We start from the raw sequence: 53,690 nt of genomic DNA, 5'->3' as shown, positions 1-53,690 counted from the left end.
CAGCGTCCGGCTCTATGCCCTGCAACAGATCGAGCTGGCGGTGATCGAAGGACGCGGCCCGACCCGCGTGGGCGGCACGCCGGGGCCGCGGCACGTCACCGGGGCCGAATGCCGGCTCGCCCGCCGCATCCTCCTCGCCTCGGGCGGCAGACAGCGGGCGATTCCCGGCGAACAGGCGCGCGAGGCGCTGCTCCGGATCGCGCAGGCGAGCGAGGACGGGGCGAACTCGCCCGAATGGGCGCTCCTCCTCGGCGATGTCGCCGGCGCGTGCCTCGGCCGGGCCTTGTCTGCCGGCGAAAATGCGGCGGAGGTGCTGGCGCCGGGGCGCTAGACCATGAAGCTCTCGCCGCAGCCGCAGGCGCCCTTGGCATTGGGATTCTCGAACACGAAGCCGGCGGTGAAATCGTCCTCGCGCCAGTCCATCGTGCTGCCGACGAGGTAGAGCACGCTCGCCCCGTCGATGTAGAACGTGCCGCCGGGCGTTTCGATCTTCTCGTCGAACGCCTGTTCCTCGCTCACATAGTCGACCGAGTAGGCAAGGCCCGAACACCCGCGCCGCGGAGTGGACAGCTTGACCCCCACCGCATCTTCCGGGGCCTGGGCCATGAGATCGGCAATGCGCTTCTCGGCCGCCGCCGTCAGGACGACCGCGGCCTTGGGCGCGGGGCGGGTTTTCGTATCGACCATCACAGCATCCCCAGTTCGAGGCGGGCCTCGTCGGTCATCTTGTCCGGCCCCCAGGGCGGATCCCAGACGAGGTTGACTTCGGCATCGCGCACGCCGGGCACGCTGGCGGCGCGCAGTTCGACTTCGCCCGGCATCGTCTCGGCCACCGGGCAATGCGGGGTGGTCAGCGTCATCGTGACGACGACCCCGCCTTCGTCATCGACATCGACCCCGTAGATCAGCCCGAGATCGTAGATGTTGACCGGGATTTCCGGGTCGTAGATTTCCTTCAGCGCGGCGACGACGGCCTCGTAGAGCTCGCCCCCCGGCGCCCCGGCGGGGAGGTTCTCCGGCTTCTTCTGCAGGAACCCTTCGAGATAGTCGCGCTTGCGCGTCATCGTGTCGCGCGCGCTTTCGGCCCCCGCGTCTTCCCGAGGGGCCTCGTCCACGGCGTCCTCCACCCGGGCGCGCGGCGGCTTCTCGACCGCCTCGTAGGGGGTCGGCGCGGCGACGAAATCCTTCTTCTTCTCGTTCGCTTCGGTCATCCGAAGATCCTCCTGGTGCGATCGATCCCGCGCAAGAGCGCCTCGAGGTCGTCCTCGTTCGAATAGAGGCCGAAACTCGCGCGCGCGGTGGCGGGAACGCCGAGATGGGCCATCAGCGGCTGCGCGCAATGATGCCCGGCGCGGATCGCGACGTTTTCTTCATCCAATATGGTGCCCAGATCGTGCGGGTGAACCCCGTTCATCGCGAAACTGACGATTCCCGCGCTCTCGGCGGGGCCGAACAGGGTCACGTCGTTCATCCCCCGCAGGCCTTCGCGCAGGCGCGCGACCAGCGCGGCCTCGTGCGCGTGGATCCGCCCGGGTCCGATCCCGGCGACATAATCGCAGGCCGCGGCAAACCCGATCGCCTCGACAATCGCCGGCGTTCCCGCCTCGAACCGCTGGGGCGGCGGGGCGTAAGTGGTCCCGTCGAAGGCGACTTTCTCGATCATCGAGCCGCCGCCCTGCCACGGGGGCATGGCATCGAGCAGCTCGGCCCGGCCCCACAGCGCGCCCACGCCGGTCGGGCCGTAGAGCTTGTGCGCGCTGAAGGCATAGAAATCGCAGCCGAGCGCCGCGACATCGACCGGCAGGCGCGGAACCGCCTGGCACCCGTCGATCAGCAGCTTCGCGCCCACCGAATGCGCCAGCGCTGCCGCGCGTTCGACGTCGAGCGTCGCGCCGAGGACGTTGGAGACGTGCGCGAAGGCGACCATCGTGTGCTCGCGCGTCAACAAGGCCTCTGCCGCGTCGAGATCGATCGCCCCGTCTTCGGTCAACGGGCAGACATCGACCTGCCAGCCGGCGAGCTGCCAGGGCACGATGTTCGAATGATGCTCCAGCACCGAGAGCAAGACGCGCCCCTTGTCGGGCCAGGAATGGGCGACGAGGTTGATCGCCTCGGTCGCGCCGCGGGTGAAGACCAGTTCCGCCTCCTGCCCCCCGACGAAGGCGGCCACGCGCCGCCGGGCGGCCTCGTAACCCAGCGTCATTTCGGCGGAGCGCGAATAGACGCCGCGATGGACGGTGGCGTAATCCGCGCCGATCGCGCGCGACACGGCATCGATCACGGACTGCGGCTTCTGCGCAGTGGCCGCGGTGTCGAGGTAGTGCCACGGTTCGCCCCCGGGCGCGCGGAGGCCGGGAAAATCCTCGCGCACGCTGGCGATATCGAGAGTCGTCGCCACGCTCACAGGTGCTTGTCCAGCTTGGCGAGGGCGATCGCCATCATCCGCTCGCGCTCGCCCTCGTCATCGAGCGCAACGAAAGCATCGCCGATGAAGGCCTGGACCAGCAGCCGGCGCGAAAGCTCGGGCGAGAGACCGCGCGCCGCCATGTAGTACCGCGCCATCTCGTCCATCTGGCCCACGCTCGCGCCGTGCGCGCATTTGACGTCGTCGGCAAAGATCTCCAGCTGCGGCACGGCGTTCACGCTCGCGCCCTTTTCGAGCAGCAGGCCCTTGAAGCTCTGCGCCGCGTCGGTCTGCTGCGCGTCGCGCACGACGTCGATATTGCCCAGGAAATTGCCCGTCCCCCGGCCCCAGTGAACCGCGCGGACCACCTGGTTGCTGGTCGCACCAGGCTCTGCATGGACCACGCGGGTGACGAATTCGCGCACGGTCTCGCGGCCGCCCAGCGTGACTCCGCCGAGTTCGAAATGCGCGCCTTCGGCCAGGCGCACCTCGACCTCGATCCGGCCCAGCTCGGCAGCGGCGATGACGGCGAACAGCTCGCACCGCGCGCCCGCGCCCAGCGTCACGCGCAGGCGGCGCAGTTCACTCGCGCCGGTCCCGGGCCCGTCCTCGATCGTCAGGCATTCGCGGAACGTCTCTCCGGCCGCGACGTCGATCGCGCGCCAGGCGTCGAGATCGACGCCATCGAGCGCCTCGACCGCCGAATAGCGCCAGGCTTCGTCCTTGCGGGTGGGCAGGGTGGTGGTGGCGTTCATGATCGCCCTCCTTCTTCGGTCAGCAGGCGCGCGATCGCCTCGTCCTGGTATCGGTCCATGCACGGGCGCGCGGTCGCCATCAGGCGGTCGAAAGCGAGCCGCCGCTCGCCCGCAGGCATGGCGGTGGCTGCCAGCCGGTCGATCTCGCCCTGCAACGGGCGGGCGCAGGTCAGCATGGCGCCGCAGCGGATCGCGTCGAGCCGGCGATCGCCCGTGCTGGTGCGCGTGCGGCAGACCAGGCGCCCGTCTGCGCGCGCGACGCTGCCCTTCCATCCCTTCAGCTTGGCCGCGGCGCTCTGGGCATCGAGCGGAGCGGGCTGCGGGGCGGAAGGCCGGGCTGCCGGCTGGGCCTGCAGTCCACTGGCCGCGAGCAGGAGAGGCAATGCAAGCAGCTTCATGCCGCGACGGCCTCGTACCCCTCGGCCTCGAGCCGCTTTGCCAGGTCGGCATCGCCGGTCTTCACGATCCGGCCCTTGCTCAGGACATGGACATAGTCCGGCTTCACGTAATCGAGCAGCCGCTGGTAGTGGGTGATCAGCAGCACGCCCTTGTCCGGCGCGCGCATGATCGCGTTGATCCCTTCGCCCACGACCCGCAGCGCATCGATGTCGAGCCCGCTGTCGGTTTCGTCGAGCACGGCGAGAACCGGGTCGAGAATACCCATCTGGACCATCTCGGCGCGCTTCTTCTCGCCGCCCGAGAAGCCGACGTTCACGTGCCGCTTGAGCATGTCCATGTCGAGCTTGAGCAGGCCGGCCTTGTCTTTCGCCAGCTTGAGGAACTCGCCCCCGGTCAGCGGTTCTTCCCCGCGCGCCTTGCGCTGGGAATTGAGCGCTTCGCGCAGGAACTGGACGTTGGAGACGCCGGGGATCTCGACCGGGTACTGGAAGCCGAGGAACATGCCGGCAGCGGCGCGTTCGTGCGGCTCCAGCTCCAGCAGGTCCTGCCCCTTGAACGTCACCGATCCCGCGGTGACCTCGTAGCCGGGCCGGCCGCCGAGCACATAGGCAAGCGTCGACTTGCCCGCGCCGTTGGGGCCCATGATCGCGTGGACTTCGCCCGCGCCCACTTCGAGCGTCAGGCCGTTGAGGATCTGCGTGCCGTCGATTTCGGCATGGAGGTTTTCGATTTTCAGCATCAGTCTTTCCGGGGCTTGCGCGGCGGACCATTGCCCGCGCGGTCGTAGCGCGGCCGGGTCTGCCGGGGATTGTTGGCGTTGTGCTGGCGGCGGGCCTCGCTCTTGTCGGCAATGCGCATGCGCATCCCGGCGGTGATCCGGGCGAGGACCGCGTCGATATCCTCGAGCACGTCCTTCGCCGCGATGTGCATGACGCGCACGCCCACGGCCTCGAGGCTCTTGTCGCGGCGGCGGGCGAGCGCCGGGTCCGCGCCATCCTCGTCGATGATGATCGCCATGCCGAGATTGTGGCAGTTGAAATCGACGATCGCGCTGCCGACCACGGCGAAGCGCTTGAAGGTATAGCGCCCGAGATCGGCCTTGCTGAAACGCTCCGCCAGCGCCTTGTGCGCGTCCGACGCGTGCCGCCGCATCTCGCGCGCCCGCTCGTGCAGCGCGTCGAGCCGCTTCTCCGAGATCTCCCACCCGCGCCCGCGCTTCTTGATCGCGGGCGCGTCGGTGGTCTCGGACGGATCGCGCAGCTGGAGGGTTTTGCGGTCAGTCATGGAAGGAGACCCGCTCCGTGTGCTAGGGCCACAGAACTTACGACCGCGAATGCAAAGCCAGCCAGCGCAAAGAATGCCATTAGGCTTACCCAAAACCAGTAGCCCTTCGTCTCCGCCGACTTGCGCCAAATGGTTCCCCACACGTTGACCTCACGCGCGACGAGCATTTCGCGGAGGCGAAACAGTGATGCGCCTGCCATCAGCAGGCAGAGTGCAAAGAGCATCGCGATCCAGATCACCCCACACTCCCCTCGAGTGAGATGGCCAGCAGCTTCTGCGCCTCGACCGCGAATTCCATAGGCAGTTCCTTCAGCACCTCGCGCGCGAAGCCGTTGACGATCAGGGCCACGGCCTCTTCCTCGTCCAGCCCGCGCTGCATGGCGTAGAACAGCTGGTCGTCGCTGATCTTGCTGGTCGTCGCCTCGTGCTCGATCTGGGCGCTGGGGTTCTTCACTTCGATATAGGGCACGGTATGCGCGCCGCACTTGTCGCCCAGCAGCAGGCTGTCGCACTGGGTGAAGTTGCGCACCCCTTCGGCATTGGGGCCGACGCGCACGAGGCCGCGATAAGTGTTGTTGCTCTTGCCCGCCGAAATGCCCTTGGAGATGATCGTGGAACGGCTGCCCTTGCCGTTGTGGATCATCTTGGTGCCGGTATCGGCCTGCTGGTAATTGTTGGTGACGGCAACCGAGTAGAATTCGCCGACCGAATCCTCACCGTTGAGCACGCAGCTCGGATACTTCCAGGTCACCGCGCTGCCGGTTTCGACCTGGGTCCAGCTGATCTTGCTGCGCGCGCCCTGGCACAGGCCGCGCTTGGTGACGAAATTGTAGATCCCGCCCTTGCCCTCGGCATTGCCGGGGTACCAGTTCTGCACGGTCGAATACTTGATCTCGGCATCGTCGAGCGCGACCAGTTCCACCACTGCGGCGTGGAGCTGGTTCTCGTCGCGCATCGGCGCGGTGCAGCCTTCGAGGTAGCTGACATAGCTGCCCTTCTCGGCGACAATCAGCGTGCGCTCGAACTGGCCGGTATTCTCGGCATTGATGCGGAAATAGGTGGAAAGCTCCATCGGGCAGCGGACCCCCTCGGGCACGTAGACGAAGGTGCCGTCGGAAAAGACCGCGCTGTTGAGCGTGGCGAAGTAATTGTCGCGCTGGGGCACGACCTTGCCGAGCCATTTCTTCACAAGCTCGGGATGTTCGCGGATCGCCTCGCTGATCGACAGGAAGATCACGCCCGCCTTCTGCAGCTCCTCGCGGAAAGTGGTCGCGACCGAAACGCTGTCGAACACGGCATCGACCGCGACCTTGCGCGCGCCCTTCACCCCGGCGAGCACTTCCTGCTCCGCCAGCGGGATGCCGAGCTTGTCGTAGACCGACTTGATCTCGGGATCGAGCTCGTCGAGCGAATCGAGCTGCGGCTTCTTCTTCGGCTCGGCGTAGTAATAGGCGTCCTGGTAATCGATCGGCGGATAGCCGACCTTGGCCCAGTCGGGCTCCGCCATGTCCTGCCACAGGCGAAAGGCCTTGAGCCGCCATTCGAGCATCCATTCCGGCTCGCGCTTCTTGGCGCTGATGAACCGGACCGTGTCCTCGTTCAGCCCCTTGGGCGCGAACTCGGTGTCGATGTCCGAATGCCAGCCGAATTCGTACTCGGCCGCTTTCGCCGCGGCCTCTCGGGCCTCGCGGTCCTGGATGTCGATCTCTTCGTTCATGCAGATGTTCCGGATAGAGTGTTTTCGCGCGCGGGAGATGCCCGCCCGACGGCGCCCGCCGGCACGGGACCGGCGGCAAGCTGCGTCAGCGGAATGCCGGCAAGCGCCCCGCGAAGGGCGGCATTGACGATCGGCCAGTGCGGCTTGACGCTGCAGGTGTGATCGACCGCGCAATCGTCGCCCTCGACGCACTGGGTCAGCGCAATCGGGCCTTCGACCGCCTCGATGATGTCCGCCAGCGTGATCGCCGCCGCCGGCCGGGCGAGCTGCAGCCCGCCGCCGGCCCCGCGCACCGAGCGCAGGAGCCCGGCAGCGGAAAGGCGGCTGACCAGCTTGGCGACCGTCGGCGCCGGAAGGCCGGTTTCGGCCGCCAGCTCGGCCGCGCTCGTGCGTTCGCCGCCGCAATGGCGTGCGGCGGCGCTCATCGTCACGACGGCATAGTCGGCCAGGTTGGACAGTCGCATCGGCAAATCGGACCTTTTCGTTCCGATTTGCAGGTATGGGCCGCGGCGGCGGTTTTCAACGGAAAACCGCCAGTTGCGAGTCGTTAGCGAGTGGCCGGGCCCGGCCCCGCCGGCTCAGGCCCCCTTCTGCGAGGCGACCCAGGCCTCGACGTTCTCCTCCATGATCGACAGCGGGACCGGGCCGCTCTTCAGGATCGCGTCGTGGAACCCGCGAATGTCGAACCGCTCGCCCAGCTGCGCACGCGCACTTTCGCGCAGCTCCATGATCTTGAGCTTGCCGATCATGTAGGCGGTCGCCTGCCCGGGATAGACGGCATAGCGTTCGATCGCCTTGCGGATGTCGCCCTCGGGGTTGGGGGTGTTCTCGGTCAGGTAGGCGATCGCCTCCTCCCGGCTCCAGCGCTTGTGGTGCAGGCCGGTATCGACAACCAGCCGACAGGCTCTCCACAGTTCCATCCCCAGCCGGCCGAAATCGGAATAGGGATCGGTGTAGAAGCCCATGTCCTTGCCCAGTTCCTCGGCATAGAGGCCCCACCCCTCGGAATAGGCGGTGATCCCGCCGAACCGGCGGAAGGCCGGCACGTCGCCCAGCTGCGTCTGGATCGAGAGCTGGAGATGATGGCCCGGCAGCCCCTCGTGGTAGAACAGCGCCTCCAGCTCGTTCCGGCTCATGTCGTTGAGGTTGTAGAGATTGACGTAATAAGTGCCGGGGCGCGACCCGTCGGGCGCGGGGCGCGAATAGAAAGCCTTGCCCGCGCTCTTCTCGCGGAAGGCCTCGACCGGTTTCACCACCATCGGGTCGGTCGGCAGGGTGGCGAAGAAATCGGGCAGCACCCGCTCGATCGCGACGCGGTGCTTCTCCACGTCGGCCAGGTACTCCTCGCGCGTTTCGTAGTAGAACCGCGGATCGGTGCGCGCGTGGTGGAAGAAATCCTGCAGCGTTCCCTCGAAACCGACCTGGTCCATGATCGCCCGCATCTCGCGGTGGATCCGGGCGACGTTGTCGAGCCCGATCTGGTGAATCTCGTCCGCGGTGAGATCGGTCGTCGTGTAGTTGGCGAGCAGGGCGGCATAGTATTCGTCGCCGCGTTCGAACCGCCACACGCCGTCCTGCGTCGGCGCCATCGGCTGCTGGCGGCGCATTTCGGCGAGCAGGCGCCGATAGGCCGGGCGGGCCGACACGTCCCAGGCCTGGTGCGCCCGGGCGACCAGGTCCGCCCGCTCGGCCGGCGGCAGGTCGAGCGCGGCCACCTTGCCTTCGAAGTCTTCGAGCACGGCGTTGTCCGCGCCGGCACCCAGCAGGTTCTCGATGTCCGAGATGACGTAGGGATAGACCCAGTCGGGCGGCATGATCCCTTCCGCCGCGCGTTCGCGCGATTCGGCCACGAGGGTATCGAGCACCGGGCCGAGCCGCTTGATCCGGCTGATGTAGTCGCGCGCCTGCTGCACGTCGGCCACCGAGTGGATATTGATGAGGAAGGCCGGCAGCTCGCTCTGCGCGCCGTTCATCTGGTCGAAGATATAGCCATAGTCGCGAAAGGCGAAGAGCGAGGCGCGCCGCTTCGCCATTGCATCGAACAGGCGATAGCTCAGCGCATCCTGCGGGGGCAGGGCATCGGGGTCGAAGTTCGCCCGCATCGTTTCGGCCGCCGCCTGGAGCAGCTCGTGCTGGCGCCGTTCCGCCGCATCGCTGACGTCGCCCCATTCGCCATAGTCCTCGTCGCGGATGCCGCGGTAGGCCTTGGACAGCGGGGAGAGCGAGAGCTGGGCCTCGTCGTAGGCTTCGAACAGGGCATCGATCCCCGCCTCGGGCCCCGGCAGGACGATGACCTGCCGCGCCTGCGCGTCGGCGGCGCCCGCTTCCTGTGCCTGTGTCTGGGCCTGGGCGCCACCCGCCATCGCCAGGGCGGCAACCGATACGCCGAGCGCGACCAGCCGTTTCGTCTTCGTCATCTGCGACCTCCTTGTTCCATCCACCGGGCTTGTGGCGCGAAAATCGCCCGCTGGCCAGCCGGACAAAAAGGGGGCGGCGCCGGCAAAGCGGCACCGCCCCGCAAAAGGCAAGAACCCCGCGCCGGGTGGCGCCGGGCCCTTCGGGTCGCAAAGCTCCTCTAGACGAGTCGCCTGCGAACGATTGTATGTTTGCGACAGCCGGGCGGAGAAATTATGTTGCAAAATTGTGTCGGCAGCCGGCCCCGGTCGACAGCGATGCGGCCACTTGCCATAGGCATCGGCCCATGCTGTTCCGCCTCGTCCGCCCCGCGCTGTTCGCCCTCGACCCCGAAACCGCGCATCGCACGACGATCGCGGCGCTGAAGGTCGCCCCCGCGCGCAGGCCGCAGGCGGGCGGGCCGCTCGGGATCGAGGTTGCCGGCCTTTCGTTCCCCAACCCGGTGGGAATGGCCGCGGGCTTCGACAAGGATGCCGAAGTGCCCGACGCGGTCCTGGGCCTCGGCTTCGGCTCGGTCGAAGTCGGCTCGATCACCCCGCGACCGCAGGCCGGCAACCCGCGCCCGCGCCTGTTCCGGCTGGAGGAAGACCGCGCGGTGATCAATCGCATGGGCTTCAACAACGGCGGGGCCGCGGCGGCCGAGGCACGGCTTCGCCGCCGGGGCGCGCGCGCCGGAATCCTCGGCATCAACATCGGGGCGAACAAGGATTCGCCCGATCGCATCGCCGATTACGTCGCGCTGACGCGCCGTTTCGCGCCCTGGGCCAGCTATCTCACGGTCAACATATCCAGCCCCAACACCCCGGGCCTGCGCGCGCTGCAGGACGAGAGCGCGCTCGTCGCGCTGCTGGACGCGGTCCTGGCGGCGCGGCCCGAGGCGGGCCCGCCGGTCTTCCTCAAGGTCGCGCCCGACCTCGAGCCGGCGGATATCGACGCGATCGCGCGGATCGCGCTGGAACGGCAACTGGGCGCGCTGATCGTGTCGAACACGACGATCTCGCGCCCCGCGCTCGCCTCCCCCCACGCGGGCGAAGCCGGCGGCCTGTCGGGCGCCCCGCTGCGCGACCTGGCGCAGCAGCGCCTGCGCGATTTCCGTTCGGCGACCGGCGGCGCGATCCCGCTCGTCGGCGTGGGCGGGATCGCCAGCGCGCAGGACGCCTGGGCCCGCATCCGCGCCGGGGCCAGCCTGGTCCAGCTTTACAGCGCCATGGTCTACCGCGGGCCCGGGATTGCCCGCGGCATCGTTCGCGGGCTGGAAACGCTGATGCGGCGCGAGGGCTTTGCAACGCTTGCCGAGGCGGTCGGGAGCGAATAGCCCGGCAGGCATGATCCGCCACGCCATCCTGTCGCTCGCCGCCCTCCTCCCGCTCGCCGCCTGCACCGCGCCGCCCCCGCCGGCATCCGCGTCCGCGCCCACCCCGGCCGACCTGCCGCCCGCTTCCGCCGCCGGCGTGGCCGGGACGGTCAGCGCCGCCGACCCGCGCGCCGAGGCCGCCGGCCTCGCCATGCTGCGCGCCGGTGGCAGCGCGACCGACGCGGCGATCGCGACGATGCTGGCGCTGACCGTGGTGGAACCGCAAAGCTCGGGCATCGGCGGCGGGGGCTTCCTCGTTCGCGGCACGGCCGATGGCACCGTGGAAACCTTCGACGGGCGCGAAACCGCGCCGGCCGGGGCGACGCCCGACTGGTTCCTCGACGAGAACGGCGAAGTCCCGCCCTTTTCCGAATCGGTCAGGAGCGGGCTCAGCGTCGGCGTCCCGGGCAATGTCGCGCTGGCCGCGCTGGCGCACCGGCAACATGGCAGGCTGCCCTGGGCCCGGCTGTTCGAACCGGCGATAGAGCTGGCGCGCGACGGGTTCCGCATGACCCCGCGGCTCCACCGCTCGCTGGCCGGAACGGCCGAGCGGGCGGGCTGGACCGCGCAAGGGCGCGCGCTGTTCTTCGATGCCCAGGGCACTCCGCACCCCGCCGGGCACCTGGTGGTGAACGCGGCGCTGGCCGAGACGCTGGAAGCGATCGCCGCCGGCGGGCCCGAGGCCTTCTATCACGGCGAGCGGGCAGCGTCCCTCGCCGCGACGGTCGCCGCCGAGACGCCGCGCGCGGGCGCGATGACCGCGGGCGATCTCGCCGCCTACGAGGCCAGGGCGCGCGACGCGGTCTGCGGGACCTACCGCGATTATCGCATCTGCGGGATGGGCCCGCCCACGTCGGGCGGCGTCGCCGTGCTGCAGATCCTCGGCCAGCTCGAACGCTTCGACCTTGCCGCGCTCGGCGTGGACAACCCGGTGACCTGGCACCTCTTCGTCGAATCGCAGCGCCTCGCCTATGCCGACCGCGAGCTGTACCTGGCCGATGCCGATTTCGTATCGGTGCCGGTCGCGGGCCTCGTCGATCCGGGCTACCTCGCGCGGCGCAGCGCGCTGATCGCGCCCGACGCGACGATGGCGACCGTCGCCGCCGGGGTCCCCGAAGGCGCCCCGCGTGCCCTGGCCGACGGCGACGAGCCGGAAGAGCGCGGCACGTCGCACTTCGCGGTGGTCGATGGCGCGAACACGATGGTCAGCTATACTTCCACCATCGAGAGCGCCTTCGGCTCGGGCCTGATGAGCGGCGGGTTCTTCCTCAACAACGAGCTGACCGATTTCAGCCGCTCGCCCACGGTCGAGGGGCGCCTGGTCGCCAACCGGGTCGAGCCGGGCAAGCGGCCGCGCAGCTCGATGGCGCCGATGGTGGTCTGGGACCCGCAGGGCCGGCCCGTCCTGGCGATCGGCGCGGCCGGCGGCAGCACGATCCCGGTCCAGACCGCGCGCAGCATCGTCGGCGTGATCGATTTCGGCCTCGACGCCGAGGCCGCGCTCGCCCTGCCTTTCGCCATGGCTTACGGCGACGCCGTGCTGGTGGAAAAGGGCACCTGGCTCGAACGGGCGATCCCGCGGCTGCGCGCGCTGGGGCACGAAACGGTGACCGCCCGCGAAGTGGGGCTGAAGGCCAACGCGGTCCTCTATCGCGACGGCAAGTGGACGCCGGCGCGCGATCCGCGGATCGCCGCGCAGATCGTGGTCCCCTGACCCGCGCGCCCCGCGCCCGTGCCACCGCTCATGCCACCGCGCGGCCCCGATGCAGGCTTGCTGGCGCCGCGGCAGGCGCGTAATTCAGCGCGACCGGCCACGACGAAGCCGGACGCGGGATCAGGAGCCCCTAGCCTTGCAATTGTCTGACATCGATGCGGCGAACAACCTCGTCGAACTGTTTCTCCGGCGCGCCGACGCCAAGGGGGACGCCCCCTTCCTGGGGGCGAAGCGCGACGGCACCTGGCAGACGATGTCCTGGCGCGAGGCGGCTCGAACGGTCTGCGTCCTGGCCCAGAACCTGCGCGGGCTCGGCCTCGAGGACGGGGACCGGGTCATGCTGGTATCGGAAAACCGGCCCGAGTGGTGCATCGCCGACCTCGCGATCATGGCGGCCGGCTGCGTGACGGTGCCCGCCTATGTCACCAATACCGAGCGCGACCACGTCCATATCCTCGACAACTCGGGCGCCCGCGCGGTGATCGTTTCGACCGAGAAGCTGTCGCAGCCGCTGCTGCCCGCGATCATGCGGACCGGGATTGCCGAGCACGTGATCCCGATCGACGGCATTCGCCAGTACCAGTCGGGCAGCCTGACCTGCCACGGCTGGTCGGCCATGACCGAAGGCGATGCAGCCGCCGCGCGCGAGGCGGTCGATAAGCGGATGACCTCGGTCGGCCGGTCCGACACCGCCTGCATCATCTATACCAGCGGCACCGGCGGCGCGCCGCGCGGCGTGCTGCAGCATCACGGCGCAATCCTGTGCAACGTCGCCGGCGCGGCGGAAATCCTGGCAAACGACTTCGGCCTCGACGAGGACGATCGCTTCCTCTCGTTCCTGCCGCTCAGCCACGCATACGAGCACACGGGGGGGCAATGCCTGCCGATCGCCGTGGGGGCGCAGATCTTCTATGCCGAGGGGCTGGAGAAATTGGCCAGCAACATAGAGGAAACGCGCCCGACGATCATGGTCGTCGTCCCGCGCCTGTTCGAGGTCCTGCGCCAGCGGATCATGAAGCAGGTGGACAAGCAGGGCGGCGCGGCCAAGGCCCTGATGGACCGCGCGCTCGCACTCGGCCAGCGCAAGGCGGAAGGCCGTTATCGCCTGGGCGACAAGACGCTCGACTTCGTGCTGGAACGGCTGCTGCGGCCCAAGATCCGCCAGCGTTTTGGCGGGCGCATCAAGGCGATGGTTTCGGGCGGCGCGCCGCTCAACCCGGAAGTCGGCGTGTTCTTCCAGTCGATGGGGCTGACCATGCTGCAGGGATATGGCCAGACCGAGGCCGGGCCCGTCATCAGCTGCAACCGCCCGCGCGCCGGGATTGCCATGCACACGGTCGGCCCGCCGCTGCGCGGGGTCGAGATCGCGATCGCCGACGACGGCGAGATCCTCTGCCGGGGCGAGCTGGTCATGCACGGTTACTGGCAGAACAAGGCGGAGACCGAGCGCGCGCTGAAGGACGGTTGGCTCCACACCGGCGATATCGGCCACCTGGACGAGAAAGGCCGGATCGTGATCACCGATCGCAAGAAGGACATGATCGTCAACGACAAGGGCGACAATGTCGCGCCGCAGAAGCTGGAAGGCATGCTGACGCTGCGGCCCGAGATCGCGCAGGCGATGGTGAGCGGCGACAAGCGCCCCTATGTCGTCGGCCTGATCGTGCCCGATGCAGAATGGGCGCTCGAATGGGCGCGCGCGAACGGCGAGAAGTTCGACCTGCCGGCGCTGCAGGACCTGCCCGCCTTCCGCAGCGCGATCCGCGCGGTGATCGACGAGGTGAACCGCGAGCTGTCGGTGATCGAGAAAATCCGCCAGTTCGCCTTCGCGGACGAGCCGTTCACGATCGAGAACGAGGAAATGACGCCGTCGATGAAAATCCGCCGGCACAAGATCCGCGAACGCTACGGGCCGCGTCTCGACGCGCTGTACCGGCACTGAGCCGGGCGGGGATCAGCGCTCGCGCTCGTCCTCGGTCAGGTCGGTCACGCTCTCGTCGTGGCCGGTGCCGCTGGAAAGGAACACCAGGCCCATCAGCGCCGCCGTGAGCATCATCGTCGCGCCCACGCCGAGCGCGGTGGCGATGTAGAAATGGAACGAGTGCGCGCTGTCGGTCAGGTAGAGATAGGCCAGGACCAGCGCGACGACCACCAGGGTCACCAGGACCATGGCGCGCATCAGGCGCTTGTAGCGCGCCCAGGCGAACGCGGCCTTGTCGGGATCGTCGAGCGGGGAAGGCGGTACCATGGGGCCCGTCTTTGGGCCGTCGGCCGGCGATTGGCAATGGCGCGCGTTTCATGGCATCCTCCGCCTTTCCGCGGAGGAGGTGGAATATCATGGAGATAGCAAGGCTTATCGCAGGCCGTTCGAGCGCCGAGATCGTCCGGTGCGATGCCGACGCGCGGGTGCGCGATGTCGTGGCGACGCTCGCCCGGCGGCGGATCGGCGCCCTGCCGGTGATGGAGGGGGGACGCGTCGCCGGGATCGTTTCCGAACGCGACGTGCTCTACTGCCTGGCCGAAGAGGGCGGCGCCGCGCTCGACCGCTCGGTGCGCGAGGTGATGACGGCGCCGGCGATCACCGCGACCCCGGCGACCAAGGTGGACGAGGCGCTTTCGCTGATGACGCGGCGGCGCATCCGGCACCTGCCGGTGATGGAAGGCGAGGTGATGTGCGGCTTCATCTCGATCGGCGACCTGGTCAAGTCGCGCATCGACGAGGCCGAGCGCGAGGCGGCCGCGATGCGCGATTACATCCGCACGGCTTGAGGGCGCGGGCCGGAGCGCCCATATCCCGTCCATGGCCGATATTCCTTCCCTGACCCCCGCCGCCGCGAAGCGAGTCGCCTGGATCGCCGAGCGCCAGTCGAAACCGGCGCTCCTGCGCCTCTCGGTCGAGGGCGGGGGCTGTTCGGGCTTCCAGTACCGCTTCGACCTGGCCGATGCGCCCGACGCCGACGACAGCGTGAGCGAGACCGACGGCGTGCGCCTGGTCGTCGATCCGGTCAGCCTCGACCTCGTCGCGGGCAGCACGGTCGATTTCGTCGAATCGCTGGGCGGCGCGGCCTTCCGGGTGGAAAACCCCAACGCGGCGGCCGGCTGCGGCTGCGGATCGAGCTTCGGAATCTGACCGGTCGCGGGCGCGCGCGCTTGTCGCGCCCCCCGGTTATTGTCTAGCGCTGGCACCCGACGCAAACGGCCGCGCCCCGCATGCCGGGCCGGCCCGCCGAAGAAGGGGAGCCCGGTGCGCATCGCCAGTTTCAACATCAACGGGGTCAAGGCGCGCCTGCCGCGGCTGATCGAGTGGCTCGAGGAGACCCGCCCCGCGGTCGCCTGCCTGCAGGAAATCAAGAGCCAGGACGAAAGCTTCCCCGCCGCCGAGTTCGAGAAGATCGGCTATCGCGCGATCTGGCATGGCCAGAAGGGCTTCAACGGCGTCGCCATCCTCGCCGACGGGGTCGAACCGGTCGAGGCGCAGCGCACGCTGCCCGGCGATCCGGAGGACCTGCACGCCCGCTATATCGAGGCCGACGTCAACGGCGTGCGGATCGCCTGCATCTACCTGCCCAACGGCAACCCGCAGCCGGGCCCGAAGTTCGATTACAAGCTCGCCTGGATGGACCGCCTGCGCGCGCGCATGGCCGAGTTGTGGGCGCAGGAGATTCCCTGCGCCGTGGTGGGCGATTTCAACGTCATTCCGGAAGACAAGGACGTCTGGTCGCCGGCCGCGATGGCCAGCGACGCGCTGATGCAGCCCGAATCGCGCGCGGCCTATCGGCGCCTGCTGGCCGACGGGTGGACCGACGCGATCGACACGCTCAACCCGCGGGGCGGGGTATGGACGTTCTGGGACTACCAGGCCGGGGCCTGGCCGCGCGACCACGGGTTTCGCATCGACCACCTGCTGCTGAGCCCCGAGCTGGCCGACCGGATGACCGCGGCCGGCGTGGACAAGGAGTATCGGGGGCGCGAGAAAGCCAGCGACCACGCCCCGGTCTGGGTCGAGATCGGCGACTGATCCGCGGCCGGAAAACCCCGGGCGGGGGCTATGCGCAGGGGCAGGGGGCAGGCCATGCGCGGCCCGCCCCCGTTGCCGGCCATCGCCCGGTCAGCGGTAGAAGATGTGGGTGTCGATCGTCGCCCGGGCCTGCTTCGTGCGGCTCCAGGCAGGGCGAACGTAGTTCGCGTGGAAATAGAGCGAATCGGCCGCCTCGCTTTCCCACAGCCCCTCGTGCGCGATCCGCGCCACCGCCTTCGCGCGCTTCCACGCGGCCGAACCGCGGCGGATGCGGGGCATCGTGCCGCCGCGAACGAAGGAGAACTGCGCGCGCTGGTAGACCACGGCGCAATAGCTTTCGGGGAAGAGATGCGAATCGGCGCGGTTGATCACGACCTGCGCCACCGCGAGCTGGCCGGCAAGCGGCTCCCCGCGCGATTCGAAATAAACGGCGCCGGCCAGGCATTCCATGTCGCGGGACAGCGCCTCACGGTCGGGTATGCGGCGGACAAGCTCGCGCAGCGAGGATGCCGAGGACACCGCGGCGTCGACCTCGTCCTCGGCCGCCCGTTCGGGGACCAGCTGGACGACTTCGTTTTCGACGAAGACCGGCACGACCTCTTCGGTCACGGCCGTCTCGGCAATTTCAGGGTTCTCGCCCGGCTGGGCATTGGCGCCGGAACCTTCGGCGCTGGCAATCGTAAAAGCCGTGCATGCGGCGAGGGCCGCGTACAGGGAAAAGCGGGTCTTGCGACTCATCTATCCGTCATATCTGGGCGGTGAACGAGCACTGTCGCAGGCTGGGACCTGATTGCGTTTCTTGGCGTTGTATGGTGGGTCCAGTTATCGGGCCTGCCGGCCGTTCCCCGTCTGCGTGCCAGTTGCGCGGCCACATTGCCGCCCGAACCGCCTGCGCCTCGGAGAGTTGCGCGGCCAAATAGGGTGCGGCCGTTTCATGTCAACTTATCCGTTAATTGCTGCGACGAACCGTGCATGGTCCGCGATATCTGCCTCCAGAATCCAGATATCGCCGTCCTGGCGCTTTCGCTTTTTCAGATAGTCCCAAAATTCCTCAGGGTTTTCAGTATCTTGAATCCGCGCCTGTACGAATCGCCGCGATCCGTCGAGCTGCGGCATCCTTTCGAAAAGGCGCGCCGGCTCGCTGCGATAGATCGTTACCACCAGCAGGGTGCCGGCGTCGCGTTCACCTTTTTCGATAACCGAGGCGAATCCCCCGAGCGATTCGGCCAGACGCAGGATGGCATGGGCCTCGAGGTGGGCGGGCAGGCGCGCGCCCTCCATGTCAGCCCGCGTGCGAGCGGTAGCCGGGCAGGCTGGAAAGCGCGATGCGCGAACGCATGAAGGTCCCGGTACCGCGGCCGACCTCGTCCCCCTCGCCGTCCACCAGGCGCGATTCGGCGACGAGGACCCGCCGGCGGCCGCTGACCCAGTGCCCTTCGGCGAGGACCTTGCCCGCCTTCACCGGCTTGGTGAAATGGAGGTTGAACGAGGTCGTGAGCAGGAATCGGTCTGTGACCAGCGTGTTCGCGGCATAGAAGGCCGCGTCGTCGAGCATCTTGAAATAGATCGTGCCGTGGGCCGCCCCGGCGGCGTGATAGGCCGCCTCGGTCACGGTGAACTCGATCCGGGTCTGCCCCTCGCCGACGATGTCCAGCCGCGAATCGAACAGGGCGTTGACCGGGGCCGAGCTGTAGAGCGATTCGAGCGCGCGGTAATGCGGCCCGGCGCCGAACGGGGTTTCAGGCGACGTCACGGTCGTTGGCATTGGCCAGCGAAGCGCGCAGCGTTTCCGCGTCGGTGGCCTCCATCAGGATGCGATGCGTCGTTTCCTCGCGCACCATGCGCGAGATCGCGGCGAGCGCGTGGAGATGCGCCGCACCCGCGTTCTCGGGCGAGATCAGGCCGAAGGCGAGCTCCACCGGCATGCCGTCGGCCGCGTCGAAGGCGACCGGGGACGACAACTTGAGCAGGGCGGCAACCGGGCGGTTGACCTGCCCCAGCCGGGCGTGCGGTATCGCGACCCCGCGGCCGAACCCGGTGCTGCCGAGCTTCTCGCGCTCGTCCAGCGCCTCGAGCACGTCCGCCGCGCGAATGCCGTAGGCATTCTCGAAACAGGCGGCCAGCGCTTCCAGCACGGCGGGCTTGGATGGCGCATCGCTCATCGCGATGGCCTCGGGAATCAATCTGAAATGTGCATTCATCGTTCGGTCGTGATTCTGTCCAACGCGCCGCGGATCGGCGTAAGGGAGCGTCGATAACGCGGCGTTCGGGAATTATATCCCTGCAATCCGGCGGATTTTTCCAGGGCGTGCGGGTTGGCATGCCCTGCCGGTCAACGTGGCTCGACCCAGCCGATCGAACCGTCCCGGCGGCGATAGACCATATTATGCCGCCCCGTGCCAGCGTTTTTGAAGAACAGGGCATTGGTGTCGCGCAGGTCGAGCATCATCACCGCGTCGGCCACACTGGTTTCCGGGATATCGGCGGTCGTTTCGGCAACGATCATCGGCGTGTCGTCGCCCGCGACCTCCTCCGCTTCCTCGTCCGGGGCGGCGAAGATCGTATAGGCGGCCTCTTCCTCGCGCTGGGCGTGGACAGCCTGGGCATGGCGGTCCTGCAGGCGGCGCTTGTAACGGCGCAGCTGCTTGTCGATCTTTTCCGCCGCGCGGTCGAAGGCCTGGTGCGCGTCCTGCGCCTCCGCATGGCCCTTCACCACGGTTCCCTGCATGACATGGGTCACGATGTCGCAACTGAACGCGCCCGCCGGGGCCTTGCCGAACGTGACCTGCGAGGCGAGCGCCCGGTTGAAGTACTTGTCGACGATGCTGTTGAGCCGGTCGGCAGCGTGGTCCTGCAGGGCAGCGCCGGTTTCGATCTGGTGGCCTGAAACGCGAATATCCATCGACGGTCTTCTCCGTTGCTAGTGCGACCCCCCGATCCCGGTCAGCTGCTCCAAAGCGGCGCCTCCATGCGCGCGAGGAAGGCCCGGTGCCGGGAAAGCTCTTCGGCGCTGGCCGCGTGGGGCCGCGCCGGCCGCGGGGTCCGCTGCGCCCGGGGGCGGCTGACGACGGCGATCATGTCGGTGCGCGAGGTCTCGGCCGCCAATTCCAGCCCGATCTGCCGCCCGCCGGTCAATTCGACATAGACCTGGGCGAGCAACTCGGCATCGAGCAGGGCGCCGTGCTTCACCCGGTGGCTGCGATCGACGCCGTAACGGCTGCACAAGGCATCGAGCGAGAGCTTCGCGCCCGGGTGCCGCTTGCGTGCCAGCGCAACCGTGTCGATCATCCGGCTCATGCACACGGCCTCGCGCTCGCAGAGCGAGAGTTCGGCATTGAGAAAGCCGAAGTCGAACGCCGCGTTGTGCGCGACGAGCGGCGAATCGGCGATGAATTCGAGCAGGGCCTGCGCCGTGTCGCGGAACAGCGGCTTGTCCGCCAGGAAGGCGCTCGACAGGCCGTGGACCGCCTCGGCCCCGGCGGGCATGTCGCGTTCCGGGTTGAAATAGGCGTGGAAGGTCTGCCCGGTGGGTACGCGGTTCATCAGCTCGACACAGCCGATCTCGACCATCCGGTCCCCGCTGGCGGGGTCTAGGCCGGTGGTTTCGGTGTCGAACACGATCTCGCGCATTGCGCTATCTATCGGACTCCGGCCGGCCGGTGACAAGGGGGATCGCGCCTTTTTTGCCCCCCGGCGCTAGCGCGCGAGGCGGGCGGCGAGGTCGCGCACCGCGGCCTCGGTCTGGGCAAGGGGCACGCCGGTGTCGATCACGTGGTCGGCGCGCCGACGCTTTTCCGCGTCGGGCACCTGGAGCGCGAGGATCTGCGCGAACTTTTCCGGCGTCATTCCCGGCCGCGCGAGAACCCGCTCGCGCTGGACGTCCTCGGGCGCGGAGACGACGACCACGGTATCGACCGACGCGTGCCCGCCTTTCTCGAACAGCAAGGGGATGTCGAACACGACCAGGGGCGCGCCCGCGTGTTCGAGCAGGAAGCGTTCGCGGCGGCGGGCGACGGCGGGATGGACGATTGCCTCCAGCCGGCCCAGCGCCTCGGCATTGCCGAACACCTCGCGCCCCAGGCGATCGCGATCGACCCCGTCGGGGCCCGTCGTGCCGGGGAAAGCCGCCTCGATCGGCGCCAGCAGGTCGCCGCCCGGCCCCTGGAGCGCGCGCACTTCGGCATCGGCATCGAACACGGGCACGCCGGCACGCGCGAACATGGCCGCGACGGTCGACTTGCCCATCCCGATCGACCCGGTCAGCCCGACAATGCGCGGCTGGGTCATGGCGCGATTCTTTCGCGCAGGGCGGCGTCGCGCTCGCGCGGGGGCTGCCGGCCGAAGAAGCGGGCGAAGGCCTCGCGCGCCTGGCCGATCAGCATGGCGAGACCGTCGATCGTGTCGAAGCCGGCCGCGCGCGCATCGGCGAGGAACCCGGTCTCCACCGGGTCGGTCACGATGTCGTAGGCAATGCTGCCCGGCGGGGCATGGCTCCAGTCGAAAGCGAGCGGCGGCTGGCCGCGCATTCCCAGCGGGCTGGCATTGATCACGAGGTCGCAGCAATGCGCGCGGTCGTCGAACCGGAACGCCGTCGGCGCGGCGAAATGGCGCAGTTCGGCCACGTGGTGCTCGCCTCCGGGATCGAACCGGTCGAGCAGGGCGCGCGCCTTGTCCGGGTTGCGGCCCGCGACGACCAGCGTGAACCCGTGATCGACCAGCCCGGCGACGACCGCCCGCGCCGCGCCACCCGTGCCCAGCACGCGCGCCATGCGAAACAGGTGCCGGCGCTCCAGCACCGGGCCGAGCGGTTCGAGAAAGCCCGCGACGTCGGTGTTGTAGCCGACCAGTTCCTCGCCCTCGCGCACGACGGTGTTGACCGCCCCGACCCGCGCGGCGAAGGGATCGACCCGGTCGAGCAGGGGGATGATCGCCTGCTTGTGCGGCATCGTCACGTTGCACCCGCGCCATTGTGGCTCGGCGCGCCGGCGAGCGAGATAGTCGCCCAGTCCCTCCGCCGTGACGCGGTGCGCGCGGTAATCCGCCTCCAGCCCGAGTTCGGCAATCCAGTAGCCGTGGATCGCCGGCGACTTCGAATGGCCGATCGGGTCGCCGATCACTTCTGCCACCAGGCGCGTCATGCCGGCAGCACGTCCATGTCGCGCAGGGCGCCGAGCACGGGGAGGAGCGGCATGCCCAGGACCGTGAAATGGTCGCCCTCGATCGCCTCGAACAGCTGGACCCCGGGCCCCTCGATCCGGAACGCCCCGACGCAGTGCGACACCGCGGGCCACTCGGCATCGAGGTAGCTTTCGATGAACCGTTGCGACAGGCGGCGCACCTGCAGCCGCGCGACCGCTGCGTGGCGCCAGGCGATCGTGCCCCCGCGCGCGATCGCGGCGGCCGAATGCAGCTCCATCGTGCGGCCGGAAAAGGCCCGCAGGTGCTCGGCCGCCCGGTCCCGGTCGGCCGGCTTGTCGAAGCGCGCGCCATCGACCACGACCAGCGAATCGCTTCCCAGCACCGGCACGGCCGGGTCGCCCGCCGCGAGGGCCTTGGCCTCGGCCAGCGCGAGCGCCACCTGGCCGGGGGCCGCGCCGTCCATCGCGGCCTCCAGCGCGCGCTCGTCGATCGGCGCGGGCCGGGCCTCGAAAGCGACCCCGGCGGCCGCCAGCATGGCCGCGCGCGAGGCGCTTCTGGATGCGAGCACGATCATATCGGCTTGCCCCCCGACAGCGCCGACGGCCCGGTCTCGTCGCGCCGGTCGCCGCGTTCGGCGTGGAGGCGGATCACCGCCGCGGCGGTCTCCTCGATCGAGCGGCGGGTCACGTCGATCACCGGCCAGCCGTTGTCGGCGAACATGCGGCGGGCGAACTGCACCTCGGCCCGCACCCGTTCGTTGTCGACATAGGATGTCTCGGTCCCCTCGTTCAGGCTCAGCAGGCGGTTGCGCCGGATCTGCACCAGCCGTTCGGGCGCGGTGGTCAGCCCCACGACCAGCGGGCGCCGCAAGGCGAAGAGCGAGGGCGGCGGCGGGCTTTCCATGACCAGTGGGATATTGGCGACCTTGTAGCCGCGGTTGGCGAGGTAGATGCTGGTCGGCGTCTTCGACGAGCGCGAGACGCCGGCGAGAACGATATCGGCCTCTTCCCAGTCTTCCCACCCCACGCCGTCGTCGTGCGCGATGGTGAAATGGATCGCGTCGACCCGCCGGAAATAGGCATCGTCCATCGCGTGCTGCCGGCCCGGCCGGCCATGCGCCGCCTGGCCCAGCTGCGTCTCGAGCGCCTCGGTCACGGCGTCGAGCGCGGGGACGGCCGGCAGGCCCGCCTGGCGGCAATGCTCTTCCAGCGTCGCGCGCGTTTCCGGGTTGACCAGCGTGAACAGAACCAGCCCCGGGTTGTCGGCGAGATCGGGCAGGATGCGCGAAAGGTGCTGGCGCGAACGGACCATGGGCCAGAAATGGCGCACGATCTCGGCATCGTCGAACTGGGCCAGCGCCGCCTTGGCCACCATTTCCAGCGTTTCGCCGGTGGAATCGGACACGAGATGGAGGTGGAGACGGGTCATCCGGGCGGGTGCGTCCTTGGACGATCGGCTGTGGAGAATGTGCGGCATAAACCACGGGACAAGGCTGGCGACAAGTTCGGGCACCGGATTCGTGCCCGCTACCGGCCCGATCGCGCCGGGGTTCTGGACAGGGCGGGCCGGTTGTCGACAGGCTGGGGACAGCGGGGAAAACGATCGATTGACGCGCAATCGCGGCGAGTCCCGAACCGCCCGGGCCTGTTCAGGGCGGGAGAAATCGGGCAGGGCCGATCCGTCCCCGCTATCCACAGGGCCAACAGACTCCAGAATCCTTATTAAAGACTCTTATTTTATTGATTGGACCTTCCCGAATGCCCGGCCTTCTCCTCGATACCCTGAACGGCAAGCCATGCGATCGCGTGCCGCTGTGGCTCATGCGCCAGGCCGGCCGCTACCTGCCCGAGTACCGCGCCTTGCGGGCGCGCAAGGGCGGTTTCCTCGAACTGGTCTATGACAGTGAGGCCGCGGCCGAGATCACGATGCAGCCGATCGACCGGTTCGGTTTCGACGGGGCGATCCTGTTTTCGGACATCCTCATCGTCCCCTATGCCATGGGGCAGGACCTGGCCTTCGTCGCCGGCGAGGGGCCGCAGCTCTCGCCCCCGCTGGCCGAGAGCGCGCTGGCCGAGCTGGAGGCCGTGCCCGAACGGCTGGCCCCGATCTACGAGACGGTGCGGCGGGTGAAGGCGCGGCTGGCCGAGGGGACGACCCTTCTGGGCTTTGCCGGCAGCCCCTGGACCGTGGCGACCTACATGGTCGCGGGCGAGGGGAGCCGCGACCAGCACGCCGCGCGTGCGATGGCCTATCGCGACCCGGCCGCCTTCCGCACGCTGATCGACCGGATCGCCTCGGTCACGATCGATTACCTCGCCGGCCAGATCGAGGCGGGTGCGGAAGCGGTGCAACTGTTCGACAGCTGGGCCGGCAGCCTCGCCCCCGACGAGTTCGAACGCTGGGTCGTCGCGCCCAATGCGGCGATCGCCGGGGCCATCCACGCACGGTTCCCCGGCGTGCCGGTGATCGGTTTTCCCAAGGGGGCGGGCGAGAAGCTGCCGGCCTACGCACGGGAAACCGGGGTCGACGCGGTCGGCGTGGACGAGGCGCTCGACCCCGAGTGGGTCAACCGCGAACTGCCCGCCGACATGCCGGTCCAGGGCAATCTCGATCCGCTGCTCCTGCTGGCCGGGGGCGACCGGCTGGTCACGCGAACGCGAGCGATCCTCGATGCTTTCGCCGGGCGCCCCCACGTCTTCAACCTCGGCCACGGGATCGGCCAGCACACGCCGATCGCCCATGTCGAGACGCTGATCGAAACGGTCCGCGGCGCGGCGGAACGAGGGGGCGCGATGACGGGGGGTGACGAACGCGGCGCCCGGGCCTAGACCGGGCCCATGCAGGAGATTCTCGGCACGCTCTACCCCTGGCTGAAGGCCGGCCACCTGATCTTCGTGATCTTCTGGATGGCGGGCCTGTTCATGCTGCCGCGGTTCTTCGTCTACCACCAGGAAACGGCGCCGGGATCGGCCGAGGAAGCCGCCTGGGTCGAGCGGGAGCGGCGCCTGCTCAGGATCATCCTCGCGCCCTCGATCGCGGTCGTGTGGATCCTCGGCCTGGCGCTGGCCTTCACCGTCGATGCGTGGAGCCAGGGCTGGTTCCACGGCAAGCTGGCGCTGGTCCTGGTCCTGTCCGCCTATCACGGCTGGATGGCGGGCTACGCGCGCAAGCTTGCCGCGGGCGATCGCCGGCTGGAAGGGCGGCGGCTGCGCCTGCTCAACGAAGTGCCGGGGATCGCGGCCGCGCTGATCGTCGTCTTGGTGGTCGTGCGCCCGTTCTGACCGGTCGCCGCGCGCGCGGGCCGGGCCGGCGAAATGCGAATTGACGGCGCTTGCCGGCGGGCGTATTTCCCCCACTTCCCTTACGGCTGAGGCGCCGCACGACCTGCGGTTGCCGGGTCCGCTTTCCCCAAGCATGCCCCTGCGTCCCCCGCGGCGCCGGGCCCCACCGACCTCCTGGCCATTTCCACCACGGATTTTCGAAGATGCACCTGAAAGAACTGAAGCAGAAAGCCCCCGCCGAGCTGGTCGAAATGGCCGAGGAACTCGGTGTCGAAGGGGCTTCGACGATGCGCCGGCAGGACCTGATGTTCTGCATCCTGCGCGAGCTCGCCGAAGACGAGGAATACGACGAGAAGATCATGGGCGTCGGCACGATCGAGGTGCTGCAGGACGGCTTCGGCTTCCTGCGCAGCCCCGAGGCGAACTATCTCGCCGGGCCCGACGACATCTACGTCTCGCCGAACCAGATCCGCAAGTGGGGCCTGAGGACGGGCGACACCGTCGAGGGCGAGATCCGCGCGCCGAAGGACGGCGAGCGCTATTTCGCGCTGACCAGCCTCAGCAAGGTCAACTTCGACGATCCCGACCAGGTTCGCCACCGGACCAATTTCGACAACCTCACCCCGCTCTATCCCGACGAGAAGCTGAGCCTCGACACGCTCGATCCGACGGTGAAGGACAAGAGCGCGCGGGTGATCGACATCATCTCGCCGCAGGGCAAGGGGCAGCGCGCGCTGATCGTGGCCCCGCCGCGCACCGGCAAGACGGTGCTGATGCAGAACATCGCCAAGGCGATCACCGACAACCACCCCGAGGTGTTCCTGCTGGTCCTCCTGGTCGACGAACGGCCCGAGGAAGTGACCGACATGCAGCGCAGCGTGAACGGGGAAGTGATTTCCTCCACGTTCGACGAACCAGCCCAGCGTCACGTGCAAGTTGCTGAAATGGTTATAGAAAAGGCCAAGCGCCTGGTCGAGCACAAGAAGGACGTGGTGATCCTGCTCGATTCGATCACGCGCCTCGGCCGGGCCTACAACACGGTCGTGCCCAGCTCGGGCAAGGTCCTGACCGGCGGCGTCGATGCCAATGCGCTGCAGCGGCCCAAGCGCTTCTTCGGCGCGGCGCGCAATATCGAGGAAGGCGGGTCGCTCTCGATCATCGCCACCGCGCTGATCGACACCGGCAGCCGGATGGACGAGGTGATCTTCGAGGAGTTCAAGGGCACCGGCAATTCGGAGATCGTGCTCGATCGCAAGGTCGCCGACAAGCGGATCTTCCCCGCGCTCGACGTCGGCAAGTCCGGCACCCGCAAGGAAGAGCTTCTGGTGTCGAAGGACATCATGTCGAAGATGTGGGTCCTGCGCCGCATCCTCATGCAGATGGGCACGGTCGATGCGATGGAATTCCTCCTCGACAAGATGAAGGATTCCAAGACCAACGAGGATTTCTTCGCCACGATGAACCAGTAAGGGCCGGGCGTGGCGGCCCCGCTTCGCACGGTCGTTACCGGCGGGCCCGGAACGGGGAAATCGACCCTGATCGATGCGCTCGCCGCGCGCGGCCTGGCGACCGAGCCCGAGGTGGCCCGCGCCATCCTGCGCGAGCCCGGCGGCATGGCGCTGCGGCGCGACGATCCGCAGGGTTTCGCGGGGGCCATGTTCGATGCCGAACTGGCCGCATATCGCCGCGCGGAGGAGGGTGGTTCGCCGATCGTCTACGATCGCGGCTTTCCCGACATCGTCGGCTTCCTGCGGCTGGAAGGCCTGCCGGTGCCGGCGCCGATCGACGAGGCCTGCCGGAACCTGCGCTATGACGGGCCGGTCTTTCGCGCCCCGCCATGGCGCGCGATCTATCGCCGCGACGACGAACGGATCCAGGACTGGGACGACGCCCGTGCGAGCGATGCCGCCGTCTGCGCTGCCTGGCGCGACTACGGCTATGCGCCGGTCGACCTTCCGCTGGCCGGGGTTGCCGATCGGGTCGCCTTCGTTCTCGCCCATATGGACGCGGCCGCCGGAGAAGGGGACTAGGCCCCGCCCGCGTTCGAGGCGTCGCGCGTGTTTCGCGCGGGCGGATGTTTCGCGGGGGCGGGTGGATTGCGCGGCTTCGATCGTCTAAGGCTGGCCGCTGCATCCAGCTGATCCTCTGACCGGGACCAGGCTTTTCTCGACCCCGGCGCGGAGGACCGACATCCGACAATTCGTCTATATCAGCACCGCCCCTTCGCTCCCCGAAGGGGACGTGGCGGCCATTCTCGCGACTGCCGTGCGCAACAACGCGACCAACGGGATCACCGGCTTCCTGCTCTACAACGGGCGCAATTTCCTGCAGATGATCGAAGGGCAGCAGGCCGAGCTGATCGTGCTGATGAACCGCCTCGCGCGCGACCGGCGCCATCACGGCATGGTGCGGCTCTACGATCGCCCGACACAGCAGCGCGCGTGCCCCGAATGGGCGATGGAGCGCTTGTGGCTGGCCGACGACCCGGCCGAGCGCCGCGACGCCGTGGAAGCCATCCTGCCCGGCGCGCTCGAGCCGGAAATCCGGCAGATGGTGGTGAACTTTTCCCGCCTCAACTGATCTCGCCGCACCGGGGCGGCGGGCGCTGACCGGGGCCGGGCGGGTCAGAGCGCGCGGGCGAAGCTGTCGATGCGGGCATAGGCCCATTCGCGGGCATATTGGGTCGAGCCGGGATCGGCGAGGAGCTGCCCCCTCTCGAGGAACTGGTAGATCTGGTCGATGCTGTCCGACCGCGCGCTGTTCTGCCGTTCGGAGATATTGCACGGTTCGATCTGCCAGGGATTGTCGAGCCCCATCGATACGACCAGCTCGCGCAGGGCGTGGAGGGTGTGGCGGTGGAACCGCGTCACCCGTTCGGCCTTGTCGTCCACCACCAGCCCGCGCTGGCGGGTCGCGTCCTGGGTCGTGATCCCGGTCGGGCAGGTATCGTCGTGGCAGCGCATCGACTGGACGCAGCCGAGCGCGAACATGAAGGAGCGCGCGGCATTGCACCAGTCGGCGCCGAGGCCGAAGCTCATCGCCATGCCCGCGCCCGAGTGGATCTTGCCCGCGGCGGCGAGGCGGACTTCGTCCTTCAGGTCGCACCCGACCAGCGCGTTGCGCATCAGGATCAGCCCTTCACGCAGCGGCATGCCCACGCGGTTGGACATTTCGACCGGCGCGGCCCCGGTGCCGCCCTCGCCGCCGTCGACGATGATGTAATCGACCCGGATCCCCGTTTCGCGCATCGCCTTGGCCAGCGCGAAGGCCTCGTGCGGCTTGCCCACGCAGAGCTTCAGGCCGATCGGCTTCCCGCCCGAGAGGTCGCGCAGCTGCGCCGCCCATTCGAGCAGCTCGACCGGGGTCGAAAAGGTCGCGTGGGCGGCCGGGGAAATACAGTCTTTTCCGGGGGTTACACCGCGGGCTTCGGCGATTTCGGCGGTTACCTTGGCGCCGGGAAGGACCCCGCCGTGGCCCGGCTTCGCGCCCTGGCTCAGCTTGATCTCGACCATCTTGACCTGCTCGGCCTGGGCATTGTCGGCGAAGCGGGCCGGGTCGAAGCGCCCTTGCGCGTCGCGGCACCCGAAATAGCCGCTGCCGATTTCCCAGACGAGATCGCCCCCGTGCTCGCGGTGGTACCGCGAGATCCCGCCTTCGCCGGTGTCGTGATAGAAACCGCCCGCCGCCGCGCCCTTGTTGAGCGCGAGCACGGCATTGGCGGAGAGCGAGCCGAAGCTCATCGCCGAGATGTTGAGCAGCGAGGCGGAATAGGGGCGCGAACACTGCGAGCTGCCCACGTCGATCCGCCAGTCGGCCGGGGCCTGCTCGTTGGGCACGATCGAATGGCCGAGCCACTCGTACTCGTCCGAATAGACGTCGAGTTCGGTCCCGAAGGGATGCGAATCGAGCTCCCCCTTCGACCGGGCATAGACCAGTGCGCGCTCGTCGTGGTTGAACGGCCGGCCCTCCAGGTCGCCTTCGACGACGTAGGCGCGGGCATAGGGGCGCAGGTCCTCCATCAGCCAGCGGATGCGCGCGACCAGGGGGTAGTTGCGGCGCAAGGTGTGCCGGTGCTGGAAGAAATCCCACAGCGCCAGGGCCAGCAGCGGCAGGGTGGCCACCAGCCCCCAGCGCAGCGGCGGCCAGGCCGCGAACAGGGCCGAGAGAAGCAGCAGGACGACCGGCGCCGCGAAGCGCCCCGCCACTTTGCCGGAGAACCGCAGGGGTGCGCGGTTGATCATCGCCGCCGCGCGCTCAGGCTAGGTGGCGGGCGAAGAACTCGGCGGTGCGGGAATCGGCCAGCTGGGCCCCGTCTTCGTCGCGCCGCTTGCCGAACTCGGTCGCGAAGCCGTGGTCGAGCCCGGGATAGTCGTGCAGCGTCACCCTGGGATGATCGTCCAGTCCCTCGTGCATCGCGGCCTGCGTCTGCGCATCGACGAACCCGTCCTCGGTCGGGACATGCAGCATCAGCGGGCGCGCGATCGCGTGCTTTTCGTGCAGGAGATCGTCGATCCCGACCGCGTAGTAACCGACCGAGGCATCGACGTCGGTGCGTGCCGCGGTCATGTAGGCCAGCCGCCCGCCGAGGCAGTAACCGACCGCGCCGACCTTCTCCACGCCTTCGCTGCGCCGGATCCAGTGGATCGTCGCCTCGATATCGCGGATGCCGGTGTCCTGGTCGAACTTGCCCATCAGGTCGAGCGCGCGCTGAAACTCGGGCTCGACATCGGGATCGAGCTCGACCCCCGGTTCCAGTCGCCAGAACAGGTCCGGCGCCACCGCGAGATAGCCGTCTTCGGCCAGGCGATCGCATTTGCGCCGGATGCCGGCGTTCACGCCGAAGATTTCCTGGATCACGACGATCGCCGCGCGCGCCTGCCCCTCGGGACGCGCGACGTAGGCGGAAAAGCTGTCGCTGCCCGAAAGCGTTTCGATCTTCGCGGTTTCGCTCATATCCTTGTCCCTTCCAGTCCTGGTCATCATGGCGGTTGCGATCGCCATCGGCAGGCTTAACGCTTGCGCGGGGGCAATGCCAAACCCAGTTTGTCCCCCGACCCCAACGGAGGAAACGCGATGAAGGTCCATATCGAGATCGACTGCACGCCCGAAGAGGCCCGGACCTTCATGGGCCTGCCCGACGTGGGCAAGGCCAACGACGTCTATGTCGACATGATGGCCAAGGCGATGAAGGGGGTCAGCAACCCCGACCAGCTGCAGGACTATGCCCGGCAGCTCGCGCCGATGGGGCAGATCGGGCTGAAGATGTTCCAGAGCTTCGTCGAAGGCGCGTCGCGGGCCGACCGGAAGGGGGACAGGAAGCCCGAAGGCGGAACCGACTGAGGGACGGCAGGCTTGGCCCGCGACACGATTTTCGCACTGTCGAGCGGATCGCCGCCGGCCGGCATCGCGGTCGTGCGCGTCAGCGGCCCGGCCGCGGGCGAGGTCTTGCGCATGCTGGCGGGCGGCAGGCTGCCCCCGGCGCGGCGCGCGGCGGCGCGGACGCTGCGCGATGCGGAGGGCGGGCCGCTCGATCACGCGCTCGTGCTGTGGATGCCGGGGCCGCGCACCGCGACCGGGGAAGACATTGCCGAGCTTCACCTCCACGGCGGGCGCGCGGTGGTCGCCGCGGTCGAGGCGGCGCTCGCCCGGTGCGCCGGGCTGCGACCGGCGACCCCGGGGGAGTTCACCCGGCGTGCCTTCGCCAATGGCCGGATCGACCTGGCCGAGGCCGAGGGGCTGGCCGAACTGCTCGAATCGGAAACCGAGCTGCAAAGGCGCGCCGCGATGGCGCTGGCCGGGGGGCGGTTGTCGCAAGAGGTCGGAACTTGGCGTGACCGTGTCCTGGCGCTCTCTGCCGAGGTCGAGGCCGCGCTCGATTTCTCGGACGAAGAAGACGCCGGCGACCTCGGGCAGGGCTTCGGCGAACGCGTTGCCGCGCTCGCGGGCGAGCTTGGCGCCTGGCTTGCCCGCCCGCGCGCCCGCGTCCTGCGCGAAGGGTTCAGGGTGGTTCTCGCAGGCCCGCCCAACGCCGGAAAATCGACCCTTTTCAACGCATTGGTAGAGAACGAGGCGGCCATTACCTCGCCCATAGCCGGCACCACGCGCGACGTGATCGAACGGTCGGTCGCGCTGGCCGGGGTTCCCTTCACTTTCGTCGATACGGCGGGCCTGCGCGACAGCACCGCCGGCGACGAGATCGAGACGATCGGCATTGCCCGCGCCCAGGCGGAAGTGGAGCGGGCCGACCTCGTCCTCTGGCTCGGGCCGGAAGGGCAGGGACCGGCCGGCGCGTGGGAGATCGATGCCAAGGCCGACGATCCCGCGCGGCAGACCAAGTCGCGCGGCGCGATGGCGGTGTCCGCGCGCACCGGCGAGCAGCTGGACGCACTGCGCGAACGGATGATCGGCCATGCCCGCGCGGCCCTGCCGGCGCCGGGGGACGTGGCGCTGACGGAGCGGCAGGCGGGGCTGGTGGCCGAAGCCCATGCGGCGCTCGACGGGATCGGGCAAGCGATCGACCCGCTGATTGTCGCCGAGCACCTGCGGCAGGCCCGCGCCGCCTTCGACCGCCTGGTCGGGCGCAGTTCGACCGAGGACATGCTCGACGCGCTCTTCGGCCGGTTCTGCATCGGCAAATAGCGGAATGTTCCACGTGGAACGCCCGAATGTTCGGGGCGCGGACGTTCCACGTGAAACGCACGCTTTGACCCGGGCGCGCGGATCACCTATTTGCCGGGCCATGCATTCATACGATGTCCTGGTGATCGGCGGCGGCCATGCCGGTGTCGAGGCGGCGGCTGTCGCCGCACGCATGGGCGCGCGCGCCGGGCTGATCACGTTCGACCCGGCGGCGATCGGGGCGATGAGCTGCAACCCCGCGATCGGCGGGCTGGGCAAGGGCCACCTCGTACGCGAAGTCGATGCCTTCGACGGGGTGATCGCGCGCGCGGCCGACGCGGCGGCGATCCACTATCGCATGTTGAACCTTTCGAAGGGCAGCGCCGTCTGGGGCCCGCGGGTCCAGGCCGACCGCGCGCTGTTCCGCGCGGCGGTGCAGCAGGCGGTGAGCGGGCAGGACGGGCTGACCGTCATTCCGGGCGAAGCCGTGGCGCTGGCGACCGAGGGCGGCCGGGTGACCGGGGTGGAGCTGGGCGACGGAAGCGTGCTCGCCGCGCCCGCGGTCGTGCTGTGCACCGGGACATTCCTGGGCGGGCGCCTGTTCCGGGGGGAAGAGCGGTTCGACGGCGGGCGGATCGGCGAGAACGCGGCGCATCGCCTGGCCGCGCAGTTGCGCGAAGCCGCCTTGCCGATGGCGCGCCTGAAGACGGGGACGCCGCCGCGGCTCGACGGGCGAACGATCGACTGGGCGTGCCTGGCCGAACAGCCTTCGGACGATGGCGACTGGACAATGTCGTCGCTCACGCCCGCGCGCCTCAACCCGCAGGTGTTCTGCGCGATCACGCGCACCAATGCCCGCAGCCACGACATCATTCGCGCCGGCCTCGACCGGTCGCCGCTTTTCAGCGGCGCGATCGACGCCCAGGGGCCCCGCTATTGCCCGTCGATCGAGGACAAGATCCACCGGTTCGGCGACAGGGAAGGGCACCAGGTCTTCCTCGAGCCTGAAGGCCTCGACACCCACCTCGTCTATCCCAACGGGATCAGCACCTCGCTGCCGGTCGATATCCAGCTGGCCATGCTGCGGAGCATGGAAGGGCTGGAAGCGGTCGAGATGGTCGTGCCCGGATACGCGGTAGAATACGACCACGTGGACCCGCGCTCGCTCACGCCCCGGCTGGAGCTGCGCGACCTGGCCGGGCTCTATTGCGCGGGGCAGATCAACGGCACCACCGGGTACGAGGAGGCCGCGGCCCAGGGGTTGGTCGCGGGGATGAACGCGGCCGCGGCCGTGCTGGGCCGCGATCCGGCACCGCTCGACCGCGCCAATTCGTACCTCGCGGTCATGGTCGACGATCTGACCCTGCAAGGGGTCAGCGAACCCTATCGCATGTTGACCGCGCGGGCCGAGTATCGGCTGCGCCTGCGGGCCAACAACGCGGCGACGCGCCTCACCCCCGCGGCGATAGCGGCGGGCTGCGTCGGCCCCGCGCGGGCCGAATGGTTCGCCCGGCGCGAGGAACGCCGGCGCGAATGGGCCGACGTCTTCGCGCGGGAGATCGGGGCGCACGAGCTGGCCGGGGCGGGGCTGCCGATTCGCCGCGACGCCGGGCGGCAGCCGATCGCGGCCTGGCTGCGATACAACGGGATCGATCTCGACGGGCTGTCCCCCTGGCTGGGCGAAGGCTTCGACCCGGCCGAAGACATTGCGCGCGAAATGGCCGAGGACGCGATCTATGCACCCTATCTCGAAAGGCAGGAGGCCGAGCTGCGCGATCTGAGGGCCAGCGAAGCCGTGCCGCTCGGGCCGGACTTTCCCTTCGGCGAAGTGCCGGGCCTGTCGAACGAGATGGTCGAGCGGCTGGCTGCGGCGCGGCCCGAGACGCTCGCCGCGGCCGGGCGCGTGCCCGGCATCACGCCCGCGGCCCTTTCGGCGCTGCTGGTCCATGCCCGCCGCCACGATCGGCAGCAGGCCGCGTGATCGCCAGCGAAGAGCAGGCCCGCGCCCACGTCGCCGCGCGCTGCGATCCCGCGGCGATGGCGCGCATCGAGCGCTTCATAGAGGCGCTGCGCGAAGAGAACGCGCGGCAGAACCTCGTCGCCCGGCCGACGCTGGAAACGGTCTGGCAACGTCATATCGCCGACTCGGCGCAGCTGCTCGATCATGTTCCACGTGAAACGGGGCCGTGGCTCGATCTCGGCAGCGGGGCAGGGCTCCCCGGCCTCGTGATCGCGGCCATGCGGCCCGATTGGCCGGTGGTCCTGGTCGAATCGCGCCGCAAGCGGATCGAATGGCTGGAGCGCATGGTCGCACATCTCGACCTGCCCCGCTGCAGGGTCGAAGGGGCGCGACTCGAGCAGGTCCAGACCTTTGCCGCCGGCGTCATATCGGCGCGGGCCTTCGCGCCGCTCGCGCGTATCCTCAGCTTGTCGTCACGATTTTCCACAGCCGACACGCTCTGGCTGTTGCCCAAGGGGCAGTCGGCGGCGCAAGAATTGCAGGACTTGCCCAAGCGGCAGAGCGCGCTGTTTCACGTGGAACAGTCGCAGACCGACCCGAGATCGGGCATCATCGTCGGCCGTTTGGCCGGGAAGGCGGGGTCATGATCACAATCGCGATTGCGAACCAGAAGGGCGGGGTGGGCAAGACCACAACTGCCATCAATATCGCCACGGCGATGGCCGCGACCGGGTGGCGAACCCTGCTGGTCGATCTCGATCCCCAGGGCAATGCCTCGACCGGGATGGGCGTGGCAGCGGCCGATCGCGAGGGGTCGAGCTACGACATCCTGGTCGACGAGGTGCCGCTGGCCGAATGCGTCCACGAAACCACGATCCCCGGGCTCGACATCGTCCCGGCGACGGTCGATCTCAGCGGCGCCGAGGTCGAGCTTGTCTCGGTCGAAGACCGTACCGCCCGACTTCGCACCGCGCTCTCGGCGCACGCCGGGCATGATATCTGCTTCATCGATTGCCCGCCGTCGCTCGGCCTGCTGACGCTGAATGCGCTCGGCGCGGCCGATACCCTGCTCGTGCCCTTGCAGTGCGAGTTCTTCGCGCTCGAGGGGCTGAGCCAGCTCCTCCAGACGGTCGAACGGGTGCAGCAGCGGTTCAACCCCGATCTCGGCATCGTCGGGGTGGTCCTGACCATGTTCGACCGGCGCAATCGCCTGACCGACCAGGTCGCCGACGACGTGCGCGATTGCCTGGGCAACCTCGTGTTCGAGGCGGTCATCCCGCGCAACGTGCGCCTGTCGGAAGCGCCCAGCCACGGCCTTCCGGCGCTTGTCTACGACCACGCCTGCGCGGGCAGCCGCGCCTATATCGCGCTCGCGCGCGAGCTGATCGGGCGCCTGCCCGAAAGGAGGAAAGCGGCATGAGCAATTCGACCGATCCGGTTCGCTTTTCGGTACCGACGCGCAGCGCGGCCGACCGCAAGAAGAAGCTGGGCCGCGGGCTCGGCGCGCTGCTGGGCGAAACGCAGCGCGAAGAGCCGTTGGTCCGCGGCGATGGTACGGGACAGGGGGGCGGCGAAGGCGGCGCGGGTGGCGCTCCCGCCAGCGGGCTGGCCTCGATCGCGACGTCTGCCATCGAGCCGCTGCCCGGGCAGCCGCGCCGCCGCTTCGACGAGGACGCGCTGGAGGAACTGGCCGCCTCGATCGCGCAGCGCGGGGTGATCCAGCCGGTCATCGTCCGGCCGCTGGCGGGTGGGCGTTACCAGCTCGTCGCCGGCGAACGTCGCTGGCGCGCGGCGCAGAAGGCGCGCCTGCACGAGATTCCGGCGATCGTCCGCGACCTGGACGAGCGCGAAGTCATGGCGCTGGCGCTGATCGAGAACATCCAGCGCGAAGATCTCAACCCGGTCGAGGAAGCGCGGGCCTACAGTGCGCTGGCGGAACGCGAGGGCATGACCCAGGCGGAGATCGCGCGCCTCGTCGACAAGTCGCGCAGCCACGTTGCCAACCTCCAGCGCCTGCTCAACTTGCCCGACGAAGTCCTCGACCTGGTCGAGGACGGCGAGCTCTCGATGGGCCACGCCCGTGCGCTGATCGGCCACGAATCCGCACTCGAGCTGGCGCGCAACGCGATCGATCGCAAGCTGTCGGTGCGCGAAATAGAGAAACTTGCCGCCGGCCCCCAACCCGAAACCCGCCGCAAGCCGCGCAGCTCGCGCGACCCGGCGAAGGATGCCGACATCGCCGCGGTCCAGAGCCACCTGGAGGAGTTCCTCGGCCTCAACGTCAAGATAAAGACCGACGCCGACCCGCGATCGGGCGCGGTCACGATCCGTTATCGCACACTCGACCAGCTCGACCTGATCTGCCAGCGGCTGACCGGCGGCGATATCTGACCGGATTCGCGCGATAACCCGTTGAAAACGAACGGACGGACCGGGTTCCCGCCGGCCCGGCCGGAGGTTACTGCCCCTTCACGTACTTGATCCGCTTGTCGGCCGGCGGCGCGCGGCGAACCGTGCGGCGCTTCCTCGGCTGCGGCTTGGCTTCGACCTCGACCCATTCCTCGGTCACGTATTCGCGCACGACGGCACGCTGCGGCACCGCGACGAGCACTGGCATGTAGGTCACGGCCGGCGCGCAGGCGCAGGCGGCGCCGTAGTATCCGGCGGGCTGGGCATAGCCGTAAGGTGCCGGGTGGCCGTAGGCGGGTGCAGCGGGCGGGGCATAGGCCTGGCGATGCTGGTCGAGCCAGCCCTCGCAATAGTCCTTCGCCCGGTCGCGGCCTGCAACTTCGCCGATCGCGCTGCCGATCGCGAGGCCGGCAAGCCCGCCGACGCCGGCGCCGATCAGCGTTCCGGCAAGCCGTTCGCCATCTGCGACCCGGTTGCCGATCAGACCGCCCGTCGCGGCGCCCAGCAGCCCACCGATCACGCCGCCATCGCCGCGCTTCCTCTCCGCGCGGTAGCGTGCGCGGCACTCGTCGAGCCAGGCCTCGCGATCGAACGCCGGGGCAGGGTGCGGCGCTGCAACGCGGTGGTAGGGAGCGGGGGGTGCTGCGCGACGTGCAGGATGGACGGGGTGGTTATCCTCGTAGCGCGTCTCGTACTCGTGCCGAGCCTCGTAGCGGGCCTCTTCCTCGTAGGGGTACCCCTCCGCGGGGACGGGGTCGGCGTAGTGCGCGGCGGGTTCCGCCGGCCGGTACGGCGCTTGCGGAGCCGGGGCGGGCGGGGCCGGGACCGGCTGGACCACGGGGTCCTGGCGATAGACCACGGCTTCGTCCCCCGGCAGCGGATGCGCGTACTCGTACGTCATCTCGGGCTGGGCGGATGCCGGGAAGGCGGCGAGAAGCGCGCCCGCGGCAACGCTGGAAGAGAACATGTGGCGGGCTGACATGGTCGATTCCCCTTGGTCGTTAGCCCGGGACGATTCCCGGCGTTAACGGAAAATCTACCATCACGATCCGCACGCGCCCATGCACGAACGGCAATTGTCCCGTTTCGGGGCGGGAGATCGTTAGATGCGGTTAGCCACGACCTGGGCCAGCCGCTCGATCCCCGCGGCATCCTCGCGGTCGAACCGGGCCGGCGAGGGGCTGTCGAGGTCGATCACCGCCACGACCTCGCCTTCGCGCACGACAGGCACCACCAGTTCCGACCGGCTGGCGGCGTCGCAGGCAATGTGACCGGGGAACGCGTGGACCTCTTCCACCAGCTGCGTCTCCCCGCTCTGCGCGGCAGTGCCGCAGACACCGCGGCCCAGCGGGATGCGAATGCAGGCCGGGCGACCCATGAACGGGCCGAGGACGAGCTCGCCCTCGACCATGCGATAGAAGCCGGCCCAGTTGAGGTCGGGCAGGAACTCCCACAGCAAGGCCGCGAGATTGGCCATGTTGGCGACCGGGTCGGGCTCGCCATCGGTCAGCGCCCGCGCGGCGGACTCCAGTTCGCGATAGCGTTCGGCCTTCGACAGGCCGGGATCGGCGGAGAAATCGTACATGTTCGCCATCTAGCCCGCCCGGCCATTGCCGCAAGGGCCGCCAGTGCGTAAATCTTCGCGCCATGAGCACCAAGCGCAAGATCCTGATCTGGATTCTCGTCCTCCTCCTCGCCCTGATCTTCGCCGCAGTCTGGCTGTTGCAGGGCGACGAGGCCGAACTCGCGGTCGATGAGGTGAGCGGCACCGATCCCGCGCTGGTCGAGCCCGAATCGGAGATCGTCCCCACCGTTCGCATCGCCGAACCGGTCGGATGGGCCGATGGCGAAACCCCGGAGGCCGCCGAAGGCCTGGCTGTGACGCGCTTTGCCGATGGGCTGGAGCATCCCCGGGTGATTCATACCCTGCCCAACGGCGATGTCCTGGTGACGCTCACCCGCGCGCCGGCCAAGGAGAGCGGGAGCGGGTTCGTGGACTGGGTCGCCGGCCTGCTGATGTCGCGTGCCGGCGCGGGCGGCGAATCGCCGGACGAACTCGTCCTCCTGCGCGATGGGGATGGCGACGGCGCTGCCGAACAGCGCTTCGCCCTCACCGGCGATCTCGAATCGCCTTCGGGCATCGCCTGGGCGGACGATACGCTCTACGTCGCGAACCACGACGCGCTGCTCGCCTTTCCCTACGAACTGGGCGCGACCCGGATCACCTCCGAACCGCGCGTGCTGATGGACCTGCCGCCGGCCGGCAACCACTGGATGCGCAATATCGCGCTCGATCCGGAAGGCGAGCATGTCTACGTCGCGGTCGGCTCCGCCTCCAACATCGGCGAGAAGGGGATGGAGATCGAGGAAGGCCGCGCGGCGATCTGGGAATACGACCTGGCGGAGAATCGCCAGCGCATGTTCGCCACCGGCCTGCGCAATCCCAACGGGCTCGACTGGAATCCGTGGAGCGACGAGCTCTGGACCACGGTGAACGAGCGCGACATGCTCGGCTCCGACCTCGTTCCCGATTACCTGACCAACGTGCCGATCGGGGCGCAGTACGGCTGGCCCTGGGTTTACTGGAAGGACAACTTCGACCGCCGGGTGAAGGCACCGATGCCGAACTTCCTGGTCGAATATACCCGCCGGCCCGAATATGCGCTGGGCCCGCACGTCGCCGCGCTCGGCCTCGTCTTCAGCGCCGAGGGCGCGCGGATGGGGCCACGGTTCCAGCAGGGCGCGTTCATTGCCCGCCACGGTTCGTGGAACCGGATTCCGCCCGCGGGCTACGACGTGGTCTATGTCGCCTTCGACGAACGCGGAAACCCGCAGGGCAAGCCGGTGCCGGTGCTGACCGGGTTCCTGACGGGCGAGGGGACGACGCGCGGGCGCCCGACCTGGGTGGACTGGTCCGGCGACGGGGCGCTGCTGGTGAGCGACGACACGGCCGGGATCATCTGGCGCGTCATCGCCCCCGGTGCCGAGCCGCAACCGGCGATCGAGCGGATCGTGAACGAGTCGCTCCCGCCCCAGCGCGAACTGGGCGGAACGAGCGCGAGCTTCAGCGAGGACTACGCGCGCGAGAGCGTCCAGCCCTGAACCGCGGCGGCCCCCGCCTGCCCGGCCAGAGCCGACCCGGTCAGAGCCGACCCGGTCAGAGCGCCCGGCCGGCGCCCCCGGCCAGTTCGACGATATACTGCCACGCCGTCCGGCCCGAGCGCGCGCCCCGGCGCCGCGCCCATTCGAGCGCGTCGCTCTCGTCCCAGGCAAGGCCGTGTTCGGCGGCATACCCGGCGACGATGGCGAGGTAATCGTCCTGCCCGCAGTTGTGGAATCCGAGCGTCAGCCCGAAACGGTCGGCCAGCGCGAGCTTGTCGTCGACCGCGTCGCGCGGGTTGATCGGATCGTCCTGTTCGCCCGCGTGGCGGCTGACGATCGCCCGGCGGTTGGCGGTCACCGCCAGGCGCACGTTGCCCGGCCGCGCCTCGACCCCGCCTTCGAGCCAGGAGCGCAAGTGGCGCGGACCGACCGAATCGTCCTCGGAGAACCCGAGGTCGTCGATGAAGACGAGGAAACTGCGGTCGATCGGGCCGAGCTCGGTGAAGAGCCGGGGCAGCGTGTGGAGCGCGTCGGTCCCGGCCTGGACAAGCGCCAGCGCACCCGGCGTTTCCGCCTGCGCGGCGGCGACCGCGGCGCGGACGAGCGCCGACTTGCCCATGCCGCGCGCGCCCCAGAGCAGCATGTCGTGGGCGGCGTGGCCCCGGGCGAGCCGCGTGACGTTGGCGGCGGCGGCATCGCGCTGGGCCTCGATCCCGCGCAGCAGCTCCAGCGGCAGCGCCGGCAAGGTCGCGACCGGCCGCGCGGCGGCGCCGTCCCAGACGTAGGCGGGTGCGGCGTGCCAGTCGGTCGGTGCCGGGGCCTGGCCGGCGATGCGCTCCAGCGCGGTGGCAATACGGGCCAGAGGATCGCCCTGGTCGGCCATCAGCCTGCCAGCTGGTCGGCGTCGATCGCGTAGAGGCCTTCGGCACCAGCGGTGGCCGAGGCCTTGAGACCGGCCGCCTCGGGCACCACGCGGTCGAGGAAGAAGCGCACGCTGGCCTGCTTGGCCGCGGCCAGGCCGCCAAAGGCCCCTCCTTCGATCGCGCGCAGCTGGCGCGTCAGCTGCCAGCCAGCGACCGCGACCGCGCTCATCGTGCAGAACGGCACGCTGCCGGCCAGCCGGTCGTCCAGCGTCGCGTCGTCGCGCATCCATTCGCCGATCGCGCGGCAGGTCCGGGCCAGGTCGGCCAGCGCGTCCTCTTCCCCGGCATCGCGGACGATGTCCTCCATCAGCGCGGCGAAGACCGCCCCGTCCCCGAGCCCCAGCTTGCGGGTCACGAGATCGGCCGCCTGGATGCCGTTGGTGCCTTCGTAGATCGGCGCGATCCGGGCGTCGCGATAGATCTGCGCTGCGCCGGTTTCCTCGATGAAGCCCATGCCGCCGTGGACCTGGATGCCCAGGCTGGCGACTTCGACCCCCGCGTCGGTCCCCCAGGCCTTGATCATCGGGACGAGGACTTCGGCCCGGCGCGCGGCCTCTTCGTCCCCCAGCGTGCCCCGGTCCACCTGGCCCGCCGTGTGATAGAGCAGGGCGCGCATCCCCTCGGTCAGGGCCCTCATCCGCAGCAGCATCCGGCGCACGTCGGGATGTTCGACGATCGGCACCGGGCTCTTGTCGGGCGAGCCGGCGCGGGCGGACTGCACCCGGTCGCGGGCATAGGCGAGCGCTGCCTGGGTCGCCCGCTCGCCGACCTGCACGCCCTGGTTGCCGACGTTGATCCGCGCGTTGTTCATCATTGTGAACATGGCCATCAGCCCGCGGTTCTCCGCCCCGACCAGCTCGCCGATGCATTCGCCGTTGTCGCCGTAGCTCATCACGCATGTCGGCGAGGCGTGGATGCCGAGCTTGTGCTCCAGGCTGACGCAGCGAACGTCGTTGCGCGCGCCGAGCGAGCCGTCGTCGGCCACGTGGTACTTGGGCACGAGGAACAGCGAGATGCCGCGGCTGCCGGCCGGCGCGTCGGGCAGGCGCGCGAGCACGAGGTGGACGATATTGCCGGCGAGGTCGTGCTCGCCCCAGGTGATGAAGATCTTCTGCCCGGCGATCCGGTACTTGCCGGCGTGCTCGCCTTCCGCGATCGGCGTCGCCGTGGTGCGCAGCGCGCCGAGGTCGCTGCCCGCCTGCGGCTCGGTCAGGTTCATCGTGCCCGACCATTCGCCGCTCACCAGCTTGGGCAGGTACTTGGCCTTCTGCGCCTCGCTACCGTGATGTTCGAGCGCCTCGGTCGCGCCGACCGACAGCATCGGCAAGAGGCTGAAGGCCATGTTGGCCGTGCCCAGGTTCTCCAGCACGTTGCAGGCCAGCGTGAAGGGCAGGCCCTGTCCGCCATAGGCGGCCGGGCCGGCAATCGCGTTCCACCCCTGCTCGACATAGTGGCGATAGGCCTCGGCAAAGCCGTCGGGCAGGCGCACCCGCCCTTCGTCCAGCGCGGCGCCGGTCAGGTCGCCGACGCGGTCGAGCGGGGCCCATTCGCCGGCGGCGAACTGCCCGATACCCTCGACGATCGCCTCGACCATGTCGGGTTCTGCGGCGGCGAAGCGTTCGGACGCGGCGAGTTCGGCCATGCCGGCATTGGCGTGGATCGCGAGCAGCTGGTCCTGGGTGGCGGGGGTATAGGTCACGGGCATTCCTCTTGGCTTTGCGCGGCTCCAGATATAGCGGACGGGAATGCGCGGCAAATACGTTACGGAAACGGGAAAGGCCAACGACGCCGGCATGGCCCGCGCGGCGGCCACGCTGCGCGACGGCGGCCTGGTCGCCGTGCCGACAGAGACCGTTTACGGCCTCGCCGCGCGCGCCGACAGCGAGGAGGCGGTCGCGCGCATCTACGCGGCCAAGGGCCGGCCCGGGTTCAATCCGCTGATCGTGCACCTGGCTTCGCCACAGGCGGCTGAGCGTCATGCCGATTTCAACCGCACGGCGCAGCGGCTGGCGCAGGCCTGGTGGCCGGGCCCGCTGACGATGGTCCTGCCGCGCAAGCCGGGGGCGGGGCTGGCGCCGGCGGTCAGCGCGGGGCTGCCGACGGTGGCCCTGCGGGTCCCGGCCCACCGGGTCATGCGCGGCCTGCTCGCCCTGTGCGACTTTCCGCTCGCGGCCCCTTCGGCCAACCGCAGCGGATTCATCTCGCCCACCCGCGCCGAACATGTCCTGGCCTCGCTCGACGGCAGGATCGATCTCGTGCTCGACGCCGGCCCGTGCCAGGCCGGGCTCGAATCGACGATCGTCGCGGTTCGCGCCGACGGCAGCTGGCAGGAACTGCGCCCCGGCCCGATCGGCCTGGCCGACCTCGCGGCCGCGGCGGGCGAGGGCGATCGTGGCGAGGCGGGCGGCGGGATCGAGGCGCCGGGCCAGCTCGCCAGCCATTACGCGCCGGGCAAGCCGGTGCGGCTGGGGTGCGAGACGGCCGCGGCGGACGAGTACATGATCGGGTTCGGCGCCGTCGCCGGCGATATCAGCCTGTCCGAAACGGGTGACCTGGGCGAGGCCGCCGCGCGGCTTTACGCCTGCCTCCACGCGGCGGCGCGATCGGGCAAGCCGCGCATTGCCGTGGCGCCGGTGCCGGCGCGCGGGATCGGGCTCGCCATCAACGATCGCCTGCGCCGCGCGGCCGCCTAGGCGGCCCGGGGCGCATCAGCGCGGTTCCGGCTCGCGCGGGACGCTGGGCATCAGGACCTGGATCTCGGCATAGGTCTTGCGCGCCTTGTCGCAGGCGCGGCGGTCGCCCTCGGCGCATTCGCGCATCTCCCGGTCGTATCGCCGCTCGAGCCGGCCCAGCTCCTCCTCGCGCTTGCGCAGTTCGCGTCCGCGCTTCTCGTCGGCTTCGGACTGGCTGGTCGTCGCCAGGTCCACGGCCTTGCCCGCCACGCGGACCGGGGCCGTCGCCACGTCGAGGGCGGTCTTGGCCAGGCACCCGCTCAGGGTCAGGGCCGCGGGAATCAGGATCGGGAAAAGGGCTATGCCGCGCATCTGGTCTACCTCCAGCGGCGCGGCATAACCGATCGCGGGCTTCGCGGCGATGAATACCTGCAAGAAATCCCGGTTGGCGCGCAAGGCGGCGCGCGGTCAGTTCCCGGCAGGCGCCTGCGGAACCTCGGGCGGGTCCTGGGGCGGAGCGGCCGAATCGGCAGCCGTCGTTCCGCCACGGCAGTTGAGCGTGCCCGAGCCCATCGCGTTGACCGAGCAGCGGGCCGAGCCGGTCACCGTGACATCGCCCGATCCCATGATCGAGGCTTCCACCGTCCCGTCCGACGCGAAGGCGGCATTGCCCGAGCCGGCGATGGTGATCTCGGCATTGTCCACCGCGAGGCGGTCCATCCGCGCGGTGCCCGAGCCGGCGACGTTGAGTTCGAGCGAATCGGCGCGACCGGCCGCGACCAGCGTGCCCGATCCCGCGATCGTCACGTCGAGCGAAGTCGCCTCGACCCGGTCGATGCGGGTCGATCCGCTGCCGGCGACGGTGATCTCGGCTTCGCCCTCGAGAACGTCCGCCTCGATCGAGCCCGACCCGGCGAGGACGACTTCCTCCAGCCGCGGCAGCGTGACGTGGACTTGCGCGTGCCCGTCGGCGCTGCGCCAGCTGTCGTTTTCCCGCATGATGCCGAGCGTGTCGTCGTCGAGCGTGAAGCGCAGGTCTGCCACGGCCTCGTCGTCCCCGTCGACCCGGATGTCGAGCGAATCCCCGCGCGTGACGACGACGTCGTCGGGTCCGGCGAGGACCACTTCGGTCGGGGTCTTGCCCGCCAGGTCGAGCTCGGCAAGCGGCACGCCCTCGGAGCCCTTGATCGATGTCACGCCGTTGCATCCGCTCGCGGCGATCAGCGCGACCAGCGGGGCAAGGCCCTTGAAAATCCTGTGCAGCATCAGTGTCTCTCTTCCTCGTCTCCGGGCCGCGCGATCTCGTGGAGCACGGCCATGACCCAGCCCGTATTGCCGATGTAATACACTGCGCCGCGCCGTTCAAGGCATGGCAGGTGCGGGAAAGGCAAGTGCGGGAGGGGCGGGCGCTGCGGCGGCAGACGAAAAAAGGGCCGCCCGACGGGGGCGACCCTCCATTTCTCTCGATTCCGGAGACGTCTGCGTCAGGCGTCTTCGGTGTTCTCGTAATACTGCGGCGCGTGTTCGCGCAGGACGGCGAGGATTTTCTCCAGCGCGGTCGGCTCGTCGGTCTTTTCCATCGCGGCCAGTTCGCGCGCGAGGCGGCTGGAAGCGGCCTCGAAGATCTGGCGTTCGGAATAGGACTGTTCGGGCTGGTCGTCGGGCCGGAAGAGATCGCGCGTCACCTCGGCGATCGAAACGAGGTCGCCGGAATTGATCTTGGCCTCGTATTCCTGGGCCCGGCGGCTCCACATCGTCCGCTTGACCTTGGGTTTGCCCTTCAGCGTTTCCATCGCTTCCTTCAGGGTCTTGTCGCTCGACAGCTTGCGCATGCCGATCGCCTCGACCTTGTTGGTGGGAACGCGCAGGGTCATGCGCTCTTTCTCGAAACGGAGCACGTAGAGTTCGAGCTGCATCCCGGCGATTTCTTCGTTCTGCAGCTCGATCACACGGCCGACGCCGTGCTTGGGGTAAACGACATAGTCGCCGACATCGAAGGCGGGAGCCTTGCTGGCCATGCACAAGTCCTTTCTGCGGGCCGGACGGCACGAACAGTCAAATCGGCTTCCCGCCGCGCCGCACGGAGCGCGGTCGATTGCCGGTCTTGTCCTGTCGCGAGTGGTCCGGACCTCTCTGCTGTCACGCCTGCGATCGGACGGACGCCGATGCAGTTAGTGCATTATATAACACACTCGTAACAAAATTGCGAGTCCGGCCGATCGGCCCGGCGCACGCCCGCGCAGGGCGGTCGATCAGTCGCCTTCGCCGGGTTCGGGCGAGAAGTACTTGTCGAACTTGCCCTCTTCGCCCTTGTGCTCGTCCGCGTCGGCGGGCGGCTCCTTCTGACCGGTGATATTGGGCCATTCGGCGGAGAACTTGGTGTTCAGTTCCAGCCACTTCTCCAGCCCGTCCTCGGTATCGGGCAGGATCGCCTCGGCCGGGCACTCGGGTTCGCAGACGCCGCAGTCGATGCATTCGCTGGGATTGATCACCAGCATGTTCTCGCCTTCGTAGAAACAATCGACCGGACAGACCTCGACGCAATCGGTGTACTTGCACTTGATGCAGGCGTCGGTGACGACATAGGTCATTTCGGATCGCTTCCCTTCCTGGCTGGGGCCCGAACGCCGGGCCCATGCGCTGCTATGGCGCTTTGCCCGTCCGGGTCAAGCTCGCGATAACATGCCCGTGCCTCGGCCGGCGGTCCGCGGCGTCCCGGCAGGGCGGTCAGTTCGATCACCCGCACCGATCGGCCGAGCGGGAAAGTCAGCACGTCGCCGCAGCCGACCGCCAGGCTGGCACGGCCGACCCTCCGGCCGTTGCACCGCACGTGACCGCTTTCGACCAGTGCCTGCGCGCGCGCCCGGCTCTTGAAGAACCGGAGCCGGCACAGCAACCGGTCGATCCGCATCACCGCACCTTGAGATCCGCCAGCGCGGCGAAGGCGCTGTTCGCGGGCGGCGGGGGCGGGGCGGCCCTGGCGCGCCCCTTGCGCGCGCGGCCCGGCTGCCATTGCCAGGCATCGGGCGCCGGGGGCCCGAATGCCCCTTCTGCCAGCGTTCGGCCCGGCAGGCGGCGGAACCCGGCGGCGCCGAGCAGCCTGTGCCAGCTGTCGAGAGTAAGCCCGGTGGAAATGGCAAGCGCCGGGTCGAGCCGGAACCGGCGCGCGTCGGCCTCCGCGCGGGCCTTGTGCGCGGCGCGCAGGATCTTCTCGCCCACGTCCACCCGCACCGCCTGCTTGCCCGCGGGTCGATATCCGGCCGGCATGCGGCGGGGGGCCTCGATCACCGGTTGCATGGTTTCGTGCAAGGGGCGCGGATCGCGGCCCAGCGCGTGGAGCAGGGCCCGGGGCGCGGGCTTGAGCAGGGCCGGGGCGAAGACGTCGAGCGCCCCGAACGTCACCCCCAGCCGGCGCAGGAAGGGCCGCATTTCCTTGGGCAGGTGTTCGATCCCCGCCTTGTCACGCGCGACGAAACCGTGCCCGGCCAGCAGGTTGAGCAGGAGCGCGCGCGCCTGCGATCCCGCCGCCGGGTCGCGGGCCGCCTCCGCCAGGCGGGCCAGCGGCGCGAGCGGGGCGAGTTTTCCGGCGAGCCATTGCGACAGCGCTTCGAGCAGCCGCTCGCGCACCGGCGCGGCGAGATGGTCCAGCTCGCGCGCCGGCACGATCCGCGGGTGCAGCGGGTCGGCGCCGTCCTCGATCCGCGCGAGGGCATGGTCTTCCCAGTGCAGGCTGCCGCCCGCGATCGATACCTCGTCGAGCCGCGAGGCGACGAGCGTCTCGGCGCGTTCGGCCAGGATCCGCGGCAGCGCCTTCTCCCCCGCGGCGAGCAGCATCTTGCGATCGTCGTGGCTGGCCGTGTGATCGACGGTCAGGCGGAAGCCCTCGATCCGGCCGATCGGCTCGTCCTCGACCAGAAGGGCCCCGTCCTGCGCCAGGCTGACGGGGAGAAGGGCCGGATCGGTGCCCAGGGTTTTCATCAGGATTGCAGTCCTCCGGTTGACGAAGCGTTCGGTCAGGCGCCCGTGTAGCGCATCGGACAGGCGCGCTTCCACTGCCCGCGCGCGCGCCGCCATCTCGTCGCGCGCCAGGACCCAGTCGGGCCGCTGGCAGATATAGGCCCAGCTGCGGATCGCGGCGATCCGGCCCTGCAGGGCATGGATGTCGCCCTGGACCCTGTCCAGCTCGGCAATGCGCGCGGCGACGTAGTCCGCGCCCAGGTGGCCGCTGCGCAAGTCGCGCCACAGGCGCGCGACGAAGCGCGCGTGCACGTCGGGGCCGAGCTGGCGGAAATCGGGCAGCGAGCAGGCTTCCCAGAACCGGCGGACCATCCCCGGCCCCTTGACGTCGCCGGCCAGTGGCTCGCCCGCCAGGCGCTTGAGCACCGCGAGGTCGATCGCCTCGGGCGCGGGGGCCAGCTCGCGCTGCGCGGGCGGTGCCTCCAGGTCCGCGATCAGCGCCGCGAGGCTGTCGAACCGCGGTTCCGCCTCGCGCCAGTAGAGTTTCGTCAGCGGGGCGAAGCGGTGTTCCTCGATCGCGTGGATTTCGTCGTCGGAAAACTCGGGCGCAGGGCCCTTCGTCCCGGCCAGGGTGCCAAATGTGCCGTCCTTCTGGTGCCGGCCCGCCCGCCCCGCGATCTGCGCCATTTCCGCCGGGATCAGCCGCCGCTGGCGAACCCCGTCGAACTTGGCGAGCGAGGCGAAGGCGACGTGGTTGACGTCAAGGTTGAGACCCATGCCGATCGCGTCGGTGGCGACGATGTAATCGACTTCGCCCGACTGGAACATCGCCACCTGGCGATTGCGCGTCTCCGGGCTCAGCGCGCCCATGACCACGGCCGCCCCGCCGCGATACCGGCGCAGCATCTCGGCCACGGCGTAGACCTGCTCGGCCGAGAAGGCGACGATCGCGCTGCGCGGCGGCAGGCGCGAGAGCTTGCGCGGGCCGATGTGGCGCAAGGTGGAGAAGCGCGCGCGCGATTCGATCGTCGCCCCGGGGATCAGCGCGCGGACCAGCGGCTCGATCGTCGCCGCCCCCAGCAGCATCGTTTCCTCCCGCCCGCGGGCATGGAGCAGGCGATCGGTGAAGACATGGCCGCGCTCGCGGTCGGCCGAAAGCTGCGCCTCGTCGAGCGCGACGAAGGCGGGGGACGCTGCCGGTGATGCCGGCGTTTCCGCGCGCGGGCCCGGTCGCACCGGCATCGCCTCCACCGTGCACAGGAAATAGCGCGCGCCGGGCGGCTCGATCCGCTCTTCCCCGGTGATCAGGGCCACCCGGGATTCGCCCTTGATCGCCACGACCCGGTCGTAGACCTCGCGCGCGAGAAGGCGCAGCGGAAAGCCGATCGCCCCGCTGGAATGCGCGCACATGCGTTCGATGGCGAGGTGCGTCTTGCCGGTGTTGGTCGGCCCTAGGACCGCCTGGATGTGGGAACCGTCTCGATCGGGGGTCACCCGGGCAATGTGGCAGGCGGGGCGGCCGGCGGCAACCGCCGTGGCGCGGGGGCGCGCGGCGGTTCCCGCAAGTCGTCGCGCGGCGGACTCGTTCCGTCGCGGCTTAAGCGCGTCTTTACTTTAATCCGGCACGAATTCCCGCATAGGACGCGGGAAAGGGCGCGGGGTCGCGGCGCGCGCGGATCGCGGCCCTCCCGAGGAGGCGCGGTGTACAAGCAGAACGAGGCAGAAATGGGCGCGATCGCCGGGGACGGCGAGGACGTCTGGCGCCCCGCGTCGCTGTCGCACGCGCAGATCCTGCCCGGCGGCGCGCCGCGCGTGATCGCGCGGGCGCGAACCCTGGCCGAGCGGTTCGATACCTGGCGCGAGGACGTGTCCGGCAGGCTGGCCGCGGCGGACCTCGCGCCCGACCTTGCCGAGGCGATCGGCAGCCGCCGCTGGTTCCGCGGCCTGGGCACGCTGATCGGCCTGTCCGCCCTGGCGCTTGCCTTCTGGCCCGATTTCGTCCCGGTCGAGGCGGCGCCGGCGATGACGATGACCGAGAGCGCCCGCGACGAGTTCCGCAGCCAGATGATCATGCCGCTTGCCCTCGGCGCCGACAGCGGCCGCCGCATGGGCGCGACCGAGCGGGTCGTGCCGCTCCGCGCCGCGCCGGAGCGCCCGCGGGTCGAACTGCTGGCTACGCTGGCCCGGGGGGACAGCTTCACCCGCATGCTCCAGCGCGCCGGCGTGGGGACGCAGGATGCCAGCCGCGTGGCCGACCTGGTCGCGCGCTCGATCGCGCTCGACGCGATCGAACCGGGCACCCAGGTGGATATCACCCTCGGCCGGCGCCCGCAGCCCGGTGCCGCCCGGCCGCTCGATTCGCTGGCCTTCCGCGCCCGGTTCGACCTCGAGCTGGAGATCGCGCGCGACGCCGCCGGCAACCTCTCGCTGACGCGCAAGCCGATCCGGGTGGACGAAACCCCGCTGCGGATCCGCGGCACGGTCGGCTCCAGCCTCTATCGCTCGATGCGCGCGGCCGGGGCCCCGGCGAGCGCGGTCCAGCAATACCTGAAGGCGCTGAGCGACCAGGTCGACATGGACCGCGCGGTCCGCGCCAGCGACACCTTCGACATGATCGTCCAGTATCGCCGCGCCGCCACGGGGGAGCGGCAGGCCGGCCAGCTGCTCTATGCCGGGATCGAGCGCGCGGGCGAACCGACGACTCAGCTGATGCGCTGGGGGAAGGACGGCCGCTTCTACGAGGCTTCGGGTGTCGGGGAACAGCGCAATGGCCTGGTCGCGCCGGTCCCGGGGCCGGTTTCCTCCGGTTTCGGCATGCGGCGGCACCCGATCCTCGGCTATCGCAGGATGCATTCGGGGATGGATTTCCGCGCCGGCTACGGCACGCCGATCGTTGCGGTGGCGGATGCGCGCGTCGTCAGCGCGGGCCGCGCGGGCGGCTGCGGCAACGCGGTCAGGCTGGACCATGGCGGCGGGCTGGCCACGCGCTATTGCCACATGAGCCGCATGGCCGTGCGCGCCGGGCAGGGCGTGCGCCGGGGCCAGGTCATCGGCTATGTCGGCTCGACCGGCCTCTCGACCGGCCCGCACCTGCATTACGAGATGTACCGCAATGGCCGCGCGGTGAACCCGGCCTCGGTCCGGTTCGTCACCCGGGCGCAGCTTTCGGGCGAGGAACTGCGCCGCTTCCGCTCCGCGCTGGCCAATCTCAAGACGGTGGAACCGGGCGCCGCGCTGGAGGATCTCGTGCCCACCGCGTCGGAAGCTGCCGCCGCCGAGCCGCTGCGCGAGATCGACCGGCTGGACGCCGCGCGCACGGTCGGCTGATCGCGCCCCGCCTGCGCGCGCCGGCGGAGGACGCGGCTTGGCAGGGCGCGGCGTTTGCGGCAACAGGCGGGCATGACCGCTTCCTATCCCAATCTCCGGCTGCGGCGCACCCGGGCGAGTGCCTGGAGCCGCGCGCTTCACCGGGAAACCGTGCTGACCCCGGCCGACCTGATCTGGCCGCTCTTCGTGACCGAGGGGGAAGGGGTGGAAGAGCCCGTCGCGAGCCTGCCGGGCGTGTCGCGCTGGTCGGTCGACGCGATCGCCCGGCGCGCGCGGGAGGCGGCGGCACTGGGCATTCCCTGCATTGCCCTGTTCCCCCATACCCAGCCGGGCCGCCGCTCCGACGACGGGGCCGAGGCGCTCAATCCCGACAACCTGATGTGCCGCGCGATCCGCGCCATCCGGGATGCCTGCGGAAACGACATCGGCGTGCTGACCGACGTCGCGCTCGATCCCTATACCAGCCACGGGCAGGACGGCCTGCTCGACGACAGCGGCTACGTGGTGAACGACGAAACGGTCGCCGTCCTCGTGGACCAGGCGCTGAACCAGGCCCGGGCGGGGGCCGACGTCATTGCGCCTTCGGACATGATGGACGGGCGCGTCAGGGCGATCCGCATGGCGCTGGAGATGGGCGGCCACCACAATGTCCAGGTCATGAGCTATGCCGCGAAATACGCCAGCGCGTTCTACGGCCCGTTTCGCGACGCGGTGGGATCGGGCGGCCTGCTGAAAGGCGACAAGAAATCCTACCAGATGGACCCGGCCAACGGGGAGGAGGCGCTGCGCGAGGTCGCGCTCGACCTGGCGGAAGGGGCTGATAGCGTGATGGTCAAGCCGGGCCTGCCCTATCTCGACATCGTGCGCCGGGTGAAGGAACGGTTCGACGTGCCGGTCTTCGCCTACCAGGTGAGCGGCGAATACGCGATGATCGAGGCCGCCGCCGCGGCCGGGGCGGGCGATCGCGACGCGCTCGTCCTCGAAACGCTGACGGCTTTCAAGCGCGCGGGATGCAGCGGGGTGCTGACTTATCACGCGGCCCATGCCGCCCGCCTTCTGGGGGCCTAGGATTTGGCTGAATTCCGCCACGAGACGGAACGGCTCGTCCTGCGCGACTGGCGCGGGGACGACTGGGCCGAGTTCTTCCGCCACACCAACACGCCCGCGGTCATGCGCTGGCTCGGCGGCGAGCTCGACGCGGCGGGCATGGCCGCCCAGCGCGAGCGGGTCGAAGGCAGTGCCAGGCGCAACGGGTTCTGTTTCTGGGTGGTCGAGCGCCAGGCCGACGGGGCGCTGCTCGGCTTCTGCGGGCTGAAGCGCGCCGACGCACCGGGCTCGACCGTCTCCGGCGCGGTCGAGATCGGCTGGCGCCTGCGCGAGGACGCCTGGGGGCAGGGCTATGCCCGGGAAGCGGCGACCGCCGCGCTCGACCTGGCGTTCGACCGCTTCGGCGCCGAGGAGGTCGTTGCCCTGACGGTCGAGGGCAATGCGGCAAGCTGGGGCCTGATGCATCGCCTCGGCATGCGCCGGCGCGAGGAAGTCGACTATCCCGACGAACGCTACGATCCGCCGTGGCGCGACACGATCGTCTATTCGATCGACCGCGTGACATGGGCCGGGGCGCGTGACTGATATCGTCGCCGAGACCGCGCGCCTCGTCCTGCGCACGATCGACGAAGGCGACGCCGCGCTCCAGCATCGCCTGCTCAACACGCCCGCGGTCATGGCCCGGCTCGGGGGCGTGAAGGAACTGCACGAGATCGAGGCGAAGCATGCCAAGGGCATGGCGCTTTACGCGCGGGAGGGGTTCAGCTTCCTCTTCATGATCGAGAAGGCGACCGGCGAGATGGTCGGCCACTGCGGGATCAAGCGGGTCGACAACCCGCTGGCACCGAACCCGGGCGACCACGAGATCGGCTGGCTGGTGCGCGAGGACCGCTGGCGCAGGGGCTACGCCGAAGAGGCCATGCGCGCCGTGCTCGACTGGGCCTTCACGCGCGTTGGTGCGCCCCATGTCGTCGCCCTGACCAGCAAGGCCAATGTCGGAAGCTGGAAGCTGATGGAGAAGCTCGGCATGGTGCGGCGCGAGGATCTCGACTTCGAAGACCCGGCCTTCCCGCCGCAGGACAACCCGACGATCCAGTATTGGCTGACAAGGCAGCAATGGGAGAGCGCACAGTGACAGCAAGCCGCCCCGGCGTGACGATCGTACCGATCCACGGCAAGACGCCCACCATCCACGACAGCGCCTTCGTCGCGCCCGGCTGCGTCCTGGTGGGGGACGTGACGATCGGCGCGGACAGCTCGGTCTGGTACAATTGTGTCCTGCGCGCCGATGTCAGCCGCATCGTGATCGGCGCGCGCAGCAACGTGCAGGACGGCAGCGTGCTCCACTGCGATCCCGAGCGGCCCGGCGATCCCGACGGTTCGCCGCTGCTGATCGGCGACGACGTGCTGATCGGCCACATGGCGATGGTCCACGGCTGCACGATCGAGGATCGCGGCTTCGTGGGCCTCGGCGCGATCGCGATGAACAAGGCCGTCATAGGGTCCGACGCCATGCTGGCGGCCGGGGCCATGCTGACCGAAGGCAAGGTCATGGCCGCGCGCGAACTTTGGGGCGGCTGCCCCGCGCGCAAGATGCGCGATCTGGACGACGCGGCGATCGCCGGGATGCGCGCCGGCGTGGCCCACTATGTCGAGAACGGCCGCGCGCACGCCAGCGCCGTGGCCCGGGCGGAAGGTTGACGGTGCATCGGCCGGCCGGCGCGCGCGAGTCGCGCGGCGCGACTTCGCGCTAGTCGCGCACCAGGGCCCGCAGGGTCTCGATCCGGTCGGCTTCGTGGACCGGCTTGTCCCAGCGGATGCGGTGGATGCGGGGGAAGCGCATGGCGAGGCCCGACTTGTGCCGCCGGCTCTCGTGCACCGAATCGAAGGCAACTTCGAACACCAGCGACTTGTCGGTTTCGCGCACCGGACCGAAACGGTTGATCGTGTGCGTGCGGACGTGGCGGTCGAGGCGCTTCAGCTCCTCGTCGGTGAAGCCGGAATAGGCCTTGCCCACCGGCAGCAGGTCCGCCCCGGCATCGGGGTCGCCGTCCCAGCAGCCGAAAGTGTAATCGGAAAAGAAGCTCGACCGCCGCCCGCTGCCGCGCTGGGCATACATCAGCACGCAATCGATCAGCAGCGGATCGCGTTTCCACTTGTACCACAGCCCGGTGCGGCGGCCCGCGACGTAAGGCGAATCGCGGCGCTTGAGCATCAGGCCCTCGATCGCGTCGTCGCGCGCGCCCTCGCGAATTCGGGCAAGCGCGTCGAAATCGTCTGCCTCGACCACTTGCGACAGGTCGAAACGGTCCGCCGGCAGGCGGGGGACCAGCGCCTCCAGCCGGGCGCGGCGCGCCTGCCAGGGCATCTCGCGCAAGTCCTCCCCTTCGACGATCAGCGCATCGTAAAGGCGCACGAAAGCCGGCGCCTCGGCCAGCATCTTGCGGCTCACGGTCTTGCGGCCCAGCCGCTGCTGCAGCGCGTTGAAACTGGCCGCACCGCCCGCCTCGCCCCCCTGGGTCGTCCCGCGCACGAGCAGCTCGCCGTCAAGCACGGCGTCGAAAGGCAGCGCATCGAGCAGCTCGGGGAACGTGGCGGAGATATCATCGCCCCCGCGCGAATAGAGCCGCGTCTCCCCGCCGATCCGCACCAGCTGGACGCGTATCCCGTCCCACTTCCACTCGGCCACGTAGTCGGCCAGATCGACCACGGTGTCTTCCAGCGGATGGGCCAGCATGAAGGGTCGAAAGGTGGGCAGGTTGGCGGTGTCGGGCGGAGCGGCGCCGTGCGCGGCCCAGGCGAAGAGCGGGCCATAGGGCGGCTCCAGCCCATGCCAGTGCTCCTCCACCTCCTCCACCGACACGTCGAACGCCTGGGCGAATGCGACCTTGGCCAGGCGCGAGGACACGCCGATTCGCATCCCCCCCGTCGCCATCTTCAGCAGGGCATAGCGGCCCGAGCCATCGAGCCGGTCGAGCAGCGTGGCGAGCGCTGCGGGCGCGCTCTTGCGCGTCATTGCCGCCAGGGCGGCAACCGCCTCGCTCACCGTGGGCGGGTCTTCGGGCGCCTCCCCTGCCGGCCAGAGCAGGCTGGCGGTTTCCGCCGTGTCGCCGACGAAGTCGCGGCTCAATGTCCACAGGACCGGGTCGATCCGTTCCTTGAGAAGGTTGCGGATGGTCGAGGATTTCACGGCCG

General features: G+C 69.6%; 60 protein-coding genes (2 of these 60 running past the window's edge). 25 read left to right on the top strand and 35 right to left on the bottom strand.

Going from position 1 to position 53,690, the window contains the following annotated elements:
• On the top strand, positions 1-331 hold the end of the coding sequence (locus GRI72_RS08710; protein ID WP_160733510.1) for a hypothetical protein. It extends 356 nt beyond the left edge of the window; 331 of the gene's 687 nt are visible here — the last part of the coding sequence; its start codon lies off the left edge, out of view; its stop codon occupies positions 329-331.
• Here GRI72_RS08710 and GRI72_RS08705 read toward each other — a convergent pair.
• The 11 genes from GRI72_RS08705 to GRI72_RS08655 form a co-directional block, all read right to left on the bottom strand.
• On the bottom strand, positions 328-687 hold the full coding sequence (locus GRI72_RS08705) for a HesB/IscA family protein (protein WP_202389025.1): 360 nt from the start codon (positions 685-687) through the stop codon (positions 328-330). The two genes, GRI72_RS08710 and GRI72_RS08705, sit on opposite strands and share 4 nt — an antisense overlap.
• Entirely contained in the window at positions 687-1,211 is a 525-nt protein-coding gene (locus GRI72_RS08700; protein WP_160733508.1) for an SUF system Fe-S cluster assembly protein, read from the bottom strand. The genes GRI72_RS08705 and GRI72_RS08700 overlap by 1 nt, the downstream gene beginning before the upstream one ends.
• Complete coding sequence (locus GRI72_RS08695) at positions 1,208-2,398, bottom strand: SufS family cysteine desulfurase (protein WP_160733507.1); 1,191 nt, start codon at positions 2,396-2,398, stop codon at positions 1,208-1,210. Before GRI72_RS08695 ends, GRI72_RS08700 begins: the two co-directional genes overlap by 4 nt.
• Positions 2,399-2,400: 2 nt before the next feature.
• On the bottom strand, positions 2,401-3,159 hold the full coding sequence (locus GRI72_RS08690; RefSeq protein WP_160733506.1) for a SufD family Fe-S cluster assembly protein: 759 nt from the start codon (positions 3,157-3,159) through the stop codon (positions 2,401-2,403).
• Positions 3,156-3,557, bottom strand: coding sequence for a hypothetical protein (locus GRI72_RS08685; protein WP_160733505.1), 402 nt, complete (start codon positions 3,555-3,557; stop codon positions 3,156-3,158). Before GRI72_RS08685 ends, GRI72_RS08690 begins: the two co-directional genes overlap by 4 nt.
• Complete coding sequence (gene sufC / locus GRI72_RS08680; protein WP_160733504.1) at positions 3,554-4,297, bottom strand: Fe-S cluster assembly ATPase SufC; 744 nt, start codon at positions 4,295-4,297, stop codon at positions 3,554-3,556. The genes GRI72_RS08685 and sufC overlap by 4 nt, the downstream gene beginning before the upstream one ends.
• Complete coding sequence (locus GRI72_RS08675; RefSeq protein ID WP_160733503.1) at positions 4,297-4,842, bottom strand: endonuclease domain-containing protein; 546 nt, start codon at positions 4,840-4,842, stop codon at positions 4,297-4,299. Before GRI72_RS08675 ends, sufC begins: the two co-directional genes overlap by 1 nt.
• Positions 4,839-5,081: a hypothetical protein gene (locus tag GRI72_RS08670; RefSeq protein WP_160733502.1), complete on the bottom strand. Its 243-nt coding sequence runs from the start codon at positions 5,079-5,081 to the stop codon at positions 4,839-4,841. Before GRI72_RS08670 ends, GRI72_RS08675 begins: the two co-directional genes overlap by 4 nt.
• Positions 5,078-6,559: a Fe-S cluster assembly protein SufB gene (gene sufB, locus GRI72_RS08665; protein ID WP_160733501.1), complete on the bottom strand. Its 1,482-nt coding sequence runs from the start codon at positions 6,557-6,559 to the stop codon at positions 5,078-5,080. The genes GRI72_RS08670 and sufB overlap by 4 nt, the downstream gene beginning before the upstream one ends.
• Positions 6,556-7,023, bottom strand: a complete 468-nt coding sequence (locus GRI72_RS08660) for an SUF system Fe-S cluster assembly regulator (RefSeq protein ID WP_160733500.1) — start codon at positions 7,021-7,023, stop codon at positions 6,556-6,558. The genes sufB and GRI72_RS08660 overlap by 4 nt, the downstream gene beginning before the upstream one ends.
• 114 nt (positions 7,024-7,137) lie before the next feature.
• Positions 7,138-8,976 (bottom strand): DUF885 domain-containing protein, encoded by a 1,839-nt coding sequence (locus GRI72_RS08655; protein ID WP_160733499.1) that lies wholly within the window; start codon positions 8,974-8,976, stop codon positions 7,138-7,140.
• Positions 8,977-9,260: 284 nt separating this feature from the next.
• On the opposite strand from GRI72_RS08655, the gene GRI72_RS08650 reads away from it, so the two are divergent.
• The 3 genes from GRI72_RS08650 to GRI72_RS08640 all read left to right on the top strand — a co-directional run bounded on the left by GRI72_RS08650 (position 9,261) and on the right by GRI72_RS08640 (position 13,984).
• Positions 9,261-10,289 (top strand): quinone-dependent dihydroorotate dehydrogenase, encoded by a 1,029-nt coding sequence (locus tag GRI72_RS08650; protein WP_160733498.1) that lies wholly within the window; start codon positions 9,261-9,263, stop codon positions 10,287-10,289.
• A 10-nt stretch (positions 10,290-10,299) separates the two neighbouring features.
• Complete coding sequence (gene ggt, locus GRI72_RS08645) at positions 10,300-12,042, top strand: gamma-glutamyltransferase (protein WP_160733497.1); 1,743 nt, start codon at positions 10,300-10,302, stop codon at positions 12,040-12,042.
• A gap of 136 nt (positions 12,043-12,178) precedes the next feature.
• Positions 12,179-13,984, top strand: coding sequence for an AMP-dependent synthetase/ligase (locus tag GRI72_RS08640; protein WP_237486952.1), 1,806 nt, complete (start codon positions 12,179-12,181; stop codon positions 13,982-13,984).
• Between the two features lie 12 nt (positions 13,985-13,996).
• Here the strand turns inward: GRI72_RS08640 and GRI72_RS08635 are convergent, their stop codons facing one another.
• Positions 13,997-14,290 carry a hypothetical protein gene (locus tag GRI72_RS08635; RefSeq protein ID WP_160733495.1) on the bottom strand — a complete coding sequence of 98 codons (294 nt, stop codon included), beginning with the start codon at positions 14,288-14,290 and terminating at the stop codon, positions 13,997-13,999.
• An 89-nt stretch (positions 14,291-14,379) separates the two neighbouring features.
• Here GRI72_RS08635 and GRI72_RS08630 point away from each other — a divergent pair, with 89 nt between their 5' ends.
• The 3 genes from GRI72_RS08630 to xth all read left to right on the top strand — a co-directional run bounded on the left by GRI72_RS08630 (position 14,380) and on the right by xth (position 16,060).
• Positions 14,380-14,811, top strand: coding sequence for a CBS domain-containing protein (locus GRI72_RS08630; protein ID WP_160733494.1), 432 nt, complete (start codon positions 14,380-14,382; stop codon positions 14,809-14,811).
• A gap of 31 nt (positions 14,812-14,842) precedes the next feature.
• Positions 14,843-15,172, top strand: a complete 330-nt coding sequence (locus GRI72_RS08625) for a HesB/IscA family protein (protein ID WP_160733493.1) — start codon at positions 14,843-14,845, stop codon at positions 15,170-15,172.
• A 114-nt stretch (positions 15,173-15,286) separates the two neighbouring features.
• The gene (xth, locus tag GRI72_RS08620) at positions 15,287-16,060 is read left to right on the top strand and encodes an exodeoxyribonuclease III (RefSeq protein WP_160733492.1); all 774 of its coding nucleotides are present in this window, start codon (positions 15,287-15,289) and stop codon (positions 16,058-16,060) included.
• Between the two features lie 90 nt (positions 16,061-16,150).
• Here xth and GRI72_RS08615 read toward each other — a convergent pair whose 3' ends face one another.
• From GRI72_RS08615 to GRI72_RS08570, 10 genes are all read right to left on the bottom strand, one after another.
• Positions 16,151-16,798: a cell wall hydrolase gene (locus tag GRI72_RS08615; RefSeq protein ID WP_160733491.1), complete on the bottom strand. Its 648-nt coding sequence runs from the start codon at positions 16,796-16,798 to the stop codon at positions 16,151-16,153.
• A gap of 204 nt (positions 16,799-17,002) precedes the next feature.
• Entirely contained in the window at positions 17,003-17,341 is a 339-nt protein-coding gene (locus GRI72_RS08610) for a DUF1491 family protein (protein WP_160733490.1), read from the bottom strand.
• A gap of 1 nt (position 17,342) precedes the next feature.
• The gene (locus GRI72_RS08605) at positions 17,343-17,825 is read right to left on the bottom strand and encodes a PaaI family thioesterase (RefSeq protein ID WP_160733489.1); all 483 of its coding nucleotides are present in this window, start codon (positions 17,823-17,825) and stop codon (positions 17,343-17,345) included.
• The gene (locus GRI72_RS08600; protein WP_237486950.1) at positions 17,800-18,222 is read right to left on the bottom strand and encodes a PTS sugar transporter subunit IIA; all 423 of its coding nucleotides are present in this window, start codon (positions 18,220-18,222) and stop codon (positions 17,800-17,802) included. Before GRI72_RS08600 ends, GRI72_RS08605 begins: the two co-directional genes overlap by 26 nt.
• A 170-nt stretch (positions 18,223-18,392) precedes the next feature.
• Positions 18,393-18,962 carry a ribosome hibernation-promoting factor, HPF/YfiA family gene (gene hpf, locus GRI72_RS08595; RefSeq protein ID WP_160733487.1) on the bottom strand — a complete coding sequence of 190 codons (570 nt, stop codon included), beginning with the start codon at positions 18,960-18,962 and terminating at the stop codon, positions 18,393-18,395.
• Positions 18,963-19,003: 41 nt separating this feature from the next.
• Positions 19,004-19,690 carry a DNA polymerase III subunit epsilon gene (gene dnaQ / locus GRI72_RS08590; protein ID WP_160733486.1) on the bottom strand — a complete coding sequence of 229 codons (687 nt, stop codon included), beginning with the start codon at positions 19,688-19,690 and terminating at the stop codon, positions 19,004-19,006.
• Positions 19,691-19,756: 66 nt separating this feature from the next.
• Entirely contained in the window at positions 19,757-20,347 is a 591-nt protein-coding gene (gene coaE, locus GRI72_RS08585) for a dephospho-CoA kinase (RefSeq protein WP_160733485.1), read from the bottom strand.
• A complete protein-coding gene (locus tag GRI72_RS08580) occupies positions 20,344-21,198 on the bottom strand; it encodes a shikimate dehydrogenase family protein (protein ID WP_160733484.1) in 855 nt (284 codons plus the stop codon). Before GRI72_RS08580 ends, coaE begins: the two co-directional genes overlap by 4 nt.
• Complete coding sequence (locus GRI72_RS08575) at positions 21,195-21,773, bottom strand: Maf family protein (protein WP_160733483.1); 579 nt, start codon at positions 21,771-21,773, stop codon at positions 21,195-21,197. Before GRI72_RS08575 ends, GRI72_RS08580 begins: the two co-directional genes overlap by 4 nt.
• A complete protein-coding gene (locus tag GRI72_RS08570; protein ID WP_160733482.1) occupies positions 21,770-22,627 on the bottom strand; it encodes a pyruvate, water dikinase regulatory protein in 858 nt (285 codons plus the stop codon). The genes GRI72_RS08575 and GRI72_RS08570 overlap by 4 nt, the downstream gene beginning before the upstream one ends.
• A gap of 329 nt (positions 22,628-22,956) precedes the next feature.
• Here GRI72_RS08570 and hemE point away from each other — a divergent pair, with 329 nt between their 5' ends.
• From hemE to GRI72_RS08545, 5 genes are all read left to right on the top strand, one after another.
• Positions 22,957-24,027 (top strand): uroporphyrinogen decarboxylase, encoded by a 1,071-nt coding sequence (gene hemE, locus GRI72_RS08565; protein WP_160733481.1) that lies wholly within the window; start codon positions 22,957-22,959, stop codon positions 24,025-24,027.
• Between the two features lie 9 nt (positions 24,028-24,036).
• Complete coding sequence (locus tag GRI72_RS08560; RefSeq protein WP_160733480.1) at positions 24,037-24,480, top strand: CopD family protein; 444 nt, start codon at positions 24,037-24,039, stop codon at positions 24,478-24,480.
• Between the two features lie 203 nt (positions 24,481-24,683).
• Positions 24,684-25,949 carry a transcription termination factor Rho gene (rho, locus tag GRI72_RS08555; RefSeq protein ID WP_160733479.1) on the top strand — a complete coding sequence of 422 codons (1,266 nt, stop codon included), beginning with the start codon at positions 24,684-24,686 and terminating at the stop codon, positions 25,947-25,949.
• A 9-nt stretch (positions 25,950-25,958) separates the two neighbouring features.
• Complete coding sequence (locus GRI72_RS08550) at positions 25,959-26,510, top strand: AAA family ATPase (protein WP_160733478.1); 552 nt, start codon at positions 25,959-25,961, stop codon at positions 26,508-26,510.
• A gap of 97 nt (positions 26,511-26,607) precedes the next feature.
• A complete protein-coding gene (locus GRI72_RS08545; protein WP_160733674.1) occupies positions 26,608-27,060 on the top strand; it encodes a BLUF domain-containing protein in 453 nt (150 codons plus the stop codon).
• A 44-nt stretch (positions 27,061-27,104) separates the two neighbouring features.
• Here the strand turns inward: GRI72_RS08545 and GRI72_RS08540 are convergent, their stop codons facing one another.
• The gene (locus GRI72_RS08540; protein WP_160733477.1) at positions 27,105-28,721 is read right to left on the bottom strand and encodes an FMN-binding glutamate synthase family protein; all 1,617 of its coding nucleotides are present in this window, start codon (positions 28,719-28,721) and stop codon (positions 27,105-27,107) included.
• 13 nt (positions 28,722-28,734) lie between these two features.
• The gene (locus GRI72_RS08535; protein WP_160733476.1) at positions 28,735-29,433 is read right to left on the bottom strand and encodes a dienelactone hydrolase family protein; all 699 of its coding nucleotides are present in this window, start codon (positions 29,431-29,433) and stop codon (positions 28,735-28,737) included.
• A 120-nt stretch (positions 29,434-29,553) separates the two neighbouring features.
• On the opposite strand from GRI72_RS08535, the gene GRI72_RS08530 reads away from it, so the two are divergent.
• The 6 genes from GRI72_RS08530 (at position 29,554) to GRI72_RS08505 (ending at position 35,449) form a co-directional block, all read left to right on the top strand.
• Positions 29,554-29,820, top strand: coding sequence for a DUF6489 family protein (locus GRI72_RS08530; RefSeq protein WP_160733475.1), 267 nt, complete (start codon positions 29,554-29,556; stop codon positions 29,818-29,820).
• Between the two features lie 12 nt (positions 29,821-29,832).
• Complete coding sequence (mnmE, locus tag GRI72_RS08525; RefSeq protein ID WP_160733474.1) at positions 29,833-31,119, top strand: tRNA uridine-5-carboxymethylaminomethyl(34) synthesis GTPase MnmE; 1,287 nt, start codon at positions 29,833-29,835, stop codon at positions 31,117-31,119.
• Positions 31,120-31,219: 100 nt separating this feature from the next.
• Positions 31,220-33,079 (top strand): tRNA uridine-5-carboxymethylaminomethyl(34) synthesis enzyme MnmG, encoded by a 1,860-nt coding sequence (gene mnmG, locus GRI72_RS08520; protein WP_160733473.1) that lies wholly within the window; start codon positions 31,220-31,222, stop codon positions 33,077-33,079.
• On the top strand, positions 33,076-33,705 hold the full coding sequence (gene rsmG / locus GRI72_RS08515; protein ID WP_160733472.1) for a 16S rRNA (guanine(527)-N(7))-methyltransferase RsmG: 630 nt from the start codon (positions 33,076-33,078) through the stop codon (positions 33,703-33,705). The genes mnmG and rsmG overlap by 4 nt, the downstream gene beginning before the upstream one ends.
• Positions 33,702-34,478, top strand: coding sequence for a ParA family protein (locus GRI72_RS08510; RefSeq protein WP_160733471.1), 777 nt, complete (start codon positions 33,702-33,704; stop codon positions 34,476-34,478). The genes rsmG and GRI72_RS08510 overlap by 4 nt, the downstream gene beginning before the upstream one ends.
• Entirely contained in the window at positions 34,475-35,449 is a 975-nt protein-coding gene (locus GRI72_RS08505; protein ID WP_160733470.1) for a ParB/RepB/Spo0J family partition protein, read from the top strand. The genes GRI72_RS08510 and GRI72_RS08505 overlap by 4 nt, the downstream gene beginning before the upstream one ends.
• A 67-nt stretch (positions 35,450-35,516) precedes the next feature.
• Here GRI72_RS08505 and GRI72_RS08500 read toward each other — a convergent pair whose 3' ends face one another.
• Both GRI72_RS08500 and GRI72_RS08495 read right to left on the bottom strand, forming a co-directional pair.
• Positions 35,517-36,449, bottom strand: coding sequence for a glycine zipper 2TM domain-containing protein (locus GRI72_RS08500; RefSeq protein WP_160733469.1), 933 nt, complete (start codon positions 36,447-36,449; stop codon positions 35,517-35,519).
• Between the two features lie 120 nt (positions 36,450-36,569).
• Positions 36,570-37,052 carry a GAF domain-containing protein gene (locus GRI72_RS08495; RefSeq protein WP_160733673.1) on the bottom strand — a complete coding sequence of 161 codons (483 nt, stop codon included), beginning with the start codon at positions 37,050-37,052 and terminating at the stop codon, positions 36,570-36,572.
• 62 nt (positions 37,053-37,114) lie between these two features.
• On the opposite strand from GRI72_RS08495, the gene GRI72_RS08490 reads away from it, so the two are divergent.
• Positions 37,115-38,569: a PQQ-dependent sugar dehydrogenase gene (locus GRI72_RS08490; RefSeq protein ID WP_160733468.1), complete on the top strand. Its 1,455-nt coding sequence runs from the start codon at positions 37,115-37,117 to the stop codon at positions 38,567-38,569.
• A 55-nt stretch (positions 38,570-38,624) separates the two neighbouring features.
• Here GRI72_RS08490 and GRI72_RS08485 read toward each other — a convergent pair whose 3' ends face one another.
• Both GRI72_RS08485 and GRI72_RS08480 read right to left on the bottom strand, forming a co-directional pair.
• Positions 38,625-39,452 (bottom strand): DUF815 domain-containing protein, encoded by an 828-nt coding sequence (locus GRI72_RS08485; RefSeq protein WP_160733467.1) that lies wholly within the window; start codon positions 39,450-39,452, stop codon positions 38,625-38,627.
• The gene (locus GRI72_RS08480; RefSeq protein ID WP_202389023.1) at positions 39,452-41,197 is read right to left on the bottom strand and encodes an acyl-CoA dehydrogenase family protein; all 1,746 of its coding nucleotides are present in this window, start codon (positions 41,195-41,197) and stop codon (positions 39,452-39,454) included. Before GRI72_RS08480 ends, GRI72_RS08485 begins: the two co-directional genes overlap by 1 nt.
• Before the next feature lie 40 nt (positions 41,198-41,237).
• Between GRI72_RS08480 and GRI72_RS08475 the strand changes: the two genes are divergently transcribed.
• Positions 41,238-42,185: an L-threonylcarbamoyladenylate synthase gene (locus GRI72_RS08475; RefSeq protein WP_160733465.1), complete on the top strand. Its 948-nt coding sequence runs from the start codon at positions 41,238-41,240 to the stop codon at positions 42,183-42,185.
• A gap of 15 nt (positions 42,186-42,200) precedes the next feature.
• Here the strand turns inward: GRI72_RS08475 and GRI72_RS08470 are convergent, their stop codons facing one another.
• The 6 genes from GRI72_RS08470 to GRI72_RS08445 all read right to left on the bottom strand — a co-directional run bounded on the left by GRI72_RS08470 (position 42,201) and on the right by GRI72_RS08445 (position 47,615).
• The gene (locus GRI72_RS08470; protein ID WP_160733672.1) at positions 42,201-42,536 is read right to left on the bottom strand and encodes a hypothetical protein; all 336 of its coding nucleotides are present in this window, start codon (positions 42,534-42,536) and stop codon (positions 42,201-42,203) included.
• Positions 42,537-42,632: 96 nt separating this feature from the next.
• Positions 42,633-43,430, bottom strand: coding sequence for a head GIN domain-containing protein (locus tag GRI72_RS08465; RefSeq protein ID WP_160733464.1), 798 nt, complete (start codon positions 43,428-43,430; stop codon positions 42,633-42,635).
• A gap of 218 nt (positions 43,431-43,648) precedes the next feature.
• On the bottom strand, positions 43,649-44,182 hold the full coding sequence (locus GRI72_RS08460; RefSeq protein ID WP_160733463.1) for a CarD family transcriptional regulator: 534 nt from the start codon (positions 44,180-44,182) through the stop codon (positions 43,649-43,651).
• A gap of 234 nt (positions 44,183-44,416) precedes the next feature.
• Entirely contained in the window at positions 44,417-44,755 is a 339-nt protein-coding gene (gene fdxA / locus GRI72_RS08455) for a ferredoxin FdxA (protein ID WP_160733462.1), read from the bottom strand.
• Positions 44,752-45,075 carry an RNA-binding S4 domain-containing protein gene (locus tag GRI72_RS08450; RefSeq protein WP_160733461.1) on the bottom strand — a complete coding sequence of 108 codons (324 nt, stop codon included), beginning with the start codon at positions 45,073-45,075 and terminating at the stop codon, positions 44,752-44,754. Before GRI72_RS08450 ends, fdxA begins: the two co-directional genes overlap by 4 nt.
• Positions 45,075-47,615, bottom strand: coding sequence for a helicase-related protein (locus tag GRI72_RS08445; protein WP_419880238.1), 2,541 nt, complete (start codon positions 47,613-47,615; stop codon positions 45,075-45,077). The genes GRI72_RS08450 and GRI72_RS08445 overlap by 1 nt, the downstream gene beginning before the upstream one ends.
• 231 nt (positions 47,616-47,846) lie before the next feature.
• Here GRI72_RS08445 and GRI72_RS08440 point away from each other — a divergent pair, with 231 nt between their 5' ends.
• The 5 genes from GRI72_RS08440 (at position 47,847) to GRI72_RS08420 (ending at position 52,196) form a co-directional block, all read left to right on the top strand.
• Positions 47,847-49,448 (top strand): peptidoglycan DD-metalloendopeptidase family protein, encoded by a 1,602-nt coding sequence (locus GRI72_RS08440; RefSeq protein WP_160733670.1) that lies wholly within the window; start codon positions 47,847-47,849, stop codon positions 49,446-49,448.
• A gap of 72 nt (positions 49,449-49,520) precedes the next feature.
• Complete coding sequence (gene hemB, locus GRI72_RS08435; protein ID WP_160733460.1) at positions 49,521-50,516, top strand: porphobilinogen synthase; 996 nt, start codon at positions 49,521-49,523, stop codon at positions 50,514-50,516.
• A gap of 3 nt (positions 50,517-50,519) precedes the next feature.
• Positions 50,520-51,080 carry a GNAT family N-acetyltransferase gene (locus tag GRI72_RS08430; RefSeq protein ID WP_160733459.1) on the top strand — a complete coding sequence of 187 codons (561 nt, stop codon included), beginning with the start codon at positions 50,520-50,522 and terminating at the stop codon, positions 51,078-51,080.
• Positions 51,073-51,630 (top strand): GNAT family N-acetyltransferase, encoded by a 558-nt coding sequence (locus GRI72_RS08425; RefSeq protein WP_160733458.1) that lies wholly within the window; start codon positions 51,073-51,075, stop codon positions 51,628-51,630. The genes GRI72_RS08430 and GRI72_RS08425 overlap by 8 nt, the downstream gene beginning before the upstream one ends.
• Positions 51,612-52,196 carry a gamma carbonic anhydrase family protein gene (locus GRI72_RS08420; protein WP_160733457.1) on the top strand — a complete coding sequence of 195 codons (585 nt, stop codon included), beginning with the start codon at positions 51,612-51,614 and terminating at the stop codon, positions 52,194-52,196. Before GRI72_RS08425 ends, GRI72_RS08420 begins: the two co-directional genes overlap by 19 nt.
• A gap of 49 nt (positions 52,197-52,245) precedes the next feature.
• Here GRI72_RS08420 and GRI72_RS08415 read toward each other — a convergent pair whose 3' ends face one another.
• A protein-coding gene (locus tag GRI72_RS08415; protein WP_160733456.1) for a cisplatin damage response ATP-dependent DNA ligase crosses the window boundary here: on the bottom strand, positions 52,246-53,690 show its 3' portion. The gene runs 148 nt beyond the window's last position; only the last 1,445 of its 1,593 coding nucleotides appear in the window; its start codon lies beyond the right edge, outside the window; the stop codon is at positions 52,246-52,248.

The sequence above is a fragment of the Pelagerythrobacter marinus genome (assembly GCF_009827515.1).
Classification (GTDB): domain Bacteria; phylum Pseudomonadota; class Alphaproteobacteria; order Sphingomonadales; family Sphingomonadaceae; genus Pelagerythrobacter; species Pelagerythrobacter marinus.
Note: the sequence above shows the minus strand (reverse complement) of the source record. Positions and strands in the feature narration are given on the sequence as shown.

What these genes read in the sequence shown, in the direction of transcription:
- GRI72_RS08705 (WP_202389025.1), bottom strand. Translation starts at nt 687, where the DNA reads ATGGTCGATACGAAAACCCGCCCCGCGCCCAAGGCCGCGGTCGTCCTG.
- GRI72_RS08700 (WP_160733508.1), bottom strand. Translation starts at nt 1,211, where the DNA reads ATGACCGAAGCGAACGAGAAGAAGAAGGATTTCGTCGCCGCGCCGACC.
- GRI72_RS08690 (WP_160733506.1), bottom strand. Translation starts at nt 3,159, where the DNA reads ATGAACGCCACCACCACCCTGCCCACCCGCAAGGACGAAGCCTGGCGC.
- GRI72_RS08685 (WP_160733505.1), bottom strand. Translation starts at nt 3,557, where the DNA reads ATGAAGCTGCTTGCATTGCCTCTCCTGCTCGCGGCCAGTGGACTGCAG.
- sufC (WP_160733504.1), bottom strand. Translation starts at nt 4,297, where the DNA reads ATGCTGAAAATCGAAAACCTCCATGCCGAAATCGACGGCACGCAGATC.
- GRI72_RS08675 (WP_160733503.1), bottom strand. Translation starts at nt 4,842, where the DNA reads ATGACTGACCGCAAAACCCTCCAGCTGCGCGATCCGTCCGAGACCACC.
- sufB (WP_160733501.1), bottom strand. Translation starts at nt 6,559, where the DNA reads ATGAACGAAGAGATCGACATCCAGGACCGCGAGGCCCGAGAGGCCGCG.
- GRI72_RS08660 (WP_160733500.1), bottom strand. Translation starts at nt 7,023, where the DNA reads ATGCGACTGTCCAACCTGGCCGACTATGCCGTCGTGACGATGAGCGCC.
- GRI72_RS08655 (WP_160733499.1), bottom strand. Translation starts at nt 8,976, where the DNA reads ATGACGAAGACGAAACGGCTGGTCGCGCTCGGCGTATCGGTTGCCGCC.
- GRI72_RS08650 (WP_160733498.1), top strand. Translation starts at nt 9,261, where the DNA reads ATGCTGTTCCGCCTCGTCCGCCCCGCGCTGTTCGCCCTCGACCCCGAA.
- ggt (WP_160733497.1), top strand. Translation starts at nt 10,300, where the DNA reads ATGATCCGCCACGCCATCCTGTCGCTCGCCGCCCTCCTCCCGCTCGCC.
- GRI72_RS08635 (WP_160733495.1), bottom strand. Translation starts at nt 14,290, where the DNA reads ATGGTACCGCCTTCCCCGCTCGACGATCCCGACAAGGCCGCGTTCGCC.
- GRI72_RS08630 (WP_160733494.1), top strand. Translation starts at nt 14,380, where the DNA reads ATGGAGATAGCAAGGCTTATCGCAGGCCGTTCGAGCGCCGAGATCGTC.
- GRI72_RS08625 (WP_160733493.1), top strand. Translation starts at nt 14,843, where the DNA reads ATGGCCGATATTCCTTCCCTGACCCCCGCCGCCGCGAAGCGAGTCGCC.
- GRI72_RS08615 (WP_160733491.1), bottom strand. Translation starts at nt 16,798, where the DNA reads ATGAGTCGCAAGACCCGCTTTTCCCTGTACGCGGCCCTCGCCGCATGC.
- GRI72_RS08610 (WP_160733490.1), bottom strand. Translation starts at nt 17,341, where the DNA reads ATGGAGGGCGCGCGCCTGCCCGCCCACCTCGAGGCCCATGCCATCCTG.
- GRI72_RS08605 (WP_160733489.1), bottom strand. Translation starts at nt 17,825, where the DNA reads ATGCCAACGACCGTGACGTCGCCTGAAACCCCGTTCGGCGCCGGGCCG.
- GRI72_RS08600 (WP_237486950.1), bottom strand. Translation starts at nt 18,222, where the DNA reads ATGAGCGATGCGCCATCCAAGCCCGCCGTGCTGGAAGCGCTGGCCGCC.
- hpf (WP_160733487.1), bottom strand. Translation starts at nt 18,962, where the DNA reads ATGGATATTCGCGTTTCAGGCCACCAGATCGAAACCGGCGCTGCCCTG.
- dnaQ (WP_160733486.1), bottom strand. Translation starts at nt 19,690, where the DNA reads ATGCGCGAGATCGTGTTCGACACCGAAACCACCGGCCTAGACCCCGCC.
- coaE (WP_160733485.1), bottom strand. Translation starts at nt 20,347, where the DNA reads ATGACCCAGCCGCGCATTGTCGGGCTGACCGGGTCGATCGGGATGGGC.
- GRI72_RS08580 (WP_160733484.1), bottom strand. Translation starts at nt 21,198, where the DNA reads ATGACGCGCCTGGTGGCAGAAGTGATCGGCGACCCGATCGGCCATTCG.
- GRI72_RS08575 (WP_160733483.1), bottom strand. Translation starts at nt 21,773, where the DNA reads ATGATCGTGCTCGCATCCAGAAGCGCCTCGCGCGCGGCCATGCTGGCG.
- GRI72_RS08570 (WP_160733482.1), bottom strand. Translation starts at nt 22,627, where the DNA reads ATGACCCGTCTCCACCTCCATCTCGTGTCCGATTCCACCGGCGAAACG.
- hemE (WP_160733481.1), top strand. Translation starts at nt 22,957, where the DNA reads ATGCCCGGCCTTCTCCTCGATACCCTGAACGGCAAGCCATGCGATCGC.
- GRI72_RS08560 (WP_160733480.1), top strand. Translation starts at nt 24,037, where the DNA reads ATGCAGGAGATTCTCGGCACGCTCTACCCCTGGCTGAAGGCCGGCCAC.
- rho (WP_160733479.1), top strand. Translation starts at nt 24,684, where the DNA reads ATGCACCTGAAAGAACTGAAGCAGAAAGCCCCCGCCGAGCTGGTCGAA.
- GRI72_RS08540 (WP_160733477.1), bottom strand. Translation starts at nt 28,721, where the DNA reads ATGATCAACCGCGCACCCCTGCGGTTCTCCGGCAAAGTGGCGGGGCGC.
- GRI72_RS08535 (WP_160733476.1), bottom strand. Translation starts at nt 29,433, where the DNA reads ATGAGCGAAACCGCGAAGATCGAAACGCTTTCGGGCAGCGACAGCTTT.
- GRI72_RS08530 (WP_160733475.1), top strand. Translation starts at nt 29,554, where the DNA reads ATGAAGGTCCATATCGAGATCGACTGCACGCCCGAAGAGGCCCGGACC.
- mnmG (WP_160733473.1), top strand. Translation starts at nt 31,220, where the DNA reads ATGCATTCATACGATGTCCTGGTGATCGGCGGCGGCCATGCCGGTGTC.
- GRI72_RS08510 (WP_160733471.1), top strand. Translation starts at nt 33,702, where the DNA reads ATGATCACAATCGCGATTGCGAACCAGAAGGGCGGGGTGGGCAAGACC.
- GRI72_RS08505 (WP_160733470.1), top strand. Translation starts at nt 34,475, where the DNA reads ATGAGCAATTCGACCGATCCGGTTCGCTTTTCGGTACCGACGCGCAGC.
- GRI72_RS08500 (WP_160733469.1), bottom strand. Translation starts at nt 36,449, where the DNA reads ATGTCAGCCCGCCACATGTTCTCTTCCAGCGTTGCCGCGGGCGCGCTT.
- GRI72_RS08495 (WP_160733673.1), bottom strand. Translation starts at nt 37,052, where the DNA reads ATGTACGATTTCTCCGCCGATCCCGGCCTGTCGAAGGCCGAACGCTAT.
- GRI72_RS08490 (WP_160733468.1), top strand. Translation starts at nt 37,115, where the DNA reads ATGAGCACCAAGCGCAAGATCCTGATCTGGATTCTCGTCCTCCTCCTC.
- GRI72_RS08485 (WP_160733467.1), bottom strand. Translation starts at nt 39,452, where the DNA reads ATGGCCGACCAGGGCGATCCTCTGGCCCGTATTGCCACCGCGCTGGAG.
- GRI72_RS08480 (WP_202389023.1), bottom strand. Translation starts at nt 41,197, where the DNA reads ATGCCCGTGACCTATACCCCCGCCACCCAGGACCAGCTGCTCGCGATC.
- GRI72_RS08475 (WP_160733465.1), top strand. Translation starts at nt 41,238, where the DNA reads ATGCGCGGCAAATACGTTACGGAAACGGGAAAGGCCAACGACGCCGGC.
- GRI72_RS08470 (WP_160733672.1), bottom strand. Translation starts at nt 42,536, where the DNA reads ATGCGCGGCATAGCCCTTTTCCCGATCCTGATTCCCGCGGCCCTGACC.
- GRI72_RS08465 (WP_160733464.1), bottom strand. Translation starts at nt 43,430, where the DNA reads ATGCTGCACAGGATTTTCAAGGGCCTTGCCCCGCTGGTCGCGCTGATC.
- GRI72_RS08460 (WP_160733463.1), bottom strand. Translation starts at nt 44,182, where the DNA reads ATGGCCAGCAAGGCTCCCGCCTTCGATGTCGGCGACTATGTCGTTTAC.
- fdxA (WP_160733462.1), bottom strand. Translation starts at nt 44,755, where the DNA reads ATGACCTATGTCGTCACCGACGCCTGCATCAAGTGCAAGTACACCGAT.
- GRI72_RS08450 (WP_160733461.1), bottom strand. Translation starts at nt 45,075, where the DNA reads ATGCGGATCGACCGGTTGCTGTGCCGGCTCCGGTTCTTCAAGAGCCGG.
- GRI72_RS08440 (WP_160733670.1), top strand. Translation starts at nt 47,847, where the DNA reads ATGGGCGCGATCGCCGGGGACGGCGAGGACGTCTGGCGCCCCGCGTCG.
- hemB (WP_160733460.1), top strand. Translation starts at nt 49,521, where the DNA reads ATGACCGCTTCCTATCCCAATCTCCGGCTGCGGCGCACCCGGGCGAGT.
- GRI72_RS08420 (WP_160733457.1), top strand. Translation starts at nt 51,612, where the DNA reads ATGGGAGAGCGCACAGTGACAGCAAGCCGCCCCGGCGTGACGATCGTA.